General features: G+C 69.7%; 48 protein-coding genes and 1 pseudogene. 4 read left to right on the plus strand and 45 right to left on the minus strand.

What is annotated here, in order from left to right; translation table 11 throughout:
* A pseudogene (locus ACWCPY_RS35330) lies at window positions 1-289 on the plus strand (transposase family protein); the annotation flags it as partial.
* Between the two features lie 410 nt (window positions 290-699).
* On the opposite strand, the gene ACWCPY_RS35335 reads toward ACWCPY_RS35330, so the two are convergent.
* The 23 genes from ACWCPY_RS35335 to ACWCPY_RS35445 all read right to left on the minus strand — a co-directional run bounded on the left by ACWCPY_RS35335 (window position 700) and on the right by ACWCPY_RS35445 (window position 25,776).
* A complete protein-coding gene (locus ACWCPY_RS35335) occupies window positions 700-4,125 on the minus strand; it encodes a LysM peptidoglycan-binding domain-containing protein (protein ID WP_451272007.1) in 3,426 nt (1,141 codons plus the stop codon).
* Window positions 4,125-4,562 (minus strand): pilus assembly protein TadG-related protein, encoded by a 438-nt coding sequence (locus ACWCPY_RS35340; RefSeq protein ID WP_451272009.1) that lies wholly within the window; start codon window positions 4,560-4,562, stop codon window positions 4,125-4,127. The genes ACWCPY_RS35335 and ACWCPY_RS35340 overlap by 1 nt, the downstream gene beginning before the upstream one ends.
* 14 nt (window positions 4,563-4,576) lie before the next feature.
* Window positions 4,577-5,029, minus strand: a complete 453-nt coding sequence (locus tag ACWCPY_RS35345; protein WP_451272011.1) for a TadE/TadG family type IV pilus assembly protein — start codon at window positions 5,027-5,029, stop codon at window positions 4,577-4,579.
* Window positions 5,030-5,034: 5 nt separating this feature from the next.
* On the minus strand, window positions 5,035-5,451 hold the full coding sequence (locus ACWCPY_RS35350; RefSeq protein ID WP_451272013.1) for a TadE/TadG family type IV pilus assembly protein: 417 nt from the start codon (window positions 5,449-5,451) through the stop codon (window positions 5,035-5,037).
* Between the two features lie 8 nt (window positions 5,452-5,459).
* Window positions 5,460-5,678: a hypothetical protein gene (locus tag ACWCPY_RS35355; protein WP_451272015.1), complete on the minus strand. Its 219-nt coding sequence runs from the start codon at window positions 5,676-5,678 to the stop codon at window positions 5,460-5,462.
* Window positions 5,679-5,718: 40 nt separating this feature from the next.
* A complete protein-coding gene (locus tag ACWCPY_RS35360; RefSeq protein WP_451272017.1) occupies window positions 5,719-6,603 on the minus strand; it encodes a type II secretion system F family protein in 885 nt (294 codons plus the stop codon).
* Window positions 6,600-7,553: a type II secretion system F family protein gene (locus tag ACWCPY_RS35365; RefSeq protein ID WP_451272019.1), complete on the minus strand. Its 954-nt coding sequence runs from the start codon at window positions 7,551-7,553 to the stop codon at window positions 6,600-6,602. The genes ACWCPY_RS35360 and ACWCPY_RS35365 overlap by 4 nt, the downstream gene beginning before the upstream one ends.
* Window positions 7,550-9,043, minus strand: a complete 1,494-nt coding sequence (locus ACWCPY_RS35370; protein WP_451272021.1) for a CpaF family protein — start codon at window positions 9,041-9,043, stop codon at window positions 7,550-7,552. The genes ACWCPY_RS35365 and ACWCPY_RS35370 overlap by 4 nt, the downstream gene beginning before the upstream one ends.
* Window positions 9,033-9,860, minus strand: coding sequence for a hypothetical protein (locus ACWCPY_RS35375; protein WP_451272023.1), 828 nt, complete (start codon window positions 9,858-9,860; stop codon window positions 9,033-9,035). Before ACWCPY_RS35375 ends, ACWCPY_RS35370 begins: the two co-directional genes overlap by 11 nt.
* Entirely contained in the window at window positions 9,860-10,561 is a 702-nt protein-coding gene (locus tag ACWCPY_RS35380) for an SAF domain-containing protein (protein ID WP_451272025.1), read from the minus strand. Before ACWCPY_RS35380 ends, ACWCPY_RS35375 begins: the two co-directional genes overlap by 1 nt.
* Window positions 10,562-10,581: 20 nt before the next feature.
* On the minus strand, window positions 10,582-11,403 hold the full coding sequence (locus tag ACWCPY_RS35385) for an ATP/GTP-binding protein (RefSeq protein WP_451272027.1): 822 nt from the start codon (window positions 11,401-11,403) through the stop codon (window positions 10,582-10,584).
* A gap of 17 nt (window positions 11,404-11,420) precedes the next feature.
* The gene (locus ACWCPY_RS35390; protein WP_451272029.1) at window positions 11,421-11,852 is read right to left on the minus strand and encodes a hypothetical protein; all 432 of its coding nucleotides are present in this window, start codon (window positions 11,850-11,852) and stop codon (window positions 11,421-11,423) included.
* A gap of 635 nt (window positions 11,853-12,487) precedes the next feature.
* Window positions 12,488-12,655, minus strand: a complete 168-nt coding sequence (locus ACWCPY_RS35395; RefSeq protein ID WP_451272031.1) for a hypothetical protein — start codon at window positions 12,653-12,655, stop codon at window positions 12,488-12,490.
* A 252-nt stretch (window positions 12,656-12,907) separates the two neighbouring features.
* Window positions 12,908-13,825, minus strand: coding sequence for a replication-relaxation family protein (locus ACWCPY_RS35400; protein ID WP_451272033.1), 918 nt, complete (start codon window positions 13,823-13,825; stop codon window positions 12,908-12,910).
* Window positions 13,822-16,446 (minus strand): ATP/GTP-binding protein, encoded by a 2,625-nt coding sequence (locus ACWCPY_RS35405; RefSeq protein ID WP_451272035.1) that lies wholly within the window; start codon window positions 16,444-16,446, stop codon window positions 13,822-13,824. Before ACWCPY_RS35405 ends, ACWCPY_RS35400 begins: the two co-directional genes overlap by 4 nt.
* Window positions 16,422-16,853 carry a hypothetical protein gene (locus ACWCPY_RS35410; RefSeq protein ID WP_451272037.1) on the minus strand — a complete coding sequence of 144 codons (432 nt, stop codon included), beginning with the start codon at window positions 16,851-16,853 and terminating at the stop codon, window positions 16,422-16,424. The genes ACWCPY_RS35405 and ACWCPY_RS35410 overlap by 25 nt, the downstream gene beginning before the upstream one ends.
* 209 nt (window positions 16,854-17,062) lie before the next feature.
* A complete protein-coding gene (locus tag ACWCPY_RS35415) occupies window positions 17,063-18,178 on the minus strand; it encodes a C40 family peptidase (protein ID WP_451272039.1) in 1,116 nt (371 codons plus the stop codon).
* 35 nt (window positions 18,179-18,213) lie between these two features.
* Complete coding sequence (locus ACWCPY_RS35420) at window positions 18,214-20,901, minus strand: hypothetical protein (RefSeq protein ID WP_451272041.1); 2,688 nt, start codon at window positions 20,899-20,901, stop codon at window positions 18,214-18,216.
* A gap of 1 nt (window position 20,902) precedes the next feature.
* Window positions 20,903-21,262, minus strand: coding sequence for a hypothetical protein (locus ACWCPY_RS35425; RefSeq protein WP_451272043.1), 360 nt, complete (start codon window positions 21,260-21,262; stop codon window positions 20,903-20,905).
* Window positions 21,259-23,940 (minus strand): ATP-binding protein, encoded by a 2,682-nt coding sequence (locus ACWCPY_RS35430; RefSeq protein WP_451272045.1) that lies wholly within the window; start codon window positions 23,938-23,940, stop codon window positions 21,259-21,261. The genes ACWCPY_RS35425 and ACWCPY_RS35430 overlap by 4 nt, the downstream gene beginning before the upstream one ends.
* Window positions 23,937-24,506 (minus strand): hypothetical protein, encoded by a 570-nt coding sequence (locus ACWCPY_RS35435; protein WP_451272047.1) that lies wholly within the window; start codon window positions 24,504-24,506, stop codon window positions 23,937-23,939. Before ACWCPY_RS35435 ends, ACWCPY_RS35430 begins: the two co-directional genes overlap by 4 nt.
* A complete protein-coding gene (locus tag ACWCPY_RS35440; RefSeq protein ID WP_451272049.1) occupies window positions 24,503-24,844 on the minus strand; it encodes a hypothetical protein in 342 nt (113 codons plus the stop codon). The genes ACWCPY_RS35435 and ACWCPY_RS35440 overlap by 4 nt, the downstream gene beginning before the upstream one ends.
* On the minus strand, window positions 24,841-25,776 hold the full coding sequence (locus ACWCPY_RS35445) for a conjugal transfer protein (RefSeq protein ID WP_451272051.1): 936 nt from the start codon (window positions 25,774-25,776) through the stop codon (window positions 24,841-24,843). Before ACWCPY_RS35445 ends, ACWCPY_RS35440 begins: the two co-directional genes overlap by 4 nt.
* 738 nt (window positions 25,777-26,514) lie before the next feature.
* On the opposite strand from ACWCPY_RS35445, the gene ACWCPY_RS35450 reads away from it, so the two are divergent.
* Both ACWCPY_RS35450 and ACWCPY_RS35455 read left to right on the plus strand, forming a co-directional pair.
* Window positions 26,515-27,933 (plus strand): hypothetical protein, encoded by a 1,419-nt coding sequence (locus tag ACWCPY_RS35450; RefSeq protein ID WP_451272053.1) that lies wholly within the window; start codon window positions 26,515-26,517, stop codon window positions 27,931-27,933.
* On the plus strand, window positions 27,930-28,691 hold the full coding sequence (locus ACWCPY_RS35455) for a hypothetical protein (protein WP_451272055.1): 762 nt from the start codon (window positions 27,930-27,932) through the stop codon (window positions 28,689-28,691). Before ACWCPY_RS35450 ends, ACWCPY_RS35455 begins: the two co-directional genes overlap by 4 nt.
* Window positions 28,692-28,859: 168 nt before the next feature.
* Here ACWCPY_RS35455 and ACWCPY_RS35460 read toward each other — a convergent pair whose 3' ends face one another.
* The 11 genes from ACWCPY_RS35460 to ACWCPY_RS35510 form a co-directional block, all read right to left on the minus strand.
* Window positions 28,860-30,485: a pentapeptide repeat-containing protein gene (locus ACWCPY_RS35460; RefSeq protein ID WP_451272057.1), complete on the minus strand. Its 1,626-nt coding sequence runs from the start codon at window positions 30,483-30,485 to the stop codon at window positions 28,860-28,862.
* 381 nt (window positions 30,486-30,866) lie between these two features.
* Window positions 30,867-31,772, minus strand: a complete 906-nt coding sequence (locus tag ACWCPY_RS35465) for a helix-turn-helix transcriptional regulator (RefSeq protein WP_451272059.1) — start codon at window positions 31,770-31,772, stop codon at window positions 30,867-30,869.
* A 109-nt stretch (window positions 31,773-31,881) separates the two neighbouring features.
* Window positions 31,882-32,235 (minus strand): hypothetical protein, encoded by a 354-nt coding sequence (locus ACWCPY_RS35470; RefSeq protein ID WP_451272061.1) that lies wholly within the window; start codon window positions 32,233-32,235, stop codon window positions 31,882-31,884.
* Window positions 32,236-32,321: 86 nt separating this feature from the next.
* Window positions 32,322-33,353, minus strand: coding sequence for a phosphoadenosine phosphosulfate reductase (locus ACWCPY_RS35475; protein WP_451272063.1), 1,032 nt, complete (start codon window positions 33,351-33,353; stop codon window positions 32,322-32,324).
* A gap of 161 nt (window positions 33,354-33,514) precedes the next feature.
* The gene (locus ACWCPY_RS35480; RefSeq protein ID WP_451272065.1) at window positions 33,515-34,006 is read right to left on the minus strand and encodes a DUF6248 family natural product biosynthesis protein; all 492 of its coding nucleotides are present in this window, start codon (window positions 34,004-34,006) and stop codon (window positions 33,515-33,517) included.
* Window positions 34,007-34,216: 210 nt separating this feature from the next.
* Window positions 34,217-35,062: a DNA-processing protein DprA gene (locus ACWCPY_RS35485; RefSeq protein ID WP_451272067.1), complete on the minus strand. Its 846-nt coding sequence runs from the start codon at window positions 35,060-35,062 to the stop codon at window positions 34,217-34,219.
* Window positions 35,063-35,258: 196 nt separating this feature from the next.
* The gene (locus ACWCPY_RS35490) at window positions 35,259-35,633 is read right to left on the minus strand and encodes a single-stranded DNA-binding protein (RefSeq protein WP_451272069.1); all 375 of its coding nucleotides are present in this window, start codon (window positions 35,631-35,633) and stop codon (window positions 35,259-35,261) included.
* Between the two features lie 342 nt (window positions 35,634-35,975).
* Window positions 35,976-36,299, minus strand: a complete 324-nt coding sequence (locus tag ACWCPY_RS35495; RefSeq protein WP_451272071.1) for a hypothetical protein — start codon at window positions 36,297-36,299, stop codon at window positions 35,976-35,978.
* Between the two features lie 57 nt (window positions 36,300-36,356).
* Complete coding sequence (locus ACWCPY_RS35500) at window positions 36,357-36,971, minus strand: cell envelope biogenesis protein OmpA (protein WP_451272073.1); 615 nt, start codon at window positions 36,969-36,971, stop codon at window positions 36,357-36,359.
* A 170-nt stretch (window positions 36,972-37,141) separates the two neighbouring features.
* Window positions 37,142-37,468 (minus strand): hypothetical protein, encoded by a 327-nt coding sequence (locus ACWCPY_RS35505; RefSeq protein WP_451272075.1) that lies wholly within the window; start codon window positions 37,466-37,468, stop codon window positions 37,142-37,144.
* Window positions 37,469-37,548: 80 nt separating this feature from the next.
* A complete protein-coding gene (locus ACWCPY_RS35510) occupies window positions 37,549-38,169 on the minus strand; it encodes a hypothetical protein (protein ID WP_451272077.1) in 621 nt (206 codons plus the stop codon).
* A 94-nt stretch (window positions 38,170-38,263) separates the two neighbouring features.
* On the opposite strand from ACWCPY_RS35510, the gene ACWCPY_RS35515 reads away from it, so the two are divergent.
* Window positions 38,264-39,097, plus strand: coding sequence for a hypothetical protein (locus ACWCPY_RS35515; protein WP_451272079.1), 834 nt, complete (start codon window positions 38,264-38,266; stop codon window positions 39,095-39,097).
* A gap of 572 nt (window positions 39,098-39,669) precedes the next feature.
* On the opposite strand, the gene ACWCPY_RS35520 is transcribed toward ACWCPY_RS35515, so the two are convergent.
* The 11 genes from ACWCPY_RS35520 to ACWCPY_RS35570 form a co-directional block, all read right to left on the minus strand.
* On the minus strand, window positions 39,670-40,179 hold the full coding sequence (locus ACWCPY_RS35520) for a hypothetical protein (protein ID WP_451272081.1): 510 nt from the start codon (window positions 40,177-40,179) through the stop codon (window positions 39,670-39,672).
* 342 nt (window positions 40,180-40,521) lie between these two features.
* Window positions 40,522-40,929, minus strand: a complete 408-nt coding sequence (locus tag ACWCPY_RS35525; RefSeq protein ID WP_451272083.1) for a hypothetical protein — start codon at window positions 40,927-40,929, stop codon at window positions 40,522-40,524.
* A 58-nt stretch (window positions 40,930-40,987) separates the two neighbouring features.
* Entirely contained in the window at window positions 40,988-41,125 is a 138-nt protein-coding gene (locus tag ACWCPY_RS35530; RefSeq protein WP_451272085.1) for a zinc finger domain-containing protein, read from the minus strand.
* Window positions 41,122-41,409, minus strand: a complete 288-nt coding sequence (locus ACWCPY_RS35535; protein WP_451272087.1) for a hypothetical protein — start codon at window positions 41,407-41,409, stop codon at window positions 41,122-41,124. Before ACWCPY_RS35535 ends, ACWCPY_RS35530 begins: the two co-directional genes overlap by 4 nt.
* 117 nt (window positions 41,410-41,526) lie before the next feature.
* A protein-coding gene (locus tag ACWCPY_RS35540) for an IS5 family transposase (protein WP_451272101.1) occupies window positions 41,527-42,356 on the minus strand; the annotation gives its coding sequence in 2 pieces (ribosomal slippage) (window positions 41,527-42,020 and window positions 42,020-42,356; 831 coding nt in all).
* A 44-nt stretch (window positions 42,357-42,400) separates the two neighbouring features.
* Window positions 42,401-42,757 carry a hypothetical protein gene (locus ACWCPY_RS35545; RefSeq protein WP_451272089.1) on the minus strand — a complete coding sequence of 119 codons (357 nt, stop codon included), beginning with the start codon at window positions 42,755-42,757 and terminating at the stop codon, window positions 42,401-42,403.
* Window positions 42,754-43,503 (minus strand): hypothetical protein, encoded by a 750-nt coding sequence (locus ACWCPY_RS35550; RefSeq protein ID WP_451272091.1) that lies wholly within the window; start codon window positions 43,501-43,503, stop codon window positions 42,754-42,756. Before ACWCPY_RS35550 ends, ACWCPY_RS35545 begins: the two co-directional genes overlap by 4 nt.
* Window positions 43,504-43,842: 339 nt before the next feature.
* Window positions 43,843-44,538: a hypothetical protein gene (locus tag ACWCPY_RS35555; protein WP_451272093.1), complete on the minus strand. Its 696-nt coding sequence runs from the start codon at window positions 44,536-44,538 to the stop codon at window positions 43,843-43,845.
* A gap of 244 nt (window positions 44,539-44,782) precedes the next feature.
* The gene (locus tag ACWCPY_RS35560; protein ID WP_451272095.1) at window positions 44,783-45,787 is read right to left on the minus strand and encodes a DUF932 domain-containing protein; all 1,005 of its coding nucleotides are present in this window, start codon (window positions 45,785-45,787) and stop codon (window positions 44,783-44,785) included.
* A gap of 162 nt (window positions 45,788-45,949) precedes the next feature.
* On the minus strand, window positions 45,950-46,438 hold the full coding sequence (locus ACWCPY_RS35565) for a hypothetical protein (RefSeq protein WP_451272097.1): 489 nt from the start codon (window positions 46,436-46,438) through the stop codon (window positions 45,950-45,952).
* Between the two features lie 79 nt (window positions 46,439-46,517).
* On the minus strand, window positions 46,518-46,865 hold the full coding sequence (locus ACWCPY_RS35570) for a hypothetical protein (RefSeq protein WP_451272099.1): 348 nt from the start codon (window positions 46,863-46,865) through the stop codon (window positions 46,518-46,520).
* Window positions 46,866-47,916: the final 1,051 nt, after the last annotated feature.

Here is a 47,916-nt window from a genome sequence, read left to right on the forward strand (position 1 = left end):
CGACGTGGAGGTCCTCCTGGACGACGGCTGCCTCGGGCTCCGCCGCGACCATCCCGGCCAGGCGGTGACCCCACCCAGGAAGGGAAACAGGATCAGCCCGCCCGAGGTCCTCGAAGCCCGCCTACGAGCCCGACACCGGCACTCCTCGAAGCGCATCACCGTCGAACACGCCCTCGCCGATCACAAACGCTGGAAGCAACTGGTCCGCTGGACCCACCGCCGGGAGACCCTGCCCGTCACCTACCGGGCCATCGCCGGCCTCGTCTCCGACCGCAACACCACCAGCTGACACAAACTCCCAGCTCAGGCCCCCACGTCTCCAATGCAATCACGCACCAGCTCGTAAAAGCAACGGCATTGTCAGCAACCACAACAAGGGGGGGAAGCCATGCCGGACCCGAAGGCCGGAGGCCCCATTGCGGAGCAACGAATTAGGTAACGGGGGGCCAGGCGGGTGATGTGGTGGGTGCCGTAGCCGCGTTCGAGGGGAACCGGCTGATTTCTGAGCAAGATCAGCAGGCAGTCCGTAGATAGCTCGGCCGGATCACGCACGAGAGACCGTGCCAAACAGTCCGCGTGCTCAAGAACTTGGTGGGCACCGACTTTTGCACGAACTCGCCGGTGTGACGGCTGCAGTCGAACTGCTTCAGCCTGCGACACGGCGGAGTAGCCCCGTGGCTCGCTGCTGGTTACACGGTCCTACTGGCACCCCGCTTTGGGGAGTTTCGAGCCGGAGTTGTTGAGGAGCTCATTGATCAGTTGCTCGGTCTCCAGTTCCAGGTCGCAGTCCAGTGCCCGGTTGACCTGCTGGACACGGGAAACCGCCATATGCACCCCCGACCGGTTCCCGGCCGCTGATTCGATCCGCATCCAGTCGCGGTACAGCAGTTCGGCGGTCTCGTCGACTTCGAGGCCGGTCACTATGGCCTGCCGGGCGGCGCCGAGGTCGTGGTGGGGGCCTGTGGCGGTGCGGTAGGTCGCCACGGTGTGCGCGACGTCGATGATCCGCGTGATCATCTCCTGCTGGTAGGGCTCGGCCCATGGCATCGGCCGGGTGCCGAAGGGGCGGCCGCGGACGAGTGACAGGGCCTTTTCCAGGTCGGGCAGGCCGGCCGCCGCCTGGGGGAGGGCGCGTTCGGCGAGATGGAGGAACCGGGTCCAGTCGCAGCGAACTGCGGGGGCGAGGAGGTAGGGGTCGTCGCCGCGGCGTCGGCGGGGTACGTAGGCGTTGCCGGCGGCGTCGTTGCCCAGGGCGTGGCGCAGTCCCTGGAGCCGGGCGTTGAGGGTGGCTGCGGACCAGGGGGTGAGCGGGTCCATGTCGGCGCACAGCACGTCGGCGGTCCGGCCGGGGCGGAAGAACATGAGCGCGGCGAGCTGGGCGGTGCGCGGGCCGTGGCCGGTGGTGCCGACCCGGTCCACTTCCACCGGGCCCAGTACCCGGATCTCGGGTGCGGTCAGGTCATGTGTGTCCGATTCCCGGTCGCTGGCCGTCGTGTGCACGGCTTCCTGGGGCGCGGGGTGCGGTGCCTGCGCGGCTTCGGGGGCTGCCGGATCGGTCTCCGGTGTCTTGGCGGGGGGCGGGTTCTGCGGCTCGTTGCCTGTCTGGCCACGGTCTGGGGCGGGGGACAGGAGGCGTAGCGCGGACGGACCGGCGGAGGCGGCCAGTAGCGCCGGGAACACCTCGCCGCCGCCGTCGTTGGTGGTGGAGGGGACTGGTGCGGGTGCGGCGTCTTCCTCGCCGGCTTCTGGAAGTGCGGGGTCTGCGGGCGGCTGCTCGCAGGTTTCGTCCGGGACTTCCTGCCAGGGGCCTTCGGCTTCCTCGGCGGGCTGGCCGGACAGCGTGAGTGCTGCGGTGATCTGCTGGTAGGCGGCGTGTTCCAGGCGCTGCACCGTGATCTCGGTCCCGAGGTGGTCGAAGTGCTGGGGTGTGCTGAGGGAGGCGTTGAGGATTTCGGCTTCGGGGAAGTGGGCCGCTGCGGTGCTCGCCGGCGCGATCAGGGTGACGGGGAGTCGGCCTGCTTTGTCGATGGCTTCGGCGAACTGCCAGGCTGTGTCCGCGTCCATGACGGTCGCGCACAGCAGCAGGTAGGGCTGGTGCGCGGTCTTGGGCATCTGGTGTGCTTCCAGCAGCCGTTCGGCCAGATCCCGCAGAGCGTGCGCGGGCTGTCGCATATGCGCGATCCGGGAGGTCGGCAGGAGCTGCGGGAGGTCTTCTCCGAAGCCGATGGTGACTACTTCGATGTCGGGGGCCCACGGGCTCATCCCGAGTTCCAGGGCCAGCGACGTGCAGACCTCGATGATGTGGACCGGGTTGCCGTCCAGCAGCACGGCGGGCAGCTGGGCCAGGTTGGCGAGGACGAGGTCGCCGGACTCGGTGCTGCCCACGGTGACCAGACCGGGGTACGGCGCCGGTACGTCGCGTGCCTCGTCCTCGTCCAGGAGCTCGGCCTTGTCGGGAAGTCGCCACCATCCGGCCTGCCCTGCGGTGAACGGTGCCTGCGGTTCCCGGGCGAGGTCCTCCGGCAGAATCTCCAGCGAGCGGGCACCGATCCGGGCGGCCCGCAGCAGGGGCGTCTCCTCGCCGTTCTGGCCGGCGGCGTGGGCCAGGGTGCGCAGGGAACGGTCCAGGCGGGTGGCGCCGCCGGGCTCGGCGGCTGCCGCGAGTTGCGCCTCCGAGGGAGAGGTCTCGGAAGCGATGACGATCTTCTCGCCGGGCTTGCGGCGGCGGCGCTGCAGTACGCGCCGTACCGCGAGTGCTCCGGTGATCGCGGCGGCCAGGAGTGCGCCGGCTCCTGCTGCGGTGTGCAGCTGGAGCGGGCGGTCGGCCGTGGTGGGGGAGGCGGCAGGGGATGCGGCGGGTTTGGAGGGTGTGGCCGACCCGGAGGGGCTGGGGCGGGTTGCCGCAGGGGGTACGGCGCTGGTCTCGCTGTGGCTGGCCTGCGGGGAGGGGCCCGTGGTCGCGTTGCCTGGGCGGGCGGGGGTGGTGCTGGACGGGGAGGCCTCGGGCGCGGGGTGGTCGGTGGTCTTGTCCGGCTTCGGGGCCGGGGCGTCGTCCTTGTCCGGCTCGCCCTGCGGGTCCTCGGTGGCCGGGGGTGTGTGGGACCGGCTGTCCGGGTTCTCGTCGGCTTGGTTGTCCGGGGTCCGGTCGTGCCGGCCGGACGGGGCGGCGGGCACGGCGACTTGCTGTCCGGCGTAGATCATGTCCGGGTCGGTGAGCTGGGGAAGGCCGTCGGGCTGGGGCTTGCCCTGGCTGGCGGCAAAGAGCTTGGGCCACTGGTTGCCGTCACCGAGCTCCTTCTCGGCGATCTTCGTCAGGTTGTCGCCCGTGACGACGGTGACCACCCTCTCGCCGCCCCCGGCCCGTGCCGGTTCCCGCTCACCGAGCTGCGTGCTCGTTCCTTCTGACCGGGTTCCCTCCGGGGCAGCGGTTTTGAACTGCTGCGGCATCCGCAGCGTCCAGCCGGGCTGCAGAAAACTGTTCGACCTGAAGACCTGCCCGTCGGGCATGGTCTGGCCGTCGTTCAGCGCGGCGATCTCCCGCCACTGCTCACCGTCACCCAGGTCCTTCTCGGCGATGCTCCACAGACTCTCACCCGCCCGTACCTCCCGCAGCGCGTCCGCCGTTGCCTTTGCGGAGTCCGTTCCTGCGCGGGATGTCAGTGACTGATCCAGTCCGGCGCCGTGCTGCTGGGCCTGCCCGGGGACGTGGACGGCGCTGGCTGTGGGGGCAGCCGTGGCCGGGGAAGCCAGAGCTGAACTGGTGGGCAGCAGCACCAGGATGCCGCCGATCAGGGCGGCCGCGGCGCGCTGCGAGGAGCCCAGGCCGCGGGGCGCGTGCCATGTCCGGTCGTGCAGCTGCGCGATCAGCTCCCGCACGGCGCAGAACGTGAACTGGGCCCACCCGATCCAGCCCCCCGCGACGAGCAGCAGCAACAGTGCCGTTCCGGTGTCCTGCCGGTCCAGCAGGTGCGCCAGATCGTCGTGGCCGGCTGCCCAGATGACCGGTGTGACCCAGGCCAGCAGCAGTGGCAGGCCGCCGACCGCGCCCGCCAGGACCAGCAGACTGCCCAGCGCTTTGAGTACCCGGGCTGCGAGGGAGCCGTCGGGGGAGTGGGTGGTGCGCATCAGTTTCCTTCGGGAGCGGTGACGCCGTTCAGGAGGGTTGCCTTGCCGTGGCCGGTGACCGAGAGACTGCCGATCCCGGCCACGGACAGGAACCTGGTGTCGTACGAGCCGTTGACGGTGACGGTGAGGGTCTTGCCGTTTCCGGAGACGCTGACCGATCCGCTGGCGCCAGCGGAGTGCAGGTAGGCCTGCGCGGCCGCGGCCGCGGCCTGGGGGTCGACGACGATGGCCTGGCCGGTGACGGCCTGGGCCGGGTCGATGGCCTGTCCGCCGGCGCGGGCGGCTTCCCCGGCGAGGTAGTCGGCGCGCTCGACGGTGCGCATCTTGCCGCCGCCGTCGACGGCGATGCCGATGATGCCGATCAGGGCGATTGCGCAGATGGCGACGAATACGGCGATGCCACCGCGGTCGTCCATCTGGTCACGGCGCCGGCGCATCCAGCAGTTGATCATCAGTCACCCCGCTGTCTGTACTGGTCGACCACGGACGTGGCGGTCGATGTGAGGGTCCGGGCACCCGGAACGCCGGGCAGCAGCAGGTCGGACAGATTGACCGTGCAGGTCACGGTCGCGGTGACCGTCCCGATCTGCCCCACTGGCACGCTGAGGCCGCCTGTGCTGATGCGGACGCCCGTGGAGGCGCACTTGATGCCCTGGTCGTCCAGTGACTCGGCTGCCGCCGCTTGCGCGGCGCTCTGGGCGAAGGCTGCGGTGCGGTGGATGGACGCCTCCCGTGCCGCGTCCTCGGCTGCGGAGTCGATCTTCGCTCCGGAGGTGACGATGCGGCCGCCCGCGAGAGCCAGACACAGGAACATGATCAGCGGCGGGAGAACGATGGCAGCCTCGACCGCGGCGCTTCCGTCGTCGCGCCGGACGCTGCGGGACCACCAGGCCCTGATTCGCACGGGGTTCACTCTCCTGGAACGGTGAATCTCTCCACGGGGCCGGACGCCACCTGTGTTATCCGCAGCCCGGAGACGCCCGGGATCATCGACTGGGCGGTGCCGGACACCTGAACACGCACCCGCTGGCCGTCGCCGCTCGCGGAAACGCTGTAGTCGAGCAGGCTGTCGCCCGCCGTGCGTAGCAGCACGTCCTTGGCCTGGGCCGAGCCGTCGGCCGGACTCGCCTGGTTCGAGCGGGCGGCGGTGGCGCCTTCCCGGGCTGCGGTCAGCGCGATCTGCCGGGCGTAGTACCACATGGAGCCCTGAATCACTGCGAATGCCACGATCACCGCGAGCGGGAAGATGATGGCCGTCTGAATGGCGGTGTCTCCCCGGTCGTCGCTCCACCGCCGGGCTTCCCACCAGCCCCTTGGCCCCGCCACGGGCGGCATCACAGTCCGGACAGCTGGGCGTTGTACTTGGCGACGACCAGGGCGATGCTCCCGGCGATCAGCACGGCGCCGGTGACGGCGGCGACCCAGATGATGACGGTGGTCGTGCTGATGTCGCCGCGGTCCGGCCGGCGCGACACCTCATCCGTGCCCGCTCTCATCCGTGCTGTAAGACGGATCACCGCACGGCGGCTCAGGGACAGGGCGGTGTGTCTCATGACGCTTACCTCTCAGATAAGTTGAATGAGTGCAGGTGAATCAGATGGTTAGCATGCGGATCACCGCAGGGAACGCCATCAGCAGCATGACCAGGACGGCGAGCAGGGCTCCGGGCGCGGTCATCTTCTCGCTGGCGGCGTTGGCCTCAGCGGCCTGATCGGCCAGCAACTCGGCGTTGAGCGCAGCCGTCCGGGCGCGCAGCGCCTTGTAGACGGCGGCGCCGTCGGTTGCCGAGCCGCGCATGATGTCGGCGACGTCGTCCAGCACCGGCAGGTCGTACTCGGCAGCGAGTTCGGTCAGGGCCTGGTACGGCGGGATCTTCTCCAGCCGGGCCCGGCGCAGCGCCCCTTGCAAGTACAGGAACGGCCAGCCGCGCCCGACTTCGGCGGCCTTCTCCAGTGCCTCGGCCGGTCCGGCGTCCGCGGCCCGCTTGAGCGCGACCAGGTCCAGGTAGGCGGACAGGGCGTGCGCGAACTCCTCACGGGCTCGCTTCGCCTGGTCCCGCACCGAGAGATCGGGTGTCACGAACAGCAGCAGCGCCACCACGAGCCCGACCGCGGCCGGTACGTAGAACGGCAGGGAGACGCCGGCGAGGATCCACGGGATCGTGGCGATCACGGGGCAGAGCAGACCGAGTGCGGCGAACGCGGTCTTCTTGAGCATGAACTGTCCCGGACCCTGCCCGACCAGGGCCAGGTTCTTGGCCGGGATCCGGACGCCGGGCACACGCTCAAGCCGGGCCAGCAGCCACCGTCCCCACCGCTCCTCACGGTCCAGCTCCGGCTCCGGCATGCTCAGTGCGGCTGGGGCACTGCGCGCGAGAGCCGGGGCCAGGGCGGGTTGCGGGCGCATCAGCTCCCGTACCAGCAGGGAGACGCCGGCACCGACGGCACCACCGGTCACGACCACGGGAAACAGGTTCATGAGCTGACTCCTTCCGGCTCACGGCCGGCGACCGACAAGCCTGGATTGGCAGTCGCACGCTCGGGGAGGCGGACCGTGCTGGACGGGTCGGTGACCAGGAAACGCGGGATGCGGCGGAACTCGCCGAGCTGCCGCATCAGCGCGAGAACCCCGACGAATCCGGCTGTCAGGAGGGCGAGCACCAGCTGCCCGAGCAGTGTGGAGTACGGCCTCGTGTAGGACGGTACGAAGAACCCGGCGATCACGATCCCGAGAATCATGAAGGTCATCCACCGCACCGTCGTGCGCGGTTTGGCGCGGTCGGACTCGACGACACGTTTGCGGGCGACCTCGTCACGCACCGTGCCGGCGAGGTCCTCCAGCGCCTGAGCCAGGCCCGGGCCACGGTCATTGACCGACAGAACGAGCGCGGCGAGCACCTTGTCCGCAGTGACGTCGTCCAGCTCGTCACCGAAAGCCCGCAAGGCTTCCTCCGGCCGCCAGCCCAGCCGCAGCCGGTCGGACAGGGTTACGATCTGCACCGCGAGTTCCTCCGGCGCCCCCTGACGGCTGGTGATCACCGCCTGTTCCAGGCCCATGCCCAGCCGGAGCAGACCGGCCAGCCGCTGGGTCCACTCGCTCAGGGCCTCCAGCTGCCCGATGCGGTCCTTCGCCATCTGCGCCGGGGTGATCAGCCACGGCACACCGACCACGGCCACACCGATCAGCGCGCCCGCGACGAAGTTTCCCGAGACCAGCCACACGGCCACGAAGAGCACAGCTCCCACGACGGCCATGGCCTGCCTGCGTAGCCGTACCTCCTCTGACTGGACCCCGCCCGCACGCGATGCCTTCCACCGCTGCCACAGGGGAGCCCGGCGCGGTGCCGTTGTCTCGAGCAGCCCGGCGACGACCCCGATCAGACCACCGGTGACCGCCATGCCGGACAGCAACGCCCACAACAGGATCACCGGCCGGCCCCCACCTTCAGCTCCAGCGGTGCGGGCCACGCCCCGCAGAAGTGCTGCAGCAGCGCGGAGTCGAACTCCACACGGCGCAGGTCGTCGATACAGCCCGGATCCATCCGGGGCACCGCGCGCAGCTCCCCGTACTCGGAACCGGGGGAGAAGATCTCGTTGGTGGCCGGCCGTCCCGATTCCCCGATCCCGGTGAGCTCCAGGACGTGGGAGACGTAGCGGTGACGGCGGCCGCCGATCTGCGTCTCGTCCGTCATGTCGACGTACACGATGAAGTCGAGACCGTTGGCGGTCTGCCGGTAGGCGAGCTGCTCGGACAGGTTTCCCTGGGCCAGCGCGTACAGTTCGGCGATCCGGTCGAAGATGATGTCGGGGCGCCGTGCATGGATGGTGCAGAGATTTCCGCCGGACCCGTTCGTCAGGGCCTGCATCATCGCGACGACTTCGGGGCCGCGTACCTCGCCGACCACGATCCGCTCCAGCGACATCCGCAGCGCGGGGTGCATCAGGTCCAGGAGCGTGACTTCACCAGCACCGCGGCCGGTGGCGTCCTTCTCGCCGTTGGACTCGCGGCCGACCAGGGAGACGACCTGGCGGTGATACCCGTTGTCGTGGGCGAAGAGCTCGTCCTCGGTCTGGATGGTGGCGAACCGGCACTCCGGGTCGAACTCCCGCAGCATGGCCCGCAGCAGCGTCGTCTTCCCCGCCTTCTGCTTCCCCGCGATCATGACGTTCTTCTCGGCGCGGACGCACGCACCCAGGAACTCCCGCAGGACCGGATCGATCGTGCCCAGTTGGACGAGGTCGTCGAGCCCGGCATGGGAGACCCGGTGCCGGCGGATGACCGCGTACGTCATCGGCCCCAGCCCGGTGATCGCCTGAAGACGCGAGCCGTCCTGCATCGACAGGGCGAGGGTGGGATTCGCCGTCGAGATCGTGCGTTCGTTCTGCCCGGAACTGCGCGCCAGCTCGCGCAGCAGCTCCAGGAGCTCCTCCTCCGAGTCCGCGACCGGGCCGACCATGCGCCGCGCGCCGTCGCCGTAGTCGAGCCACACCTCGTTGGGGCCCTGGATGATGATGTCCTCGACCCGGTCGTCATCCAGATACGGCTGGAGCCGGCCCGCCCGGTAGAGCAGGTCGTAGACGGCGCGCCGCAGGGCCTCGTCCTCCTGCGGGCTCATCGCCGTGGCGTCCGACCACACTGCGACCGCTTCGGTGATCCAATCCAGGCAACGCTGTTCCTCACTGGCCCGGTCCATGTCCGGCGCGCTCTTGAGGAGCTCCTCGCGCTGTTTGGCGACCTGGGCCGCGATGTGCCGGGCCCTTTGGTAGTCGACGGTGATCCGGGGCGCCGCCGGTCCTAGAGCCTGGGCGCTGGAAGCGGCCCCGGCACGGTCGCCGCCCATGTGCTGGGGCCGGACCTGGAGGGGGCGGCCGGGCGGCGGAGCCACCCTGGGGTCGGCGTGCAGCGGCCTACCGCGCATGGGAAACCTCCGTCTCTCCCGACGGCCTGCCGCGCGGATCGAGCCGGGCCCGGCGCAGCGCTGCCCGCTGGGCCAGCACCGTGCTCGTATTGCGTGCCGCCTTCATCAGGGGCGACTTCGTGAAGTGGCGAGGATGGTCGGCCCCGTCGGACAGCACCCGTGCGTCCTTCGGCGTGTACGGCAGCGTTGCCACGACCGGCGCCCGCAGTACCCGCTGTACCTCACCCGCGGGGTAGGGCCCTTCGTCGATCACGATCAGTCCGACATCCCCGATCCGTTCCTCCAGCTCGCTCACCCGGCCCTGTGCGGCCTGCAGGCAGCGCAGGGTGTTGCGCACCACCACGAGCACGGTGTCCGCCTGCTCGGCCAGCACGCCGGAGGGGCCGACAGCGCCGCGCCGGCCGAGGTCGACCAGGACGTCGTGGCCGTGGTCCGCGTCGATGCCGCGGAACATCAGCGCCAGTGCCTTCCACACCGGGCTCAGGCTCGGGGCCTGACCTGGATCGGTTATCCCGGGCAGCAGCAGCCGTTCGCGCGGCGACTCCTTCTTGCCGTCCTCACTGCTCAGGTCGATCAGCTGCCGCCAGAACGCCTCGCCGATCTCGCCCTGGCGGGCCGCGACCGACAGGTTCCGCAGTCCGTACAGATCCCCGAGGGTGCCCTGCAGCAGGCCGTGCAGCACGGCACTGCCGTCGGGGTCGCACTCGGCAAGGATCATCCGCCGCCCCGGCTCCAGCGGCCACGACAGCAGCAGCGCCAGGGCGCTGGTGGTCACACCGGGTGCCCCGCTGCACCCGGCCAGCGCGATGACGGCCATCAGCGGCCGTCCGGGGCATCGAGCACCAGGCGCAGCGTCCCGGCCGCCACCCACGCAGCGGCGGTGGCGCCGTCGTCCTTGGACGTGGCGACATCGACGACCACACCCCCTGTTCCAGGGGCGGACTTCGACGCCTTCACCACCCGCCCCGCGATGGTCCGCGGCGCCGTACCAGGAGCCTTGCCCGTGTCCACGGCGCCCTGCGCCGGCACTTGCACCAGCTGGACCTTCTGCCCGGGCACCAGCGCGGTGGCGGGCACCTGCTCAGCCTTGAGCCCGATCGGGACGAGCTGCTCGCCGGCCCTGACGAGGAAGTCCTTTGTCACCTGCGACGGCGCCAGCAGCGACCCGGGCCTGAGCTCCACGGCCGCCCGCTTGCCGATCAGCGAGTTCAGGTCGTCGGCGCGCACCGCCTTCACCGTCGGGTCCAGGGCGACCGACGCCTTGCCCAGGTCCTGCGCGGTGAGTCCCTGCCCGACCTGGACGTCCCTCACCACCGTCACCACCTGCGTACGGTGGCCGGCCTGGAGCAGCAGTACCGCAACGCCGGCACCACCGACGGCGATCAGGGCCAGTGACAGAGCGATCATTCCCGGACGCCGCCGCCGGGCGGACACCCGAGGCGGCGCCACCGGACCGGCCACCGAACTCTGCTGGGGCACGCCGCTGTGCACGGCCATGCGTTCTTGCATCTTGCTCAACTTCGTTCCTTTCAGCGGCGCTAACGGACGACCTGCAGTTCGCCGATGGCCACCTGTTCCTGGGACTGCCTGACCTCGGTGAACTGGCCCGTCTCCCCGCCGCCGTTCACCTGCCAGTCCACCAACCAGGTGGCCGTCGCGGTCACGGTGAACTTTTCCCCGTCCTGGGAAGCCGACGTACGGGTGTAGGTGTGCCCGCAGGTCGGGGACTCCTGCCGGCCGTACCTCGCCGCGTATACGGTGCCCGGACCGGCGCAAGTCACCTGGGCTCCGTCGCCCATGTGCCATACGATCTGGAGGACTTCGGCCCTGGCGGTCACGGTGACACCGCCCGCTGTAGCGCTCGTGGTGTTCGGCCCGAACGTGCTGGGGCCCTTTTCCACCCACATCCACGTGGGCACACCGACGACGTACTTGCCGGCCGGGCGCGGGCTCGCGATCTTGGGTCCGGACAGCTTCATCCGGCTGACCGCCTGTTGCGCCACGACCTCGGGGTCGATGGCTGGTGCGCCACCGTCCGCTGCGAAGGTGGTGTAGACCGGCGTCGCGTTCGGCCCGTTCCTGCAGGTGCGCTGGTAGACCGCGGCCCCGTCCTTGGCGGACTTGCCTTCCCAGAAGTAGCTGCCCTCGGGGGGCTGTGTCTCCAGCTTCTTCACCGTGCAGACCGGCTTGCCGGGCTTGCCCCTGCCGTTGCCCGCTGGCCGGGGGCGCGACCCGGAGGCGGACGAGCCGTCGTCGGCCTTGCAGACCACCCACCTGCTCGCGCCGTTGCAGCTGCCGCCCGTGGGCGGCTCGGCGAAGGCATCCGGGGCGAGGACCGACAACAGGACGGCGGCGGCCACCGACAGCGGAGCGTGTCTCAGCAGGGCTTCTGCTGAGGAACGACGTCGACGATCTTCCACTGCTTCCCCCATTTCTCTGCCTCGACTTTCGTCTCGTAGCGCAGAAGCCGCTCAGACGGCATCGGCACCGGCTTGCCGGAAGTGCGGTACTGGAACTTCCAGCCGGTGCTGTCCATGCAGTCGGTCAACTTCGCGTGGGGCACCTTCTTGTCTGTCTCGACCGAGTCGACGGTGGTGTCGTGGGCCGGCGCACCGGTCGTCACGATGCCCTTGGACCGGAGGTCCTTCAGGTCGTCCTCGGTGCTCGACAGGGCGACCGCCGCGGCGTACTGGCTGAACGAGGTTCCCTTGGTGTCGCCCTTCGCGTACGCCTTGGTCTGCTCTTCCCAGAAGCGGTCATAGACGGTGAGGACCGCGTCCTTGTCGGCCTTCTGGGGGTTTGTGCTCACGGACGGGGTCGCCTGGGCCGGCTTGCTGCTGGGCGGGGGCGTGCTCGGCGGTTTTGCCGCGGAGTCGTCGCTGCTGCCGCAGGCATTGAGTGTCAGGACTGCGCACGCGGTCAGCAACGCACCCGCGTACGTGCGGATGGGAACGGATGCGGTCCTGGTCGGGTGCCGTGGTAGGTGTTTCACGTTGTCTCCCCGTATGACGCGGCGCGAGAGTGCGCTGTCCGGATTTCGCGTGTGCCAAATCCGGTTCCGTGACCGGTTTTAGCTGCGGTGATGCTCGTGCGTAGCCGCCAGGTTACGCATATGCCTCAAGCGTGATATGCGAGTTCACACGCACAACTTGGGCATAATTCAGTCACTTTCGTAACCGGCTGCCGATTTGTATTTCTGTGCGTTCGCCTGCCCGGCCCGCCTGCCCGGCCCGCCTGCCCGGCCCGCCTGCCCGGCCCGCCTGCCCGGCCTGCCTGCCCGGCCTGCCTGCCCGGCCTGCCTGCCCGGCCCGCCTGCCCGGCCTGCCTGCCCGGCCTGCCTGCCCGGCGTGTCCGGCCGGGGCGGAAACGGTGCCGGGCCCTCGTTCCGACCGCAGGGGCGCGGAACCCCGCCGGAGCTGCCGGTGCCGTGAGGTCACCCGCGCTTCAGCCGTCCGTGTCGGCCGCGAGCGCGGCGGAATCCACTCGTTCGGGCCGTGGCGACGGCGGCCACACCGTGATCACGTCGCCGTCGAGGTTGACATGGCGGCCCTGGAACCGGCGGCGCACCACGTCCAGGTCGGCGAGATCGAAGTCTCCGCTCCCCTGGACCACGCAGGCTTCCCCGATGTGTGAGACCGCCTCCGCCCGTACGGGCCATCCGGCAGTCGCCGTAACTGCTTCGTGAGTGCGAACAGTATCTGTGACCATCGACATCTCGTTCTCCAAACTTCTCTGTGGTCCTTACACACTGACTAGTGATCACATGTGACGCGATGTAAATTGCACGTTCGTGACAGCAAAGATCAAGTTGTTCTTGGGAGACCGCCGGAGATTCCCGCCCCGGGTCCGCAGCAGCGCCCCGGATCACAGAGCGGTCCACGCCCGCGACACACCACCGCCCAGAGGCACCCACACATCACCACAGGGCCCCCGAACCTCAAGGTCCTCCAGAACCGCAGCGCCCAGCGGCACCTCACGAGCCAGCGCGCCCACAAGCGGATGCTGCGCGACCATCGCCTGCAGATCACTGATCCGGCTCTCCAGGACATACCGCGAGGCCCCGGTCAGCACGAACAGCACCCGCGGGAAAACGGGGTACCAGCGCAGCCAGACAGCACCGGGCACATTGGACTGCCGCCGCTGCCGGCCGACAGGCTGCGGATCGTACGACCACAGCCGCGCGTACTCGATCAGCTTCGACGCGAGCCGCTCACTGGCCATGGTCGCCCGGTCGACCTCGACGAACGCCCGCAGCTTCGTAGCCTGCCCCTCACCCCTGAGGGTGTAGTGCATGACCGCGTCCGCGATGACTCTCTCGCCATCACTGAGCGGATGGGACATCTCGGGTGTCCAGTCCAGATGCCCGTGCTCATCCCCGCGCCGCCGGGCGTCGGAGACGAACGCCACGTGGGTGCGGACCACCGTGAGGGTGTGCGGGGTCTTCAGTGACGCCGCCGTCGCCGAAGTGATCGGATACGGCGGGCGGCCGCGCAGCGCGGGGAAGTCCCTCACCAGCCGGGCCCCCTCACCCGTCAAGAACCAGGCGCGCGCCCGGTTCGACCGAGGCAGCACCGTGAAGTCGACCAGGTCCTCGTGGCGCAGCCTGTTCAGCGGCGCAGAGACCGTCTGCCGTGTCGCGTCCGGCCGCAGCAGCGCATGGAGCTGGCTGGTGGTCGCCATCCGGTGCTGGCCGAGTGCTGCCAGGAGCTGATGCGGCAGAGGCTCGACCGGGCTCGGAACGTGCCCGTACGACAGAGCCTCGAACTCGAAAGCGGTAGTCACTGGTATCCCTTCTTCGACAGCCGTACGGCCAAAGTGGTGGCAGGTGAGTGCTGGGCGAGGAAGTTGTTCACACGGTCGAACTGCTCGGCGGCCCGGGCCGTGAGCCGTTCCAGCGGCGCCGCACCGGACACGTCCCGGGCGGACCGCTCAAGGGCCTGTGCCCTGCCGGGGCGGGCGAAGTCGGCGAACACCTCGTCCAGGTGCGGGCCGGTGATCCGGACCGGACCGACCCGTCGCCCCCGCACCGTCAGCGACATGTAGTGCTCGAACCGGTCCAGGGAGGCGACGACGTCCGGGCCGGGCCGGTCACCCCACTCCGCGGTGATCGGGGCGACAGCGGCCTGCGAACCCGCGGTAGAGGCCAGGGTGGAGGCGTTCTGGACCAGCGACAGCCGCACAGAGGCGGGCAGACGCGCCAGCAGCTGGGTCATGCCGTGGACCTGAACCCGGTACTTGCGGAAGTCCTCGAACATCGCGGCGATCGTCTCCGGGGCCGCCCCGGTCAGCGTGATCAGCTCGTCGAAGTACGCGCGAAACGGCACCCGCTGCTCCTCCGCAGTGTCACGGCGCGAGCGCACGGCGCGCAACAGATCCCGGGCGAGCAGTGCGGTGATCAGCCGGTCGGTCGGACCGTTCCCGCCCGGACACACCCACACGATCATCCGGGAGTCCATCGCGGCGCGGATGTTGTAGACACCGGCACCCTGTCCGAGGAAGGCACGGGTGACGGGGTTCGCGGCCAGCCGGGCAATCGGGTTGAGGACGACCGCGAACGCATCGGCGGGCAGCGTCGGGAACACAGCCCGCCACCACGAGCGGGTCTCCTCATCGAGGTGCCTCTCCACCGCGGCCAGAGCGGCCGTGCGAAAGCCCGGGTCGGTGAGCAGGGCCCTCACATGGAAGATCGTGGCCTGGTCCTCGGGCCGACCAGCCCGGCAGGCCGCCTCATTGACGGCCACCAGCACCGCCAGGGACGCGGTGAAGATGGTCAGCGCGCGCGGAGCGCCGGCGTCGTCCCAGCCGAGCACCGCCGCGTACGCGTCCGTCACGGCCTCGACGACCTCGAACGCCGCCTGGCCCTGGTGCATACCGAGCGGATTCCACGAACTGACCTGGGGAGAAGGCCCGCCCGCGTTGAGATCGATCAGCGCGATCCGCTGCATGAGGTGGTCATGGGCCAGGAACGGTAGAGCGCGGGGCCAGGAGTCGCGGTGCGGATCGACGAACATCAGCCCGCCACCGGCATGCGCCCACCCGGCCGCCTGCGCCAGAGCACGCTCGGTCTTCCCCCCGCCGGCCTTGCCCACACCGACCTCGAACAGGGTTTCCTTCGCGTACGTGGCGACCAGCCGCCGACGCCCGTCCGGACCCCGGTAGATGCCCTGCAGCAGCAGGTCGGGATTCCCGAACTCGAAGCTCGGCAGGTCGCCGGTGAGCAGCGGCAGGCGGCAGTGCGCCGTGGGCGGCTTGAGCAGGCCGGTCAGCTCGTCCAGACGCACCCAGTTCGCGCGGGGCGGCTGACAGTGCCCCAGCTGCCAGCGCCGCTCGAAGCCCTGCCGACTGGGCCACCGGTCGGCCCCGAACCGCCACGGCCCCACACTCCACCCGCGCATCGCCCACCGCGACCTGCCGCCGAACACATCGAGCGCAGCCTGGATCTGGGCGAGCCGGGCATGCGCACGGCCCTGCGTGTTCGAAGCAGTTATCACGAGCAGCTGCACACGCACGAGGTGGTCGTCCTCGGCGAGCTTCCCCAGCGCCACCACCGGATCCACACGGCGGGGAACCGGCGGCATGACCAGACGGCGGCCGCCCCCACCCCTCTGGCCACTGACCAGCTGCTGCAGATTCACAGCGAGCGAGTCCTCGATCCCCATCGCGTCCTGACGCATCCAGCGGGCGGCCCGCTGGGCCTCGCGCCGCTCCAACCGTCGGGCATCGGCCATCAGCTGCAGCCGGCGAGCCCGCAACGCCCACTTCGGAGCCCTCTGGATGTCGAGCCGGATCTCGGCCAGGTCACCCAGCTCGGCACGGAGGTCGGAGACAGCATCCACGAGCGGCTGCAACGGGTCCGGGTCCAGCGGAACCTCGCGCAACGCAGAAGCGGGCCTGCCACGCAGGATGAACTCCGCCCGCACCACGTGCTCACGGGGCTTGTCGACGATCGGACGGGCCCGGCTCACGGCGACATGCGGACCGAACGGTGTGATCGACAGCAGACGTTCACCACCGGCCGGGCCCTCGATGCGATAGCGCAGCGGACTCGACCCATCCGCACGCAGCCGGATCTGTACGCACTTCGTACGGCGCGGCGCCCACCACGGCATGCTCGTCGAGGCCCGGGCCAGCTGCACACCCCGGCGGAAGATCTCCTCCAGACCCGGGTCGAAATGACGTGAGGGCTCCAGCTCCAGCGCCATCCGCTCGGCCGACGCCTTTCGCGCCAGACGGCGCACCACCATCTCGCCCACGCCCCCAAGGACGAGGGCGGCTGCCGCAAGCATGTACCAGTACGTGAGGACCCACCCGGCGGCATGGACGGCTTCGGTGAACAGGCCGGGCAACGATCCCGATGCCAGGTGGAAGGCATGGCGGGTCAGGTGCGGGGCTGAGGAGTCCACGTGGACACTCCTTTCTTCGAAACGGTGCGGATGAAGTACCAGTCGCTGATCCGGCCGTCGGCGAAGGTGCCGCCGCGGTCGGCGCCGGCCCACACCAGGTGGACCACCGCCCGGCCGCCCGCCCCGTCACGACGTGCGATCGCCGCCTGGACACGGAACCGGTCCGTGCCGAACGCCGGGGCCACGGCCTGGCCGGAGCCGGGAAAGACGCCGGGCCACTTCGCCCGGCCCATCCCGGTGGCGTCCGCGCGCAGAAGATCCCGCCCGGCCGGAAGCAACTGCCGCTCGGCACCGGCAGGAAGGTCACGAGGCCAGGAATGGTCCAGGACCTCCTGGACGGCGGCATCGCCCGCCGGGCCCTCGCCGCGCGGCGGCAGCTCCAAGGCCGCGGCCGGCCGCGCCGGCACACCAGCACGGCCGGCGTCCGGCCGCGCAGCTTCGGGGCTGTGAGAGGGGACAGCCGGCAGCACAGCGGGGGCCGTCACCTCCGGCCGTGGGGCCGGGGCCGTTGTGTCCACGGGCCCACCGTGCGGCAAGGCCAGAAGGACGACACCGGCGACGGACAGGACTGCGGTGACGGCCAGCAGAGTTCGCGGCGAGCGAGGCAAGTTGGTGTTCACAGCAGCCGGGCACCTCCCGCATATCCGGGCATCGCGTCGACCGCGTCCAGACGCACGCGCGTGCCCGGACGGGCGGCGTTGACCATCTGACCGCCACCGACATAGATCCCGACGTGGTAGATCGTGGAGTCGATGCCCGGTGCATAGGCGTAGAAGACGAGGTCACCGGGCTTCAGGAAGCCCTTGCCGAGCCTGGCGGGAATCCGCCGCCCCATGCCCGCCTGGGCGGCCGCCGTGCGGGGCAGCCGGATTCCGGCCTGGGCATACGCGTACAGGGCCAGGCCCGAGCAGTCGAAGCCCTTGATATTCACGCCGCTCTTCCCGCTGTCGGTGCAGCAGGTGCCGTAGGACGCACCGCTCGCGGTGCCCCCGCCCCACGAGTACGGCACACCCCTCTGGGCCAAGGCCGCCTCGATCACGGTGCGGACCCTCCCGGACACGCCCTCCAGCGCTGGCCCCTTGGCGGAGGCGGCCGTGTACTGGTCGATCCAGCCCACCACGTTGGCCACGTACTCACCGGAGTGGTTGTACTGGAGGACCGCGGCCTTGAGCTGGGCCCGATCCGACAGGTCCCGGCCGCGACCGCACAGGTACACGGCGGCGCCGAGCGCGGCGTCGTCCGCGTTGTGGGGATCAGCCTTCTTGTCCCCACTGGCGTCCTTGCCGACGCCTTCCCAGGTAGAGGGCAGAAACTGGAACGGACCGACGGCCCGCTCCCCGGCCGCGGTGCCGTCCCACCTGCCGCCGTCGGTGTCGGCGAAGGCACTGGTGTTGCCCCCGGCCCCGGAGCCGTTCAGGAGCACCCCGTAGATCCTGGGACGGATATCGCCGTTGCCAGCGATGTTCCTGCCGATGGCGTGGTTGGACTCGACCTTGGCGATCCCGGCAAGGACCGGCCAGCGCATGCCCCGACACCTGGGCACATACGAACTGACCTGCTGGGCGGCCTTCTTGTACGCCGCCAGCATCCGGGAAGGGATGTCCGCCGCGCCACCCGCGTCGATACCCCCGTCATCGCCCTGCCCCCCGGTGCTCAGCGCGACGAACACACTGATCGCGTTGGAGACGGGAGCCGCGCAGCACACGGCTGTGAACAGCAGCAGCACCGTCACGCACCCCCACCGCCCCAGGTGGCGCCGGGCCCGCTTCACTCCTCCCCACCACCCTCGGGCTGCCGCCCGCCGCGCTCACGGCGCAGCCGCTCGGCCTCGGGCGCGGTACGCCTCATCAGCTCCTGCATCCGAGCGCGCGCCTCGTCGCGTGCGGTGCTCCCCGCGCTCCCGCCACCAGGAAGCACCGGCCCCGCGCTGCGCGGCGCGGCACCAGGCCGCACAGCGCTGCCGCCCCTGAGCCGGTTCGGGGAATCCGGCGTCGCGGCCGGAGCGGCCCCGCTGGCCGTCGTCGGCCGCACCGTTTCCGGGCGCCGGACGGTGACCGGTGTTGTCGCGGTCGGGAGGCGGCGGCCGGGGAACGGGCCGCTGCCGCCACGGTCGCCGGTGCTCTCCCGCAGACCCTGGGACACATGCCGCCCCGCGTCCGCCCATGACCGGCCGTCCTCGCGCAGGGTGTTCCCCCACACCCGCACCTGCTGGCGCGCGTCCTGCGCGTAGCGTGACCCGCCCGCCCGTGCGCTGCGGACACTGACCGAGAGACCGACCGTCGCTCCGTACGCGGCCCGGCCGCCCAGGTGCACGGCGCGGTATCCACGGAAGCGGACCAGGTGGTTATGGGCGCGCGTCGACAGCAGGGTGCGGTCGTGGTCCTGGTCGTGCAGCACCTGGCCGGTGTCGCGGTCGACGATCTGCCCCTGGCCGTCGCGATAGCGGTCCGGCGGCCCGCCCGGACGACGCGGCCCGCCGCCCGGCCCGCCGATACCGTTGCCCAACGGTCCGCCGCCATCCGCATCGCCTCCGGCGGTCGCCTTCTGCCACCTGGCCAGCTGCTCCCTGTCCGGCCGGCGCCCGACCAGCAGCCAGTGACCGCCCTTCGCGCCGAGCCGTACACCCAGACCGCCCATGGCGGCCGCCGCCGTGAGCGGAGCCAGGCCACGGCCGGCCTCGGCCATGGCGTCGGAGAACAGCCCGCCGGTGTTCACCGGCATACCCGCTCCGTCGGCCAGCGAGGTCAGCGCACCCATCAGCCGGTGCCGGGTACCGAGCATCCCGAACCGGCCGCTACCACCGGTGAAGGCGCGCAGCCCACCACCGCCGTATCCGAGCGCGGCAGGAGAGTTCATGGCAAGCGCGGCGCCCAGCTCGGAGGTGTCGCCCGGCATGTGGGTCCCGCCGACCTTGGCGTAACGCATGCGCATGGCCATACGCCGCCCGAAAGAGGCAGTGCCGGTCAGCAGCCTGCGATGACCGGCTGCGCCCGCGATGGCGAGGACATCGATCAGCAGGATCCGCTCGACCACCAGGTCGGGGCCGTGGGTGATGGTGGCGTCCACGGCGATACCGAAGAACGGCACGAACGCGCAGATCCCGACCATCGTCAGCATCGAAATGCCCCACAAGGAGAGCCACTTCCACACCGACTGCCGGGCCGGGCCGGGCAGCATCCCGGCGACGAACGTGACCCCTGCGCAGGCGGCCGCCGCGGCACAGACACCCTGAGTGCCCAGCAGCACGATGGCGCTGGACAGCAGCATGCCGCAGATGAACAGGGCGGCGATCAGCAGGAGAGCAGCGCCCCCGACCCTCCACCAGGTCGGCTTCTCGGCATAGGAGGCACAGGACTTGCCGACATCGCCGGCCTTCCCCATGTCCTTCAGGAAGGCGGAGAACTCGCGGTCCTCGTCGGTGACGATCGCCTTGGATGTGTCCAGGAGCTCACCGCCCGGGGTGAACTCCGGCAGGCCGCCGTCACCGTCTTCGGGAACACCGGTGCGGCCGCCGCCCCGCTGGCAGTACTGCTTCGCCGGGCCGTCGATCTTGCGGCAGAAGTCCACCGCGCCCTTGTGGGCGCCGGCCTTGTAGCCGCCGGTGACCCACTTCAGATGGACCGCGTAGGCCTTGCGGTCGGAGGCCTTGGCCGGGTCGAGGATCCGCCCGTACTGAAGCAGCATGTACGGCTTGACGACCAGGGCGTTGGTGATCGAGTCCTGGATCGGACGCGCTACCTCCGCCGCGGGGACAGGACGCTCACGCTCCATCTCCCCGCACTTGGCCTCCTCGCGCCCCGCCATGCCGTTACACGGTCCCCGGCTGGCGAGCTTCCCGCCCCAGTTGTAGGAGTTGACCGCCCGCTGCGCGACCTCGGCGGCAATCTGCTGGCTCTGCCCCAGCGGCCCGTCCTGCGTCAGCAGATAGTCCGGGCGTACGAACGCGGACGCGGCGAACGCCGCGATCAGCAGAGTCAGGACGATCTCGCCCAGACCACGGCCGACACGACCGCGAACGATCATGAACCCGGCGAACACGAACGCCCAGGCCAGCAACAGCCCCTTCAGCCCGAGCGTGTCGACCACCAGCGTGTTGTACGCGTCGGCGACCGTCTGCGCAGGGGCAATGAGGATCTTCAGCAGGGGAAACCGGAACGCCAGCTCGATCGCCCACCCGGCCAGCCCCACCAGCATCTGGATCAGAGTGAACAGCCCGGACAGGGCGAAGGCCAGAGCCTGAGACTTGAAGGCGAAGATGGAACCGCCCTGCGCGTTCAGCTCGTACCCGTCGACCGGCACCCCCTCGGAAGAGGTGATGTTCAACGGGGCGAGCAGGTCTCCGGTCCCGCTGCTGGTGGCCGCATACACGACTTGGCTGTTCGTCACGATGAACACGCAGGACAGCAGCAGGACGAAACCGGCCGAGCGAAGGGTGCCGCGGTCTGGACGCACCATGTCAGCGCCGCCCGGAGCCCGTGGACGTACCGCGCCGCCACACCACGAGCGCGCCCACCGCCGCCGCGGCCGGCACCACCTTCCACACCGCAGCGTCACCGCCGCCCTGCACGGGGACGGCGTCGGCGTGACCGCTGCCGCGCTCGCAGTACGCCTTGGCCGGGTCCTCCAGCAGTGCGCACGAATCCCCGTGCCCGCTGGCGGCGAAGGCCTGCCCGGTCCGTGGCCACCACGTGTCCGGCAGGTCTGTCCCCAGGACCAGGACAAGGATCCCGGCGACGGCAGCGGTCACCGTGACAAGGCTCGCGGCCCAGGCGAGGCGCCGTGACCGGCTGGGTGCGAAGAAAGAGGAGGAAGTCATCGAAGTCCTTCCGGACGATCCCCGGCGGCGTTCCCGACGGGCGGCACCGGAGCCGAAGCAGCAGGACGGCGCCCCGGGGTAGTAGTGATGGAGGAAGCGATGCGCTGGATGCGGGGGATGACGACCTTGACCCGGCCGATGTTCTGCCGCGGGCAGGCCAGCAGGAACTCGCCCTCGCGGCCCTTCTGGCCAACCGGGGACAGACCGGTGGTCACCAGCCGCAGCAGCTCCGGGTCGTTCGGATCCAGCCCGAGGAACTCCAACCCCCGGCGGGCGCGGTCGGGGTCGGTGGTACGGGCGAGCGCCCGGTAGGCCATCAACCCCCGGTCCGGGCCGAGCTCCGCCTCGTCGTGGGAAGCGACGACCGCACCGGCCCCATGCTTGCGGCCGTCGTGGAGGATCTCGTGGACCAGAGCGATGCCCTCGGCAGAGCCGGTCAGCCAATACAACTCGTCCAGCACGAACGCCGCGAACCGGCCGGGGTCCTCGAACGCGGCCTGCCGAGCGATCGCCGCGATCAGATACAGCACGGCGCGCCCGATCAGCGCTTCCAGAGGCTGCTGGTGCAGTACCTCGGGATTCTCGAACGCGGCTTTCGGCGGCAGCTTCAGCCCGGCCGTCGTGATGACGATCATGTCGGAGGCACTGGAGACATCCAGCCGTACCGGTGGCAGCGCCGGGTCGAACACCATTGCGGCGAGCCGGTTGCCCGCCACGACCCGCACGAGTCCGGCCAGGGTGGCGGCCGCGTCCTGCCGCTTGCCCGTCTGCTGCAGGGCCATCTCCTCCAGCACTTCCAGCACACGGTGCATCGAGGGGGCATCACTGACGGCGGCCTGCTCGACAGCGTGGTGAAGGACCTCGCCGTTCGTACTCATCGGACCGATGCCGAGCTGCAGCGTGAGGTAGGACAAGGCGTAGTGGCGGCCCTCCGGACCGCCGAAGCAGCGCAGCGGGTCGATGGACACCTCCGCCTGGGCGGCGTCGACGATCTGACAGCGGCCCGCGGCCGCCGTACGGGCAAACGTCGCCCACTCCCGTACCGGGGTGCGGTCGATACAGATCGCAACGCCGCCGCGCGCCCACACCGCCTCCGAGACCAGCTTCTCCAGGACGCTCTTGCCACCACCGGGGTCCCCGATGATGCCCATGGACGCGCTCGCGTCCTGCTTCGGGGCGTCGGCGACATTGATCATCACGGGGCGGGTGGTGCCGCAGTCCAGATCGAAACCGAGGAAAAGCCCGTTGGGATCGCCGACCTCCGACGCCGTGAAGGCCCCGCCCAGAGCCCAGTCCTCGGAGACCTGGTGCTGGACGAACTCCTGAAGGACACCGGGCCGGGCCGTGCCGGGAAGACCGAGGGCGAACAGCTTCTCCTGCAGCCCGACCGGACGGACCGCGCGGTAGTCCGCACCACCGAGCAGCGCGGCCAGCGCCCGGGCACGGGCATCGCAGCCGGCCGCGGTCGGCCCCCACACCGTGAGCACCGTCACCGACTGCACCTCGACCTCGACTGAGGTCCGCGACAGGCGGGCATCCAACTCGCCCAGGTCGCGGGCGGCGTCGTTCAGGGAGGCGGGCATGCCAGTGGGGCGGGTGTCGTACTGGTCGGCCTGGTCGACCAGCTCGTTCTTCTTCCGCTGCACCTGGCCGCGCGCCTTCTCCGCCGGCACCAGGCACAGATCGACCGTGTAATCGACCGGGAAATCGAGGGTCTCCAGCTGGGCGAACAGATCGGCGGCATCCCGACTGACCGAGGGAGGGCACTCCGCCAGCACCAGCTGCGCCTGGTAGCCCACCCCGGTGTCGGACTCCACCTGCAGCCAGCGCCGCCCGAGCGGCGACGAAGCCTTCAGACGCCACCAGGCCCTGCGACCCGACCGGGCGATCCCGTCGGCGCCGCCCAGGTCGTCGACGTCGTCGAGCGCCGGATCGACACCGCCCTCCTGCAGACGCACCTGACCGAGGTCGGCATAGCTGGGGGAACGCAGCACCCCGGCCCGGACCTGCCCGCCATACAGGTCGCTGGTCTCCGCCTCGGCGAGCAAGGGCTCCGGCAGACCCCGATGCAGGGCGTGCTGGATCATCCAGACGATCTCCGCCGGCCGGGCCGGCCGGAAGCAGGCGCCACCGGCGAGCGCAGACTCCACCCGGGAGGCCTGCTCGCGGTAGGAGTTCACCTCGCGCCGCTCCACGGGCGGGGCCTTCATGCCCATCACCGGCGCGATGTCCGCCCACATCGCACCGAATGACGCGGCGACCTGCCCACCAGTCATATCGGTCTGCAACGGCACCGCCAGCCACAGCGTGCGCCGGTGCATCTCCTGCCCGTCCAGCAGGTCAAGAGCAGCCTCGACGCTCTCCACCCACGGATGCGGACCCTCACCCACGCGCTGGTCGCCAGGCTCGATGCCCTCGATCATGCGCAGGGCGACCTCGCCCGGGTCGACCTGGGCGCACAGCCCGAACAGGCGCGGCGCCCCGGACAGGGAACGGACCAGATGCGTGATCTTCGCGAGCTGCTCGTCACGAACAGCGGCCGGCACGAACGTGCCCTGGACACTCTCCTCACGGTGGCCATGCGCGTCCGCGCCGGGGTGAAGACGATAGACAGCCCAGACACTGCCCTGCGTCGACCACACCAGATGCCCCGCGATATGACGGACCGGAACCCTCACCGCGCACCCCCCTGCCCAGCAAGCGCGAGCAACTGCTCAACCCCCGACACCGGACGCACCAACACCGGCTGCACCTTCGGCTCACGGCGCCGCCGCACGGACGCAGGGGACACCCGGACCCCTGTCCGCCCAGGCGCAGGCCGTTCGGCGCGGCGCGGCACGACCACCGGCACGACAGAGCAGCCGACATCCTCGACAGTGAAACCACCGACCAGGAAACGCGAAGAGCGGTCCCGAGCGGCCCGACCACGAATCCGACCACCCGGCGGCTGCCCGGCAAGCAACACCCAGCCCACAGCCGCCCGCGCAGGGGAAACCCCCTTGAACTTCGGCCGGCGTACCGCCCAGACCACCAGCAGCCAGACCACGATCGGGACCGGACCCATCCACGACCACAGCGGGATCGTCCTGACCAGAAGGAAACCCCCGAGCACCGCGACCGCGATCTGCGCAGGCGTATACGGACCGAGCGGGATCCTCCAGTCGGCGACCTTGCCCAGAACCCAGGGGTGGCGCCGGGCGGACGTGTAGTACCGGCCCACCCGGCCCGCAGCCGCCGCGCTCACAGCTGCTCCCCCACGCCGCCGGGGTACGGACGGACGAGCGGTCCGGTACCGGGCACCACGCCGGGCACGGCCGACGCACCCTGGGACGGGTTCTTCACCTCGTCCTGGAAGACGGCCGCCAGGTCCTCGCGCGAGTTGTACAGCCCCAGCGCGACCACCATGAGCAGCAGCGCGCCGATCCCCGCCTTCAGGCTGAACTTCTGGACCATGACGATGACCACGAGACAGACCAGCCCAGCCTTCAGACCCTTGGTGGCCCAGTTCCCCAGCATCTCGATCCAGCCGTCGCCGAGGTCGTTCAGCTTCCCGGCAAACACGACACCGTGCACCGCGTTCACGCCCGGCCCCCCTTCCGGACGGCCCCGGACTCAAGCGCCGCGACGTCCCACCGGCCCGACCGGGACTTGAGCCCCATCTCGTACGCCAGCGGCCACCGCCCCGCACCATCCCGGGCCTCCACCCGCACAAGGACACAGACCGTGGTGCCGTCGGCCGGAACCCGCTCGGCGGCCGCGGCCTCCTCGACAGCGAGCACCTGCTGGACCCCGACCGCGGTGTACGGAGCGGGGGACACCGGCGACAGCCGCACCCCGGGAGCGAGGTAGCGGTCCACCTCGCCGACACCTGTCAGATATGCACTGAGGAACTCCTCGACCGCGGACGCAAGGCCACCTCCGGTCGGCACGGTCACCGAGTACGGGGACTGCGGCACCCCGGCACGGCTCGGCCCAGCCACCACCCCCGGGGCACCGGTCACCGTGAACGAGTCACCGCTTTCGCCTGCGGCCACGGGCACGGCGAAGTAGCGCACCCGCCCGTCGGCGTACTGCGCAGCCACCGTCACCGCCCACTGACCCGCATCGCGCTGCGCACTGCGCACTGCGGAAACCGACGCCGGTCCCGGCTGCGCACCGGCCGTCGGGTCGGGCAGATCGACGTCCGGAGCGAGCGACTGCGCAAACCGGGCCTGCGCACTCGTGGCATCGGCGGTGCTGCTGCGCAGCCACGCGCCGATGAACAGCTGCGCATAGCCGGCCGGGTCGGTGCCGACCGCTGTCGTGCGCACAGCGGCAGGCTTGGCCGCAGGGGCGGCCACGACCGTGGTCGGGCCGGACAGCATCGCGACGCCCAGGGCGACGGGCCCGGTCGCGACCGCGCCGAGCAGGGCCAGACGAGACAGGCGCACGCGCCGCCGCATCCTCTCCAGCTCGATGCCCGCGGCCATCGGAGCAGCAGCCTGGCCATCTGAGGCCTGCTTGCCAGGAGACATGGTCAAACTCCCAGGTCAGAACGAATGTTGCTGACCTTGAGAAAACCCGGCGGTCCCGACCCGACCACCGACCATGAACCCCCGACCGTGATCACGAAGGGGACACAAACCCGTGGTCGGGCTCGTGGTCGGCCCGACCACAGCCCCGACCACACGCCGGGCACCGGACCTCGCCAGACCGACAACGACCGCTCAGGCAGCAGAACAGGAAGCCGGGCACCAGACGCCCGCAGACAGCGCCCGGAGAGAACCCGCCCGCCACCGGCGAGGGCTGCGCAGCCCCTCCAGGGTCCGGCTGGCACGGCCTGATCACGCACCGCCCTACCGAATGCGCAAGCCCGGCGCGGATGTCGCCCGGCCCTGTGCGCAGTCGTCCGCACATGCCGACTGCCCAGGCCCCCGGACCCGTTGCGCAGCCGCCTGCGCAACACCTGCCGACTCCGCTGCGCAGCACCGACTGCGCATCCCCAGACACCGCGACATCCGCACGGCCGGGGCCGACCACAGCAGCCCAATGCGCAAGTTGCCGGATCGTGACCGGTGGTCGGGGATCATGGCCGCCAGCCTGGTCGGGGGCGCCGGGTGAGCTGACGGCATGAACCTCACGCACCTCCCCGCTCCCGACGCCTCCGGCCACCTCGCCCCCGCAGGCACGCCCCGGCGCATCAGCGGCCACGCCCTCGTGATGTGCGGGGGATCCCGATGAGCCGCTTCGGGGCGGGGATCCGCCGCGGAGTGATGGCAGCGGATCAGTTCACCCAGATCGCCAACGGCCTGTTCCGCGATACCAGGCTGTCGTTCAAGGCGAAGGGGCTGTTCGGACTCATCAGCACCCATCGCACCGGCTGGCAGGTGACGGTCGCCGATCTCGTCCGCTCCGGCCCCGACGGCAGGGACGCCGTACGTACCGGCCTGAGCGAGCTGCAGAAGCACCGCTACCTCGTCCGCGAGCAGCTACGGCAGGAGAACGGGACGCTCGGCAAGACCGTCTACGCCATCACGGACCAGCCAGCCCATACCAACCCCGGTCCCCTGCAGACGGCCGGCACGGCGTTCGCCTCAGCACCAGCGGGCGAACCCGAGCCCGGCTTCGGGGCGGGGATCCGCCGCGGAGTGATGGCAGCGGATCAGTTCACCCAGATCGCCAACGGCCTGTTCCGCGATACCAGGCTGTCGTTCAAGGCGAAGGGGCTGTTCGGACTCATCAGCACCCACCGCACCAGCTGGCAGGTGACCGTCACCGACCTGGCACGCCGCAGCCGCGATGGCGAGGCCGCCGTGAAGAGCGGACTCAAGGAGCTGGGGAAGCACGGCTTCCTGCTCCGGGAACGCGAGCGCAACCCCGACGGCACCCTCGGCGCGGTCGTGTACTTCATCACCGACCTGCCCAGCCTGCAAAACAGCAGCTCACACCCGATGTCGGGTTTCCCACCGGTGGACAACCCGACATCGGATGACCGGCCCACTAAGAACACCAACAGAAAGAAGACCAACAAGCAGAACACCAGACCCCTCCGTCCACGCACCTCCGGCAACCTCACGCGCCCCCGCCACAGGACGGACCAGCCGGACGCAACGACCGAGCTCCTGGCCGACGACCTGCACCCCGGCATCAAGCTGCTGCTGGAGATCGGAAAGAGCCGGCCGGAACTCCTGCTGACCGGGAAACCGCTGACCGACCAAGGCCGCGTGGCCACCGCGATGATGGACGCCGGCTGGAGCCCCGCCCAGCTCCGCCACATCATCACCGGCCGACCCTTGCCGCACCCAGTGCTCACCTCGGTCGGCGCCATCATCGCCGCCAGGCTGCGAGCCGCCCAGGTCTACCCGCCGCCCGCCGCGCTCGAGAACATCCACCACGACCAGGCCGTGGAAGACGAGCAGCCAACACAGCCAACGACCGGCCACAGGCACACCGACTCCTCCGCCGACCGCACCGTGACCGAAGCCGTGACCTACCGGGCCCTCGTCGAATGCGCCAGCTGCGGAGTCCCCGGAACCGCCCCGGGCGAAGACCTCTGCCCGGCCTGCCTCGGCTGGCCGCCATGCCGAACATGCCACGGACCCACACCCCGGCGCGCACACCCCGACAGCGACGGCCGCTGCTTCACCTGCACCACCGCATCGGACCGCCTTCTGGAAGGAAGCACCCAGTGATCCACCGCACCTCAGCGACCGCCAGGATCGCTCAGCAGCTGGTCCCATTCGCGCGGCATCCGCAGCGCTGGGAGAGGGAACGAACCCGGGCTGTACGCGGCGGCCACGTCTGCGGCGGCGCCGGGTGCGACCCCGTACTGATCCGCGAACGGACCCCATGGGGATGGATCGACTGGACCGTCCCTGCCGACGGAAGTCTCCCCGACCGTCCCTACCGGATCGCAGTGCTCACGCCGACCGCAACACGCACCCAGCGCCTCGGCCTGCGCTGGCTGGCCAGGCGCCCCGCACGCCGGATCCAAATCGGTGCCGTGACCGTACGGACTTCCACCGTCGGCGCCGCGATCCTCACGAGCCTCGCCGCGGCCACGGCCATTCACGCAGCGCCTCTCGGCATCGTGCTGGCAGCGGCCGCCTCGGCCACGATGCTCGTGGAGCACCTGCCCCACCTTCTCGATGACCGGGCAGGGGAGAACATCCGGATAGCCGAGAACGAAGCGGCCTGCGGCTACCTACAGAGGCTCTCTGCCCTCCACACAGGCATCGTCCAAGCCGCTGCCAACAGCAGCCGATACGAGATACGGCGCGCCGCCCAGATCGGCCACCATCAGCTGTTCGACACAGCCGCGCTGCTCCGGTGCCACGACACCCTCTCGGTCTCCGCTGACCTCATTGCACGGGAACGGCTGATGCTGCAACTCGCCGTTCAGACCAGCCGGATCGCGGCATCGACGAAGAGCGACGCACCGTCCGCCTGAGCGCCCTGCCCTGGACCATCTGCCAGGGGACCACCCGAGCCGGCTCCTCTGTCGGGCAGCACGGAAGATTTCAGTGAGCGAGCCTGTGACCTGGGCGCTGAAATCTTCCGTGCGATGGCTCATGCGGGTTCGGGTGCAGCGATTGTTTCAGCGTTGGGTGGCAGTGGGTCAGCGTTTGACGCGGTTGCGGACAGCGAGGACCGCGAGGCCCAGAAGGACAGGCTCGGCCAGGCGGGAGGTCATCTCGATGTAGGTGCCGGTGGTGGTCAGGTCCTGGTCGGCGGATCGGAAGACCACCGAGTTGAGCGTGACGTTCAGGGCCTTGTCGAAACGCTCGCCGGTGAACCGGTTCCCCGTGGGGTTGTGCGGTTCGTCCTTGTCGATCTCGAAGGTGACTGTGCCTCCGCCGGCGGGGATGGTGCCGGTCGCTTCCTGCTTCGGGGCATCCTTGGGGAGGCCGACGCTCATCAGGAGCACGATGGTGACGAACATGGCGGCGGCGAGCCAGCCCAGGGCCCGGGAGGCGCGCAGGCCGTAGCCGGACAGCGCCCAGTAAGCGGTCAGAAGGCCTCGCTCGCTTCGGGGGATGTCGTCGGCGTGGCGGCGCATCTCCATCTCCCCGTAATAGAAGTCGGCGGCCCCAGGCTCATGCTTGCCATCCTCGAACGCTTTGCGCAGCGCGCGATACACCGGCGCCAGTTGCAACGGCCCGACGCGCCCGGCGCCGAACACCGCCACGTTCCAGCCCCGGGCCGCCGATGGCTCGCTCGCGCGCCAGTGGTGTTCTTCGGCGAGGGTGCGGCGCTGGGTGAACCACACCGGGCGCCAGCCCCGCCAATGCACTGCGGGCGGGACCGTGCCGAAGATGCAGGCGCCCTCCAGCCGCAGCTGGTCCAGATGAACGGTGCCAGTGAACAGGCACTCCGACAGGTCGACGTTGGCGAGCACCAGATGGGCCGCGTCCACCCCGCGCAGCGAGGCCATCCGCACCGTGGCGTCGGGCATGCTGGCAAGAGCCTGCTCTTCCACCGGCTGTCCGTCGGGGAGCACGAACGGGTCGGCCTCCGCAGCGATCGTGAGCGGGTATTCGAAGACCGCGTGGGCAAAGTCCGCTGTGGCGTAGCGTAGACGCAACTCGGCTGTTGATGACCAGTGAGTTCGCCGGCACTCCAGGCGGCGCGCGGCGAGCGAGAGGGTCGCAGGGCCACTGAACACCGCCCCGGCCAACGTCACCCGCCCGCCACACACCAACGGTCCGAGGTTGACCGACTGCTCGAAGGCCGCGTGGTTGAACTGGGCATCGCCTCGGAAGGTCGCCGACTCGAACCAGGGGTCGCGCTTGAAGGTCGCCTTCGTGAACCATGCGTCGCCCTGGAAGGTCGCCGACCGGAACCAGGCGACGTTCTGGAAGGTCGCCGCGCCGAACGAGGCGTCGCTCTGGAAGGTCGCCCACCCGAACCGGGCGTCGCTCTGGAAGGTCGCCGACTCGAACCGGGCGTTGCCGTGGAAGGTCGCCGACCGGAACCAGGCGTTGCCGTGAAAGGTCGCCGACTCGAACCGGGCGTTGCCGAGGTGGGGGTATCCCGTGGCTGGATCGCAGAGAGCGTCGAGGAGGGCATTGAGAAGGGGTTCGGTGAAGGGGGTGCCGCGGTGGTCAATGTGGGTGCCGGGGGTCAGGCCGGCCAGGTAGGCGTTGCGGTCGGCATCGGCCAGGTGGGCGAGACATGTGGGGTGGCCGGGAACCTGGAATACCGCGGCAGCCGATGGGGTCCTCCGGTGTAGTGCCGTGGCCACAGTGCGGCCAGTCAGGCGGAGTCGGGGACGGTTCAGGGCTCGGGTGTGGCATACCCGAAGGACGATCGAGCACGGTCGATGGTTGCTGAGCTCGACTCCGACACGGTCAGCACTGAAATCTTCGCTGTGGCACTGAAGGACGTACGGCTGTTCGTCGTCCGGCGCACGCCCTTCAACCGGCACGGGCAGGCTGCCGCGGCCCGGGTCCTTGAAATGAAGATGGCCGGTGCCGCGAAGCCGTGTGGCTTCGCGGCGGAGAGGTGGCTGGCCTCTCCATACCGGCCATCGTGCGGCGTCTGGCCCGCCGGGAGTTCGTCGATCCCTAAAACCAGAAGCCGCGGTCCTACGGTATCCCTCCTGCCGCGCGGTTACGCGCTGCAGTCAGGACGTCGAGGAGCGGCGCTCGGCCAGCTCCTGGAGGCGGGTGCGCTTCCAGCGCTGCTGACGGGGACGGCCGGCGCTGCCTCGGCGGTACTCGTATCCGTCGGGCTGCTCCAGGTCGGGCAGGTGCCCGTGTGCCAGCGTGCTGAGGAAGTTGTCGGTGCTGCTGTATCCGAGGATCCGGGCCGCCTCCGCCGCGTCGACCAGGTCCTCGCTTTCGTCCTGGCCGGCGGGCGGCAGGACCCCGCGTTCACGGGCTGCCGCGACGACGGTGGCCCGGCGCCACTTCTTGCGTGCCTGGCCGCGGCCGCCCTGCTCCTTCTCCCGGGCATCCGGCTCAGGAAGCTCGGGGATACGCCCCTGGTAGAGGGCGCTGGAGAAGGAAGCGGTGCTGCCGTAGCCGAGCAGGGACGCGACCTCGGCCGTGCCCAGCAGCTCGTCGGGGTCACCCTCGGCCGACACCTGGGGCAGCGCAGCAGCCGGGGAGGATCCGCGGCGGCCCTTGCCGGGCCGGCTGCTGATCCAGGCGACGATCGTTCCGCGCCGCCACATCGGGCCGTCGATGTCCGAGTCGGGCTCGGGGAAGTAACCGGGCCTGTCGCGGACATAGCCGTCGATGGTCGAGGTTCGGGTGTACCCGAGGAGCTTCGCTACCTCCCGCTTGGTCAGCAGCTCGTCCTGGTCCGCGTCGAGCACCGATGCCGGCAGCGTGCGCTTCTTCGGGGCGCGCTGTGCGAAGAACTGGGCGACCTCGGCGTGACGCCAGAACCGCTTCCGCCCCTCGGTGCGCGCGACCGCGGGGAAGCCGCTGTCCGGGGTATTGCTCCACTCGCTGATCCGGGGCTTGCTCGTGCCGAACTCGGACACGATCTCAGCGGTGTCCACGAGCCGTTCGGCCTGAGACATCACAACCCCTTTGGAGACATCAGAAAGACGGTGCCGGCGCCCGGCCAGGTGCGACATGTTCGATAATGCCAAAGTGGGTGGGGGTGTGTCCAGTCGCCGAAGGACCGATCTACCGCAATTCCTCCGGAAGGAGGCAGGCGCCGAACAGAGCGGCCCGCTCCTCCAGCTCCGAGTACGCAATCGCGGCCGGCGCAGCCTCCCACGTGGCAAAAGCCAGCGTGGAGACCGCCTCACCACGGGTCATCCCCATCTCCCACGGCACGCCTGCAACGGCACACCGCTTGGCGAGCTCTTGGTCGGACAGCCCTGTAGCTTCCCGGCCGACGCCGGAGCGGACGTCCGCGACTCCTTCGCACCAGGCGCGGTGGCCCGTGGCGAGCAGGTCCTGCAGCGATTCCCGATCGCTCAGGTCCTGGGCGCGGGAGGCGAGGCCGAGAAGCAGGGCGGTGGGGTTGGTGTCCATGGTCATATCTCCTTCATTTCACTGTAGGGCGGTGGCGGTGTGTGCCGGGCCGAGTCCGGACGGACCCGGCCCGGCACACAGGAACATCAGCTGCGGACGGCGCATCCGTTACACGGTGCGCGGCCACCACGGAGCGCCAGCCCGGGTTTCTTGCGCGGCTCCCTCTTCAGTGCCGTACGCACCTGCTGCTGCAACGCGTTGAACTCCGGGCCGTCGTCGGCACAGACAACGCCGGGATCCGGAGCCCCGCAGGCCTCGGCGCGCCGGATCAGGTCGGTGATACGCCAGTCCGCACGGAAGCTGTCGCCCCGCACCTGCTCGACCTCGGCATACAGAGCGGCCAGCCGCGGCCGCCGAATGAGAGAAAGCAGCACATCCCGGCGAGAGGCGAAGACACACAACGAGCAGGAACATCGGGAGGTCCCGGCCCAGTCGGCAGCACCAGGTACAGAGTCGTACGTCCAGCAGTACGGTACCGGCGCGCCGACGTGCCATTCCCTTACCGCTGCGGTCGGCCACTCCTTGACCGGCAGCCACTCGTCGACAACCCGAGCTCCATTGGCCTGCACCCTGCGGAAAGCCGCGCGCTTCCTGCGATCGGGCCCCTCGTCGCTGCGCAGACCCATGACCTTCAGGATCCGTACGGGGCGCCCGAGTTCGCGGCGCAGATTTCTGACCAGTGGAGTCCAGGCGCTGGAGATCACGCTCTCCTTCGCGTGCTTGCGGCAGTACGGACTGCCCATCCGGGGGAAACGGCCGTACGCCGCGATCTCGGTCAGCAGGCTGTGCGGTACCGGGGTGCCGTTAGGGCCCGGCATCGTGCGGGCGACCTCCACGTGACGGTCGGCCGGCACTCCGAAGGTGCTGCTCTGCAGCGCGGCGAGTTCGGACACCCCCGGGTACCGGATGCCGTCGATGACCACGGCCGGCCACTCCAGGACACCGAGGCTGGCGTGGTACGAGACGACCCGGTCGGTTACGCCGTGGGCCTGGGCAGCTTCCATGAACTCGGCCATCATTACCGCGCTGTCCTTGCCCCCGGAAAGCTGGGGAGCGAGAAGGTCGTACGAAGTCAGGTCAGGCGTGGTGGCCGGGGGCTTGAGAAGGGAGGAGGACATGGCAGCTCCTATGCGAGGAGAAGCGGACAAGAAGACTGGGCGTGCGGGACCGGCGGGCGGTCCGTGCGCTGCTTTTGGGGCTGGGACGACGACGGGGCAGCAGAGGGCCTTGGACTTGGTCCTTCCGCCCCGCCGACCCGCGGAGGGCGTAGCCGGTGCCGCTACAGGCGGGCGCTGGCGAAGAGGGTCAGCTGGCCTTCCGAAACCCCCGGGCAGCTGGAGGGCAAAAGACGCTGTTGTCCCAGCGGCACTTCCTCGCGAGCCGTGTCGAGGGACGGCTCGACGGCTGCAGAGTGCTTGCAGGGACAGATCCACCGGCAGGGATGCTGCGCCGGGCCGTACTGGATCATTGCAACGACAAAGCCGCTGCGGTCCGTGATGGTTCCGGCATCCTCGTCGGGTCGGGGGCCGTTGGCGCTGGAGCACTGGGTGTGGTGACCCGTGGCGCAGGGATGGCAGGTTCCGCGCTCGCACGAGCACCAGCGGAAGAACCCGCGGGGGTAGGCGTCCTCGATGCGGCGCAACCCCTTGGTCCAGGCGTTCGCGCGGACCCATGCGGCCTCGTCGTCGGTCATCGGGGACGGTACGGAGGAGGGGACGGGGTCGAGGATGCCCATGATCGAGGCGCCAATCAGGCGGAGCAGAGTTGTCATGCGTTGTCTCCAAGTGCTGTCGGGGGGAAGGGAGTTCGTCCATCCATGTCAGGAGCCGGGGGAGGTTGGTGGTGGGGTCGAAGGTGAGGCAGGTGCCGTCGCAGCTGGTACAGCCGAAGTCCTGGCGGTGGGAGACGTGACGGTTCGTCGTTCCCTTCTCGGGATTCCAGGGCTCGGCCGGACGGCCAAGCCCTGGGGACGGCCGGGGCGTCAGAGCAGTTCGAGTGCGCGCTTGAGCCGGTTGAGGTCCGGGCATGGGACCGCGCGGCCCTCGGCGAGCAGGCGGGCGTTGCCGCTGGAGCGGAGGCTCCCGTCGGCGGGCGTGGCGAGCAGGGGGCGGTGGAGGGCGACGGCGGCCTCCGCGGTACGGGTCGCTGTGGTGTGGTCCAGGGCCTCGACGAGGATTACCGCGCGGGCGAGAGCGGCCACCAGAGCGGCACTGGCTTTGAGCGTTCTGCCGCTGGCCGCGGTGCCGGGTCGGTAGAGACTGACCACTGCGCCGCCTCGTGCCGGGATGGCACCGAGCAGCTCGTCGTGGGTGTGCGGATGAGCGTGGTCCAGACCGCGTGGCAGGACGGCCAGTGTTGCCCGCCCGATCCGGGCGGCGGCCTGGTGGGCGGCGGACTCGATACCGGCGGCGAGCGTCGCGGTGACCGTGTGCCCGGCCTCGGCGCTGGCGGAGGCGAAGACACGGGTCCGGGCGACGGCCTGGGCGGTCGCGTGGCAGTTACCGGCCACGGCCACTGGGCTGGCGGTCAGCTGCGGCAGATGATCGTGCCCGCGGACCCACAGACCGGTCGGGCAGACGGAACCGAGATCTGCCAGGGCGGTGGGCCACTGGGGATCCGAAGGAATGACGAACTGGCAGACCAGCTGCGCGGCGGCGAGTTCGTCCTCGGCCCTGTACCGGGTCAGGCGCCCGCTGGAGTCGAAACGGACACGCTGCTCCCAGACCTCTGCGGCGGAGCACCGGGAGAGGTCGGCGGTGAGCTGGGCGGGGGAGAAGTGGGCGGTGAGCGCGGCGCGGGCGGCGCGTTCGGACAGGGCGGTGGGCACGGCGAACCTCCGTGACGGGTCGCGGCCGGCGGACATACCGGTGCCGCGAAGAGGGCGGTGAGTTCGAGAGAGGGCGGTCAGCGGCCGGTCGTGGGCGCGGCGACACTGGAACTGCTCGGGGCGGGCCACGGCCAGCGGCTGTCCATTGCCGGGTGTGCCGGTCCGCTGCGAGGCGCAGCGGACCGGGGCACTGTGGTCAGGTGCTGACGGGAGCGAGCCCGGTGAGAACAGCGGGCAAGGTGTCGTCGATGTAGGCGACGTGGTGGGCGAGGTCCACGCCGACCTGCGCGGAGTCGAGGTGAAGTCGGTTGCCGCGCAGGGCCAGGTGACCGGTGACGATCACGTGCACGGCGTCGGTGAGGCATTCGGCGACGTGCCGGGCCAGGGGGCCGATGACGGTGCAGATGACCGGCACTGGTTCTCCGTCGTGCCACTGGCGGCGCGAGCGGTCGAATTCGCGGGGCACCTGCATGACGGTGAACCGGGCGGCAGGCGTGCCGCGTTCGGTGTGGCGCAGATGCACGGTTCCGTGGATGCGGCCGCGTACGGCGGCGGGGGTCTCTCCGCTCATGGCGGTACTCCTCGGTGTGACGAACAGGGCGGTGGGTGCCCAGAAGCCATCCAGGCATGTTTCATAATACGTAAACGATGGGTCGGCGTCACCCTCTTTCTCCTGGGCGGCGAAATCGCCCACCCCGCTCAGACCAGCCGCAGACACACCGACGTTCCCGGCTGTCCTCTCCGGCGGGCGGGCCTGCCGCCGGCCCACGTACTCGGCAGGCCTGGTGCCTTGCGGCGGGCTGTGCAAGGGGTGCTCTGCTGACATCCCGGGGCCCTCGGCTGGCTGCCGTCCCGGACGATTCCCGCGGGGCACCCCAGCAGAGTTCAGCGACGCGCCCAGCTGCCGGAAGTCCTATGCCTTCTCGCTGTCGTCGAATACGACAGTGTCTTCAACTACGACACGCAGCGGTACCGTGCCGTCAGGCCGGACAAGCCGCTGCGCGGCGCTGTCGAGGTGGACGGACACCCTGAAAGCGCCGCCCTGGTGGTCGAGGTAGGCGAACACCAGGACGCCGCCGACCTCCGCGCATGGCGGGTCTTCGTGCGTTGCCGGGCGGAACACGGCGCTGCGGTTGGCCTGGGAGCAGGTGATTGCGTCGGGGAACCGGTAGCCGAGCGCGGCGGACCCGCAGTAGCGATATGCCGTGGCGGGCGGTGTGTTCTGGGTGGGGGGCATGGTGGGCCTTTCTGTCGGGCAGGGCGGAAGGAAGCACGGGCGGTGCACCAGACTGAGTCAAGGCTCCAGATCGAGGGCGGCGCGCAGCAGTGCGAGCAGCGAGGCATGGCCTGGGGGCAGGGCAGCCTCCCGGAGGACTCTTTTGCGCAGGATGGGCGCGTTCAGACTGATCCCGACCGGAGCGACTGTGCTGGGATGCGGGGCCAGTCGGTAGTGCCGGGCGGAGATCATCCAGGACTCGTACCGATCGGCCGGCCGTCCGCTGCGGGCGGAGTGGCCCTTGTCCGGGGCCTGTACGGGACAAGGGCAGGAAGGGTCGGGGCAGGGGCGGCTTGCTGGGTGGGCGGTGAGCACCGAGCGGGTGCGGTACTGCATGGCGGTGCCGTTGAGCATCGGGCAGTGTGCGACGGCGTAGGGCTGGCACTCCGGGTGCAGCGCGGGTTCGGGTGAGTAGCCCTGCTCCTGGTCGGTGGGGCGGACGATGACGAAGAACCGTTCCTCAAGGGGCTGGGAACAGATCTGGCACAGACGTTGGAGGAAGGCGAGGCGGGCACGGTCGGCGTCCAGGCTGCCGAATGCGGCGTGCCCGTTGTGGATCAGGGAAATCCATGGCACGACCAGACCGCCGGCCAGTGGCCGGGCGAGACAGCGCACGGGGATCGCGGGGCTCATCTGAGTCAGATCCTTTCGCAGGGTTTCGGTGGGGCCGGGGACAGCGCTCCGAGCGCTGTCCCCGGCCCCGGGCCAGCCCTGGGGCGGCCGGACGGGAACCGGCTGCCGGATGACGGAGTCGGGGGGTGGCCGGGCGCCGGGACGCTCGGTACCCGCTGGGTGCGCTTGGGTCAGCCGAGCGGGTAGAGCACCAGGGCGGCGCGGGCGCCTTCCGGGATCGCCCCGAACAGGTCGCGCAGTTCGGCATCGGCGGCGAGTTCGCTCTCCAGCGGATATACCTCGCCGGCCAGGCCGTGAACGGGGTAGTAGCGGCCGCGCGCGTACGAGCCGAACGGCGAGTAGAGGTTGCCCTCGGCGTCGCGGGAGAGTACGACCAGGGTGTCGCCGGGGAGGCGGGCCCAGTTGCTTCCGATGAGATGGCGCAGTGTGTCCAGGGTGAGCAGCTGGATTCCTTGGTCGTCCGGCAGCGTGGGCTCAGCAGGGCTGGGGGTGGGCATGGCGGCCTCCGCGCGGAGTTTGATCGGGTGCGGGTGACGGCCGGGCGCCCTCGGGCGCCCGGCCGGAAGAACCAGAAGGGTCAGGCGGCGGATTCGCTGCTGGCGGCATCACCCCGGTGCGGCGCGAGTGCCTGCTCCTCGACCTCGGACAATCGGTAACTCCCCTTATCGTCCTGGCCGAGCTTCTCCAGGAGCAACAGGTAGGCGGCCTGCTGGGGAGTGAGGCTCTCCCACAGGAAGCAGACATCCATGCGGGCGTCGTTCCAGCCCTTCGGATCCCGCATGTCCCGCTCGAAAGCGGCGGCGACGTGTGCGAACAGGACATGTGCTGTCCGGGCCTTGGTCAGCGTGACCAGCTCCGACAGCCGCACCGGTTCGAACTGTGACTCGGGCAGCTTCGCCCCCAGGAAGCGCGCCACGTCCTCGGCCTCCCGTCGCTGTGCCCACTTGCCGTAGAAGCGGGGCAGGTCCAGCAGCGTTTCGACCGTGAACCGCCAGGCCTCCTCGGGCAGAGTCTTGCTGCCGCGCACCAGCCGGGTGACGAACTCCTGGCGAGGGCCCGAAGCGGCCTTCCACGCCCGGTTGCACGCGGTGACGCGGGCCCGCTCGGCGGCCTTCTTCTCGTCCTCGGCCGTCTTCTGGGGCTTCGGCCTCGGGCGCGTCTTGTGTCCGTGGGGGCCAGGGTCGGCGCAGAACCACACCGGCTGGTGCTCCTCGTCGAGCCGGGCACTGTGGCCGGGGCAATCCTTGTGGTTGCCCTCGGTGAGCGGGTTGCCCAGCGTGGTCGTCAGGTCCGTGAGCGGCTGGGCGGAGATCCCTCTCCCCGTATGCCACCTGCGCGGGCAGCAGAGGGATCTCCGCCTTTTCCAGCGCGGCGATCGCCCCCTTGCGGGCGGTGCGATCGGCCTGCTCGGCCTTGAGCAGCGCAAGCTCCTGGTCCCAGTGGCCGCGCCCGCCGACGTCCTCCGCCTCGTCGCGGGCCCGCGCCCGCAGGAGGCGGTCCTGCGCGCCGGGAACGTCCTCGACTTCGGCGAGCTGGGCGATCTGTTCCAGGTCCATGCCCCCGGCCGATGCGCGGCGCAGGGCGGCGTCGTCGAGCTGCTGCGCGCGGCCGAGCCGCTTGCCGGTGCCGCGCTTGAGCCCCAGGGCTCGGGCGGCTGCCTTCTGCTCGACCTCGTCCATCCCGATCAGGGAGAGTTCGGCGGCCTTCAGGGTGTCCTTGGGCGACATGCCCTGGCGCTGGTGGTTCTCGATCAGGGACAGGAACCGTGTCCATGCGTCCCGGCCGACGAGGTCAGTGCGGACGAACGCTTTGATCTGCCGCCTTTCGTGCCCTTCGGCCCCGGCGGTGGCGTTGGCGATCTGCGCGGCCTGGGTGCGCCGCCAGCCCTTGAATGCGCCGTAGGTGCCGTCCGGCAGGGGGCGGACGCTGACCGGGTCCTGGACACCGACGGCCTTGACCGAGTTGATCAGGTCGGCGTCGGGTTCGGTGTCGTGCTCGCGGGCGTTGCAGTCGTCGCGGACGATGCTTTCCGGGTCGATCAGGATGGCGGTCGAGGTCTCCTCGTCGGTGCTGACGGGGGCGGTCCTGGCTGTCGTGGCCATGTCTGGCCTCCTTGTGCGTGTTGACGGACTTTCAGCGGTGTCGGGAGGGCGCCACCCTCTCGACATGTTCCATAATACGTGACCCGTGGGTTGGGGCAACCGAATTTCTCAGACCACACCGCAGGTCGGGACAGGCTTCGACGCCGCGCAGCATGCACGGAACAGGCATACACGCTGCGCGTTCCCCCTTGGAGGCGGGGGATGGATGCCACCTGCCCGGTACAGGACACACCTGCGGTCCTCGTTGAACAAGGGCGTGGGTGGGGTAGGGCAGGCGTACCGGGGCATGGGAACCTCCTTGGTCGCACGGGGCAGAGGTGCGTTCCAAGGGATGCTGACGGTCATCCGTCGGTGCGGGTGATGGCGTCGCCGCCGGCCGCGGGCGCCAGCCTTTCCGGTGCTGTCTACACTGGGGATGCTTTCCGTGGCCCTCGGGCCGGTGTTGGGGAAGCGTCGGGCCGGTGGATGCCGTCACCCCTCGGGGGTGTCCCACCGGCCCTCTGTCGTGTCCGGGGCCGGGCCTGCCCGGTCCCGGACACGTGAGCGGTGGTCGGCTTCGGTGGCCCCGCCTCGATGGCGGGGCCGCACAGCGGGGGCTACTTCCGCGCGTCGCGCACGGCGGTGAACCGGGCGGATTCCACCTCGTCCCGGAACCGCTCCTCTGCGGAGTCGGCAAGCACGGTCGCGGTCTCGCCGTAGTGCGCGGCCGCCATGAGGATCTCAGTGACCGTGCCGACCACGGCACTGCGCGCGCGTGTGTCCGCCGCCGTGTGCACCTTCACCGGGCGGGCGGTCGATGCGGTTTGGTAGTCCCGGTACTGCTCCGCCCACCCGGCGGGCAGCTTCTCGACGGCCAGCAGGGCGCTGTCCAGGACGGTGTCAGGGGTGTACCAGCCGTCGGCGTGGTGCAGGACATCCACGAGTGCGTCACGGAGCGCCACCGTGCCCTCGTACAGGGGGTCGGCGTCGGTCGTGTGCACCTCGTTGGCGTAGTGGAGCCCCCGCAGAACGCGGTCCTCGATGCTTCGGTGGGTGGGGGCCTCGCAGAGGTGGATGCGCACGATGGCCGCGCCGCGTGCCGCTCGGTGAGCGTGAGTGTCGTTCATGTCGCTTCCTTCCGGGGGGTGTTGGGGGCACCGGGGTGGGGTGCCGTTCCCCACCTTGATGACATGTTCCATAATACGTGACCCGTGGGTTGGGGCAACCGAATTTCTCAGACCACACCGCAGGTCGGGACAGGCTTCGACGCCGCGCAGCATGCACGGAACAGGCATACACGCTGCGCGTTCCCCCTTGGAGGCGGGGGATGGGCGCCACCTGCTCGGTACAGGACACGCCGCAGTCGACACACCTGCGATCCTCGGCCAGCGCGGGCCGTGCGGGGCGATGGGGCCTGGGCATGGGAAACCTCCTTGGGCATCAAGCGGCGGTGGTGGGGGCGGCGGGGCTTACGGGTACCAGTGGCCGGCGTTGTTGCGGCGACGGATGTACATCTCGGCGTGTGTTCTCCAGGTGAGGTCGCTTTTGGGCAGTGGGTAGCGGACGACGGCCCCGCCCCGCTCGGTCGCGATGACTTCGCCGGGGTCCGTGCAGGTGACCTGCTGGACACTGATGTGGTCACCCACGCGAAGGCCGAGGAAGTCGGGTACGGAGGTCGTGGCGATGTTCTGCCACCACCAGGCCCACGCCTTCGGGTTGCCGCGCGGTGCTTCTGGCATCGGCTCGTATAGGTCCCCGGGCCGGTAGTCGTACACGTATCGGTCGTCGAGCGCGTACTTGGTGAGGCTGAGAGTGGGGCTATAGAGGTGCCCTCGATCAAAGGCGGCCGGAACGCTGGACTGGGGCAGTACGGACATGGGGATTCTCCAAGAGGCGTAGGCCTGTGGTACAGGTGATGGGCATGGGGCGGTCGGCTTAGTGCTCGGCGTCGGCGTGGTAGTCGTCGGCGGTGTATCCCGTGTCGCACCAGGAGAGGCAGAGCTGCCCGGGGGCGGCTCCGCACGTCTCGCACTCCTCGTCGAAGTCCTCGGGGCGGAACGGCTGCCGGATCATGCGGCGTCCTTGATCCGGTCGGCCACCATGCGGGCGGACAGGACCGGAGTGGTCATCAACAGCTCTCCGCAGCTGGCCCGCCAGATCTGCGAGGAATCCGACCCGGAGATCTGAAAGTTGGTCGCCGGGCTGACCCGCCACGTACGGCCGCGCAGGTCGGTGACGGTGTAGGTGAGGAACTGCGGGTCAACCGGTCCGTTGTCGCTCCAGGTGAGCCCGGCGGCCGTGAGGGCGCTGCCGAGCTGGGCGCGGCGCTCGGGGGTGGCGTGTGCGAACGATGCCATGCGATATCCCTTTCGTCATGTTCCATAACACCTCAATCTTCGAGTGGGGCAACCGCTTTTCCTGAAGCTGCCCCACCCCACCGGTTACCGACGCACCCTAGGTTCTGTCGTCAAATGTCAGGCCCACATCAGGAGCGATGCGAGAGCGACTGCTGCTTGGTAGGACTCGGCGGTCTTGTCGTAGCGGGTGGCGATGCCGCGCCATTGCTTCAAGCGGTTGAAGCAGCGTTCGACGACGTTGCGCTTTTTGTAGAGCTGCTTGTCAAAGGCCGGCGGGCGCCCGCCGCGGCTTCCTCGCCGGAGCCGGTTTCGGATCTGGTCGGCCCGTTCCGGGATGGTGTGTCCGACACCTCGCTGTCTGAGCCAGGCGCGGATGGCTTTGGAGCTGTAGCCCTTGTCGCCCAGGACGTGGTCGGGCCGAATCCGTGGCCGTCCCGGTCCGGGGCGGGGCACCCGTATCGCGTCCATCACGGCAGTGAACTGGGTGCAGTCGTTGGCGTTCCCACCAGTGACAGTGAAGGCGAGCGGACGTCCCAGGGCGTCGCAGGCCAGGTGGATCTTGCTGGTCAGACCGCCCCGGGAGCGTCCGAGCGCGGGGCTGCGAAGCCCCCTTTTCGGGCTCCGGCGGCGTGCTGGTGGGCCCGGACGGCCGTGGAGTCGACCGACACGAGCCAGTCGATGTCCCCGGCCGCGTCCGCCTTGGCCTGGGCGGCCTGGAGCATCCGCTCGAAAGTGCCGTCCAGGGCCCACCGGCGAAATCGGGTGTGCAGCGTGGCCCACGGGCCGTACCGCCCAGGCACGTCCCGCCAGGCCACCCCGGTGCGGAACTTCCACACGATGCCGTTGAGAACGGTGCGGTCGTCCAACCGCTTCCGACCCCGCAGCGACGCGGGCAGCAGCGGCCGGACGAACTCCCACTCGGCGTCCGACAGTTCATGACGACGTATCACCCGACCATGATCCACCAGGCGAGATCATTTGAAGACACCGCCTAGAGGCGCATAAAAACGTTCCTCCTGGACGGAAGTGCGGAAAGTGCCTGGTGGTCGCGATAGTCGGACACCTTCACGTAACCGCCCGGCATCGTGTCCAGACGCAGTTGGTCAGGTCCCCAGTTCTCGATCAGGCTCGCGGAGAGACTCTCGATGTCGTCCGCCTCAACCAGGTTGGCCCAACCGGTCAGGCCGTCGCCGAACAGCCGCCGCCACCCCAGGAGGATGGGGAGCAGCTGCCCGAAGTCGTCGACCAGGGCGAGCGCGCGGGCCTCGCGCGGACCAGGACACTCGGCGAAAGCAGGAACGTCGGGGCGAGTGCGCTCACCCAAGGTCATCAGCCAGCGCACGATCACACCTTCTCCTTGGTTCCGGGGTACACCTGGGTTCCCTTGCGGCGGCCGCGGCCGCGCCGCTGCTGGGCGCGCAGAGATGCGATCTCGGCCCAAGTCCTGTCCGCACGTGCCCTCTCTTCAGCGGCGCGCTCGGAGTAGTAAGGGGCCTCCCACGCCAGAACGCGGATGTGGCGGGCCAACGACCCCTCCCCGTCGGCCAGCAACAACAGCAGTACAGGGTGCGGGTGGACCGTGAACCAGCGCAACGCAGCCCACCAGGCGGCCACAGCGGCCTTCCCCGCCCGGCGGGCGGCCTGCGACTCTGCAGCGAAGCGGACGGCATCGGTGTCCGCCTGCGCAGCGGCCCAGCTGAGGAACCGCAGCAGCCCAGGTGTCTTGCGCAGCCTGGACGCATCCAGGATCAGGGGCAGGTCATCGCGCTGGGCTACGTTCTGGGCGCACGCGCTCAGAACGGCGGTGAGCGTTGAGGCAGTCTTCGGTGACGGTTCGTTGCCGGCGGCGGTCGACAGCGGATTCACGGATACCTCGGGGCGCCCGTCGTCCCCGTGGGGGTAGCGGGTCAGGCTGCCGTGATATCCGCAACGGCTGTTGGCGAGCCGCGGCAGGGCATCGTCGGGGGCGGTGGTCTGGAAGGCGTCGACCGGACCGAGACAAGCACGGACGGCGGTGAACTGGTCCCAGTAGTACGGATGGTTGGTCCCAGTGACGTGCACGCTGCCGCGCATGGCCCCGTTCAGCTCGAACACGACTGAGTCCGTGCTCCGGGGGCCGGCGGTGGCGCGCACAGCACCGGAAGGCGTATCGATCACGAGGACATCGGTTGCCGCGTACGCGCGGCGGCGGACAGCTGTATCACCGGGACACGTCAGAGCGCGATGATTGGGGCGGTCGGGCTGGTTGCAGTGCGGGGTGGACATGGCGAACCTCCAAGATCGAAGAGTGAGGGCACCGGCTCAGCGCGCGACGGGACGGCGCCCCCCCCCGCAGCGCACCGGGCCGGTCAGAGAACAGGGCGAATTCGGGCCTGCTGGCCCAAGCGGCACGCTTCCGGCAGGACTCCGCCGAAGCGACCGCATAGGTGGTGCTCAGGTGCGTGCGGCCTGCCAGGCTCGCTCGTTCCATTCGCGGGTGAGGTCGTCTGCGTATGCGACCTCGCGCGCGGATTCGCTGTCCAGGGCAGCCACGACCAGCACCTTGCCCCGCATTTTGTCGGCGAGGCGTCGGGCAGCGGCGGCCTGATCCTGGCGCTCGGCCTCGTCCTCCGGCACGCGCTGTACCAGGGAGATACGGCCGTCACTGGCGAACATCACGATGTAGCGGTGGAAGTCCTCGATCCGTGACGGGCGGGCTGGGCCGGCCATGGTGTCGGCCAGCGTGGCGCGGGCCTCGGCGAGCAGCTTCGCCACTTCCTCGGTTGCCTTCACCCCACCGGTGCGCCGGTGATACGGGTTGCGGCTGTAGTAGAGGCGGGCCTGGTCGCGAGCGGGGGCGAACTCCAGCGGGGCGTAGATGCTGATCAACCGGCGGGCGTATTCGTCGTGCTGATCCCGCTTGGCCTGGGCAGCGAGCGCGAGGTTGGTCACCTTGCCCTGCTTCCAGCCCAACGCGGCAGCGGCGCACGACGTGCCGTAATAGACGACGTCCTCAGCGGTACCGTCCTCGTTCCCGTCAACGTCAAGCGGCATCATCGCGACCGTGCGCTTGAGTCCGCGACGGCCACAGCAGCCGCACTCGCTGAAGTCATCGACGATGCCCTTAATCTTCCACTTCGCAATGGACATGAACGGCCTTTCGTGGGGCGGTGGGCGGGGGCGCAGCGGGGCAGTCCGCCGGCATGGCCCTGGCGCGAGGAGTGGCAGGTATGTACTGCGCGCGGTCTGCTCCGCAGACGCGACGCGCTGCCGCTCCGCGGCAGGGTCCGGCGGGGAGCGCTCCGCGCTCGGGGGCATGTCGGCCGCTGCTGGCCGGTGGGACCGGGCGGGCACCCGCAGGGGATGTACGGATGCCCGTCCGGCGGTCAGGGGGTCAGACCGTGGTGAGGGCGAATGCCTTCTCCATCAGTCCGCTCGCGGTGCCGTTGATGACTCGCTCGGCGCGGGCGCTCATCTTGTCGGCGGCGGTCAGACCGTGGGCCGGAGCGCGGTGGTTGGCGTACTCAGTGAGCGCGTTGTACCCAGCCCACCGGGTGCCACGAATACCGGCCTGCGTGTCAGCGACAGCGAACAGATTCGAGATGGCTCCCCAACGCTGCCGATGGTTGGTCTTCTTGCGCTCGCTGTCGTTGTCCTGGACCGGCCACAGTTGGTCGACGACGGCCCGAAGCTCGTTGAGCGTCATCTCCTCCTGAACCATCCGCTCTGCGGCCTTCTCGAACTCCTCGGCGTAGCGGAACGTGAGCCCCAGCGCGCTGCGGGCCTGTGCGATCCGGGCTTTGGCCCCGGCGGTGTGCCGCACAACATAGGACGAACGCGCACCCGTGAGCGCCGCGCGCAAGGTGTTGGCGCACACGACCCGGACCGGTGTCACGACGACGCGGAACGCTGAGCTTCCGTCATGGGAGTTGAACGCGGCGATGTAGAGCCCGATCTTGTCATCTCCGCCGACCGTGAGCGTCTCGGGCATCTTCATCGTGAGGAACACCTGCTTGCCGTTCCGGAGTGACCCGGCGGTCTCGAAGTGCGCTCCGGACTCGTCGGCAAGGAGGTTGAGAAACTCGGCGTGCTCCTCGTTCTGTACCGGGTGGTAGTCGCTGCCGACCACGCCGAGCGTCTCGGTCCGGCCGGTCTTCGGGTGCGTTCGGGCGGTCGCGAAGTGCTGCGGGATCTCCACGGGAGTGGTTCCCCCGGTCGTGATCTCGGTAGCAGTCAGGGGCAGCAGACGCACGTTCCAGCCGGAGAGGGAAGCAAGGCGCATCGCCTCCTCGGCGGTCATCGCGCCATCGGTCACGATGCCCAGGCGGTGCCATGCGCTCGTGTTGGCCGAGGCGAAAGCGGCGGTGCCATCGGCGAACTTCTCGATCTGGTGAGCCATGTGAAGGCTTCCTTTCTGGTGACGAACTTTTGGCGAGTCGGGAGGGAGCCACCCTGCCGACATGTTCCATAATGCCTATCTTGCGGGAATGGGGCAACCGAATAAACCGGGCCACCCCACCCCCCGAGCCGGGGGCTGTCGCACTCCGGCCAGCCGACCGCCCTAGAACTGCCGAGGCAGCGCCGTGATGCTTTCCGCGCGGACCCAATGCAACCTATGGCGGAATCGACCGTGCGCGTACTCGCTGAGGCGGTAGAGAACCGCCTCCCTCCCCTGGGCGTTGAGTTCGCGGTCAATCCGCGTCACCCAGTAGCGCCCGTGACAGCTCTCCTGGCTGCCGTGATAGCTCACCAGCTGACCCAGCTTGGCGCCGGGCTCCTCTGTCACCAAGTCGGCCAGGCCTGCCAGGGCAACACCGAACTTGTGCGGGGGAAAGGGCACGTCGGCCAGTGCGGGCCCGGTGTGACCGGTCCGAACACCCGCGATCCATCCCACGTCGAAAAGAGGGCGGGCGAGCTCGCGCACGGTGCGCGAGAACTTGGCGTTCGGGGCGAGTTGCTCCAAGGCCGACCGGAAAGCGGCCTCCATCTGCTCTCGTTCGGCGTCGCTTGCCGGGGCGGAACGAGAGGGCTCGATACGTGTCGTGTCCACTGCGGTCTTCCTCTCCTGCGGTCGGGGCAAGGCTGGGGACGTCCGGGGGTCCGCACTACCGGACCCCCGGAAGAAGGAACTACTTCAGCCCTCGCGTCCGCAGGAATTCGCTGATGCGGAACGCGACAACCCGCGCGGAAAGGGACGCTCCCTTGATCGAGCCGAGAATGCGCGGACCGGTTTCGCTGTCATGAATGACATGGAATTCGAAACCGGTCTCCACGGGGAGCATTACCCGAACGGGACCGGCGTTGGTCTCGAACCGGACGGACGTGGTCTTCTCGTCCTGGTCGTGCACGATCGTGGCCTCGCGGAGCAACTCCGGACGCGGCAGGTAGTTTGCGATGCTCCGGGCCCGCAAAGCCTGCGGAGCGTTGATCGCGTCCCTGCTGCGGGTGACCTTGCCTTCGCTGATGACGATCTCCACGGTGACACCTCTCTGTTGACGAACCTTCGGCGATGTCAGAAGGGCCCCCCTTCCGACATGTTCCATAATACAGCAGGTGGGATCTGTTGCACCCCGCCACGCGCAAAGTCCTGCACCATCTCCTGCACCATCTCTTGACCCCACCGGGTGACCGTCTCCAGAAAACCCCAGGTCAAGCACGCTATTTCCATGGTCGGGGAGCGCGACATCCCCTCTGCTGCTGCTCCCCCGGCCCGAATTAGGAAAGGTGGGGGGGCGGGCGTGGGGCGGCGCGGCATCCTCGGGGATCGACGCCGGATCTTCTGGGTTGCGCGTCGGCGGGGCCTCCGCGCTCGGGTGTTGGCGGGCCCGGTTCGTGTGCGGCCTCACTCTCTCCCCCGGGTCCGTGCTGCGCCACAACAGGGGGACCATGCCTTCCGGTTGTCCGGGCTCTGAATTCTCTTTGCTCTGTATCAGTCACTGTGGCGTGGTCACTGCTTTTCGGTCTGCTCTTCTCTGGCTGTGCTGAATTCTGTGTGCGGCTGATTTGTGGTCAGCTCTGTTAGGGCTGGGCCTGTGATCTGGCTTATTTCGTGGGGGGCGTGTTTTCACAGTCTCTACCCTGCATCACGGAGTGATGCAGCAAGTTTGTCCAATGCGGCCTTACTGTTGGGTAGTTTGGTCGTACAGGGTCAGGAGGGGTCAAGTGATGGCATGTCAGAAACTCTCGCCCCTCACTCCATAGATTCACTGATGGATTGTGAGACATCCCACCGTCACCACCCTTTGCAGCCAGCCATCTTGAACCTTCACGACAAGAAAACCGAAACACGCCTAAAACCAGCTCAACTAAAACCCAGGATTGCGCATGAATTCCGGAGGAATTCATAAACCATTCCGGAGGAATGGTTTAAACCCCGGAGGGGTTTATCGTCTTTACGACCCGTAGGGTCGTGCGTCGTTCCTCCGGAGGAGGACGCGCGCTGGAGTTCAGGCGTGAGCTCCTGCGGCCGGGGGAGCGGTGGTGGCGGTGTCGTGCGCGCGGTGGGGGCCGGTACGAGGGCGGGGGCGG

Source organism: Streptomyces sp. NPDC002403, from assembly GCF_053593015.1.

Coding starts and splice junctions, on each gene's coding strand:
- ACWCPY_RS35335 (WP_451272007.1), bottom strand. CDS start 4,125: ATGCGCACCACCCACTCCCCCGACGGCTCCCTCGCAGCCCGGGTACTC.
- ACWCPY_RS35340 (WP_451272009.1), bottom strand. CDS start 4,562: ATGCGCCGGCGCCGTGACCAGATGGACGACCGCGGTGGCATCGCCGTA.
- ACWCPY_RS35355 (WP_451272015.1), bottom strand. CDS start 5,678: ATGAGACACACCGCCCTGTCCCTGAGCCGCCGTGCGGTGATCCGTCTT.
- ACWCPY_RS35360 (WP_451272017.1), bottom strand. CDS start 6,603: ATGAACCTGTTTCCCGTGGTCGTGACCGGTGGTGCCGTCGGTGCCGGC.
- ACWCPY_RS35370 (WP_451272021.1), bottom strand. CDS start 9,043: ATGCGCGGTAGGCCGCTGCACGCCGACCCCAGGGTGGCTCCGCCGCCC.
- ACWCPY_RS35375 (WP_451272023.1), bottom strand. CDS start 9,860: ATGGCCGTCATCGCGCTGGCCGGGTGCAGCGGGGCACCCGGTGTGACC.
- ACWCPY_RS35420 (WP_451272041.1), bottom strand. CDS start 20,901: ATGGTGCGTCCAGACCGCGGCACCCTTCGCTCGGCCGGTTTCGTCCTG.
- ACWCPY_RS35425 (WP_451272043.1), bottom strand. CDS start 21,262: ATGACTTCCTCCTCTTTCTTCGCACCCAGCCGGTCACGGCGCCTCGCC.
- ACWCPY_RS35445 (WP_451272051.1), bottom strand. CDS start 25,776: ATGTCTCCTGGCAAGCAGGCCTCAGATGGCCAGGCTGCTGCTCCGATG.
- ACWCPY_RS35450 (WP_451272053.1), top strand. CDS start 26,515: ATGGCAGCGGATCAGTTCACCCAGATCGCCAACGGCCTGTTCCGCGAT.
- ACWCPY_RS35465 (WP_451272059.1), bottom strand. CDS start 31,772: ATGTCTCAGGCCGAACGGCTCGTGGACACCGCTGAGATCGTGTCCGAG.
- ACWCPY_RS35470 (WP_451272061.1), bottom strand. CDS start 32,235: ATGGACACCAACCCCACCGCCCTGCTTCTCGGCCTCGCCTCCCGCGCC.
- ACWCPY_RS35475 (WP_451272063.1), bottom strand. CDS start 33,353: ATGTCCTCCTCCCTTCTCAAGCCCCCGGCCACCACGCCTGACCTGACT.
- ACWCPY_RS35480 (WP_451272065.1), bottom strand. CDS start 34,006: ATGACAACTCTGCTCCGCCTGATTGGCGCCTCGATCATGGGCATCCTC.
- ACWCPY_RS35490 (WP_451272069.1), bottom strand. CDS start 35,633: ATGAGCGGAGAGACCCCCGCCGCCGTACGCGGCCGCATCCACGGAACC.
- ACWCPY_RS35495 (WP_451272071.1), bottom strand. CDS start 36,299: ATGCCCCCCACCCAGAACACACCGCCCGCCACGGCATATCGCTACTGC.
- ACWCPY_RS35500 (WP_451272073.1), bottom strand. CDS start 36,971: ATGAGCCCCGCGATCCCCGTGCGCTGTCTCGCCCGGCCACTGGCCGGC.
- ACWCPY_RS35505 (WP_451272075.1), bottom strand. CDS start 37,468: ATGCCCACCCCCAGCCCTGCTGAGCCCACGCTGCCGGACGACCAAGGA.
- ACWCPY_RS35520 (WP_451272081.1), bottom strand. CDS start 40,179: ATGAACGACACTCACGCTCACCGAGCGGCACGCGGCGCGGCCATCGTG.
- ACWCPY_RS35525 (WP_451272083.1), bottom strand. CDS start 40,929: ATGTCCGTACTGCCCCAGTCCAGCGTTCCGGCCGCCTTTGATCGAGGG.
- ACWCPY_RS35530 (WP_451272085.1), bottom strand. CDS start 41,125: ATGATCCGGCAGCCGTTCCGCCCCGAGGACTTCGACGAGGAGTGCGAG.
- ACWCPY_RS35535 (WP_451272087.1), bottom strand. CDS start 41,409: ATGGCATCGTTCGCACACGCCACCCCCGAGCGCCGCGCCCAGCTCGGC.
- ACWCPY_RS35555 (WP_451272093.1), bottom strand. CDS start 44,538: ATGTCCATTGCGAAGTGGAAGATTAAGGGCATCGTCGATGACTTCAGC.
- ACWCPY_RS35560 (WP_451272095.1), bottom strand. CDS start 45,787: ATGGCTCACCAGATCGAGAAGTTCGCCGATGGCACCGCCGCTTTCGCC.